Annotated in this window: 52 protein-coding genes (1 of these 52 running past the window's edge); 15 read left to right on the forward strand and 37 right to left on the reverse strand. The window is 69.7% G+C overall.

Annotated elements, in window-relative coordinates:
- The 12 genes from gspL to ACLQ7T_RS09865 form a co-directional block, all read right to left on the reverse strand.
- Positions 1–775, reverse strand: a 775-nt coding sequence (gspL, locus tag ACLQ7T_RS09810) for a type II secretion system protein GspL (RefSeq protein WP_420479272.1), incomplete at its 3' end; no start/stop codon positions are given.
- Entirely contained in the window at positions 772–1,755 is a 984-nt protein-coding gene (gspK, locus tag ACLQ7T_RS09815; protein WP_420479273.1) for a type II secretion system minor pseudopilin GspK, read from the reverse strand. The genes gspL and gspK, both read right to left, overlap by 4 nt.
- Positions 1,752–2,339 carry a type II secretion system minor pseudopilin GspJ gene (gene gspJ / locus ACLQ7T_RS09820; RefSeq protein ID WP_420479274.1) on the reverse strand — a complete coding sequence of 196 codons (588 nt, stop codon included), beginning with the start codon at positions 2,337–2,339 and terminating at the stop codon, positions 1,752–1,754. The genes gspK and gspJ overlap by 4 nt, the downstream gene beginning before the upstream one ends.
- Positions 2,336–2,692 (reverse strand): type II secretion system minor pseudopilin GspI, encoded by a 357-nt coding sequence (gspI, locus tag ACLQ7T_RS09825; RefSeq protein ID WP_420469561.1) that lies wholly within the window; start codon positions 2,690–2,692, stop codon positions 2,336–2,338. The genes gspJ and gspI overlap by 4 nt, the downstream gene beginning before the upstream one ends.
- Positions 2,685–3,206 carry a GspH/FimT family pseudopilin gene (locus tag ACLQ7T_RS09830; RefSeq protein WP_420479275.1) on the reverse strand — a complete coding sequence of 174 codons (522 nt, stop codon included), beginning with the start codon at positions 3,204–3,206 and terminating at the stop codon, positions 2,685–2,687. Before ACLQ7T_RS09830 ends, gspI begins: the two co-directional genes overlap by 8 nt.
- A 7-nt stretch (positions 3,207–3,213) precedes the next feature.
- Positions 3,214–3,705 carry a type II secretion system major pseudopilin GspG gene (gene gspG / locus ACLQ7T_RS09835; protein ID WP_420479276.1) on the reverse strand — a complete coding sequence of 164 codons (492 nt, stop codon included), beginning with the start codon at positions 3,703–3,705 and terminating at the stop codon, positions 3,214–3,216.
- 14 nt (positions 3,706–3,719) lie between these two features.
- Positions 3,720–4,934 (reverse strand): type II secretion system inner membrane protein GspF, encoded by a 1,215-nt coding sequence (gspF, locus tag ACLQ7T_RS09840; protein WP_420479277.1) that lies wholly within the window; start codon positions 4,932–4,934, stop codon positions 3,720–3,722.
- Complete coding sequence (gene gspE, locus ACLQ7T_RS09845; protein ID WP_420479278.1) at positions 4,934–6,445, reverse strand: type II secretion system ATPase GspE; 1,512 nt, start codon at positions 6,443–6,445, stop codon at positions 4,934–4,936. Before gspE ends, gspF begins: the two co-directional genes overlap by 1 nt.
- A 4-nt stretch (positions 6,446–6,449) precedes the next feature.
- Complete coding sequence (gene gspD / locus ACLQ7T_RS09850) at positions 6,450–8,516, reverse strand: type II secretion system secretin GspD (protein WP_420479279.1); 2,067 nt, start codon at positions 8,514–8,516, stop codon at positions 6,450–6,452.
- Positions 8,517–8,521: 5 nt separating this feature from the next.
- Positions 8,522–9,385: a type II secretion system protein N gene (locus ACLQ7T_RS09855; RefSeq protein WP_420479280.1), complete on the reverse strand. Its 864-nt coding sequence runs from the start codon at positions 9,383–9,385 to the stop codon at positions 8,522–8,524.
- A gap of 190 nt (positions 9,386–9,575) precedes the next feature.
- Positions 9,576–12,209, reverse strand: coding sequence for a TonB-dependent receptor domain-containing protein (locus tag ACLQ7T_RS09860; protein WP_420479281.1), 2,634 nt, complete (start codon positions 12,207–12,209; stop codon positions 9,576–9,578).
- An 81-nt stretch (positions 12,210–12,290) separates the two neighbouring features.
- Positions 12,291–13,814 (reverse strand): hypothetical protein, encoded by a 1,524-nt coding sequence (locus ACLQ7T_RS09865; RefSeq protein ID WP_420479282.1) that lies wholly within the window; start codon positions 13,812–13,814, stop codon positions 12,291–12,293.
- 296 nt (positions 13,815–14,110) lie between these two features.
- On the opposite strand from ACLQ7T_RS09865, the gene ACLQ7T_RS09870 reads away from it, so the two are divergent.
- The 5 genes from ACLQ7T_RS09870 to ACLQ7T_RS09890 are packed head-to-tail and all read left to right on the forward strand — an operon-like array spanning position 14,111 to position 21,173.
- Entirely contained in the window at positions 14,111–14,767 is a 657-nt protein-coding gene (locus ACLQ7T_RS09870; RefSeq protein WP_420479283.1) for a prepilin peptidase, read from the forward strand.
- Positions 14,768–14,776: 9 nt separating this feature from the next.
- Positions 14,777–18,409 (forward strand): hydantoinase B/oxoprolinase family protein, encoded by a 3,633-nt coding sequence (locus ACLQ7T_RS09875; RefSeq protein WP_420479284.1) that lies wholly within the window; start codon positions 14,777–14,779, stop codon positions 18,407–18,409.
- 57 nt (positions 18,410–18,466) lie between these two features.
- The gene (locus tag ACLQ7T_RS09880) at positions 18,467–19,195 is read left to right on the forward strand and encodes a DUF969 domain-containing protein (protein WP_420479285.1); all 729 of its coding nucleotides are present in this window, start codon (positions 18,467–18,469) and stop codon (positions 19,193–19,195) included.
- Positions 19,192–20,157 carry a DUF979 domain-containing protein gene (locus tag ACLQ7T_RS09885; protein ID WP_420479286.1) on the forward strand — a complete coding sequence of 322 codons (966 nt, stop codon included), beginning with the start codon at positions 19,192–19,194 and terminating at the stop codon, positions 20,155–20,157. Before ACLQ7T_RS09880 ends, ACLQ7T_RS09885 begins: the two co-directional genes overlap by 4 nt.
- 8 nt (positions 20,158–20,165) lie before the next feature.
- Complete coding sequence (locus tag ACLQ7T_RS09890; protein WP_420479287.1) at positions 20,166–21,173, forward strand: DUF2891 domain-containing protein; 1,008 nt, start codon at positions 20,166–20,168, stop codon at positions 21,171–21,173.
- 257 nt (positions 21,174–21,430) lie between these two features.
- On the opposite strand, the gene pyrG is transcribed toward ACLQ7T_RS09890, so the two are convergent.
- The 3 genes from pyrG to tpiA all read right to left on the reverse strand — a co-directional run bounded on the left by pyrG (position 21,431) and on the right by tpiA (position 24,502).
- Positions 21,431–23,083: a CTP synthase gene (gene pyrG / locus ACLQ7T_RS09895; protein ID WP_420479288.1), complete on the reverse strand. Its 1,653-nt coding sequence runs from the start codon at positions 23,081–23,083 to the stop codon at positions 21,431–21,433.
- 145 nt (positions 23,084–23,228) lie between these two features.
- Positions 23,229–23,651, reverse strand: coding sequence for a preprotein translocase subunit SecG (gene secG, locus ACLQ7T_RS09900; RefSeq protein ID WP_420479289.1), 423 nt, complete (start codon positions 23,649–23,651; stop codon positions 23,229–23,231).
- Between the two features lie 101 nt (positions 23,652–23,752).
- Positions 23,753–24,502, reverse strand: coding sequence for a triose-phosphate isomerase (tpiA, locus tag ACLQ7T_RS09905; RefSeq protein ID WP_420479290.1), 750 nt, complete (start codon positions 24,500–24,502; stop codon positions 23,753–23,755).
- A 137-nt stretch (positions 24,503–24,639) separates the two neighbouring features.
- On the opposite strand from tpiA, the gene ACLQ7T_RS09910 reads away from it, so the two are divergent.
- Positions 24,640–26,568 carry a peptidylprolyl isomerase gene (locus ACLQ7T_RS09910; protein WP_420479291.1) on the forward strand — a complete coding sequence of 643 codons (1,929 nt, stop codon included), beginning with the start codon at positions 24,640–24,642 and terminating at the stop codon, positions 26,566–26,568.
- Complete coding sequence (gene trpE / locus ACLQ7T_RS09915) at positions 26,565–28,085, forward strand: anthranilate synthase component I (RefSeq protein WP_420479292.1); 1,521 nt, start codon at positions 26,565–26,567, stop codon at positions 28,083–28,085. The genes ACLQ7T_RS09910 and trpE overlap by 4 nt, the downstream gene beginning before the upstream one ends.
- Here trpE and ACLQ7T_RS09920 read toward each other — a convergent pair.
- Positions 28,061–28,258, reverse strand: coding sequence for a peptidoglycan-binding protein (locus ACLQ7T_RS09920; RefSeq protein ID WP_420479293.1), 198 nt, complete (start codon positions 28,256–28,258; stop codon positions 28,061–28,063). The two genes, trpE and ACLQ7T_RS09920, sit on opposite strands and share 25 nt — an antisense overlap.
- Positions 28,259–28,366: 108 nt before the next feature.
- Here ACLQ7T_RS09920 and ACLQ7T_RS09925 point away from each other — a divergent pair, with 108 nt between their 5' ends.
- From ACLQ7T_RS09925 to lexA, 4 genes are all read left to right on the forward strand, one after another.
- Positions 28,367–28,957 carry an anthranilate synthase component II gene (locus ACLQ7T_RS09925; RefSeq protein ID WP_420479294.1) on the forward strand — a complete coding sequence of 197 codons (591 nt, stop codon included), beginning with the start codon at positions 28,367–28,369 and terminating at the stop codon, positions 28,955–28,957.
- Position 28,958: 1 nt separating this feature from the next.
- Positions 28,959–29,993: an anthranilate phosphoribosyltransferase gene (gene trpD / locus ACLQ7T_RS09930; RefSeq protein ID WP_420479295.1), complete on the forward strand. Its 1,035-nt coding sequence runs from the start codon at positions 28,959–28,961 to the stop codon at positions 29,991–29,993.
- Positions 29,990–30,781, forward strand: a complete 792-nt coding sequence (gene trpC, locus ACLQ7T_RS09935; protein WP_420479296.1) for an indole-3-glycerol phosphate synthase TrpC — start codon at positions 29,990–29,992, stop codon at positions 30,779–30,781. The genes trpD and trpC overlap by 4 nt, the downstream gene beginning before the upstream one ends.
- A 94-nt stretch (positions 30,782–30,875) precedes the next feature.
- A complete protein-coding gene (gene lexA / locus ACLQ7T_RS09940) occupies positions 30,876–31,568 on the forward strand; it encodes a transcriptional repressor LexA (protein ID WP_141626530.1) in 693 nt (230 codons plus the stop codon).
- On the opposite strand, the gene ACLQ7T_RS09945 is transcribed toward lexA, so the two are convergent.
- Positions 31,549–33,771: a ComEC/Rec2 family competence protein gene (locus tag ACLQ7T_RS09945; protein WP_420479297.1), complete on the reverse strand. Its 2,223-nt coding sequence runs from the start codon at positions 33,769–33,771 to the stop codon at positions 31,549–31,551. The genes lexA and ACLQ7T_RS09945 overlap by 20 nt on opposite strands.
- On the opposite strand from ACLQ7T_RS09945, the gene gltX reads away from it, so the two are divergent.
- The 3 genes from gltX to lepB all read left to right on the forward strand — a co-directional run bounded on the left by gltX (position 33,734) and on the right by lepB (position 37,424).
- Entirely contained in the window at positions 33,734–35,158 is a 1,425-nt protein-coding gene (gltX, locus tag ACLQ7T_RS09950; protein WP_420479298.1) for a glutamate--tRNA ligase, read from the forward strand. The genes ACLQ7T_RS09945 and gltX overlap by 38 nt on opposite strands.
- Before the next feature lie 64 nt (positions 35,159–35,222).
- Positions 35,223–36,524 (forward strand): citrate synthase, encoded by a 1,302-nt coding sequence (gene gltA / locus ACLQ7T_RS09955; RefSeq protein WP_420469533.1) that lies wholly within the window; start codon positions 35,223–35,225, stop codon positions 36,522–36,524.
- Positions 36,525–36,656: 132 nt separating this feature from the next.
- Positions 36,657–37,424: a signal peptidase I gene (gene lepB / locus ACLQ7T_RS09960; RefSeq protein ID WP_420479299.1), complete on the forward strand. Its 768-nt coding sequence runs from the start codon at positions 36,657–36,659 to the stop codon at positions 37,422–37,424.
- Here lepB and ACLQ7T_RS09965 read toward each other — a convergent pair whose 3' ends face one another.
- The 3 genes from ACLQ7T_RS09965 to ACLQ7T_RS09975 form a co-directional block, all read right to left on the reverse strand.
- Positions 37,425–37,754: an EF-hand domain-containing protein gene (locus ACLQ7T_RS09965; protein WP_420479300.1), complete on the reverse strand. Its 330-nt coding sequence runs from the start codon at positions 37,752–37,754 to the stop codon at positions 37,425–37,427.
- Positions 37,755–37,825: 71 nt separating this feature from the next.
- The gene (locus ACLQ7T_RS09970) at positions 37,826–38,812 is read right to left on the reverse strand and encodes an FUSC family protein (RefSeq protein ID WP_420479301.1); all 987 of its coding nucleotides are present in this window, start codon (positions 38,810–38,812) and stop codon (positions 37,826–37,828) included.
- Between the two features lies 1 nt (position 38,813).
- Positions 38,814–39,497 (reverse strand): alpha/beta fold hydrolase, encoded by a 684-nt coding sequence (locus ACLQ7T_RS09975; protein ID WP_420479302.1) that lies wholly within the window; start codon positions 39,495–39,497, stop codon positions 38,814–38,816.
- Between the two features lie 143 nt (positions 39,498–39,640).
- On the opposite strand from ACLQ7T_RS09975, the gene ACLQ7T_RS09980 reads away from it, so the two are divergent.
- A complete protein-coding gene (locus tag ACLQ7T_RS09980; RefSeq protein ID WP_420479303.1) occupies positions 39,641–40,651 on the forward strand; it encodes a hypothetical protein in 1,011 nt (336 codons plus the stop codon).
- On the opposite strand, the gene lpxB is transcribed toward ACLQ7T_RS09980, so the two are convergent.
- The 17 genes from lpxB to nuoN all read right to left on the reverse strand — a co-directional run.
- Positions 40,648–41,817: a lipid-A-disaccharide synthase gene (gene lpxB / locus ACLQ7T_RS09985; RefSeq protein WP_420479304.1), complete on the reverse strand. Its 1,170-nt coding sequence runs from the start codon at positions 41,815–41,817 to the stop codon at positions 40,648–40,650. The two genes, ACLQ7T_RS09980 and lpxB, sit on opposite strands and share 4 nt — an antisense overlap.
- A complete protein-coding gene (gene lpxI, locus ACLQ7T_RS09990) occupies positions 41,814–42,647 on the reverse strand; it encodes a UDP-2,3-diacylglucosamine diphosphatase (RefSeq protein WP_420479305.1) in 834 nt (277 codons plus the stop codon). The genes lpxB and lpxI overlap by 4 nt, the downstream gene beginning before the upstream one ends.
- A complete protein-coding gene (lpxA, locus tag ACLQ7T_RS09995) occupies positions 42,644–43,429 on the reverse strand; it encodes an acyl-ACP--UDP-N-acetylglucosamine O-acyltransferase (RefSeq protein WP_420479306.1) in 786 nt (261 codons plus the stop codon). The genes lpxI and lpxA overlap by 4 nt, the downstream gene beginning before the upstream one ends.
- The gene (fabZ, locus tag ACLQ7T_RS10000) at positions 43,429–43,893 is read right to left on the reverse strand and encodes a 3-hydroxyacyl-ACP dehydratase FabZ (RefSeq protein ID WP_420479307.1); all 465 of its coding nucleotides are present in this window, start codon (positions 43,891–43,893) and stop codon (positions 43,429–43,431) included. The genes lpxA and fabZ overlap by 1 nt, the downstream gene beginning before the upstream one ends.
- Positions 43,890–44,906, reverse strand: a complete 1,017-nt coding sequence (lpxD, locus tag ACLQ7T_RS10005; RefSeq protein WP_420479308.1) for a UDP-3-O-(3-hydroxymyristoyl)glucosamine N-acyltransferase — start codon at positions 44,904–44,906, stop codon at positions 43,890–43,892. Before lpxD ends, fabZ begins: the two co-directional genes overlap by 4 nt.
- Positions 44,907–44,920: 14 nt before the next feature.
- Positions 44,921–45,514 (reverse strand): OmpH/Skp family outer membrane protein, encoded by a 594-nt coding sequence (locus tag ACLQ7T_RS10010; RefSeq protein WP_420479309.1) that lies wholly within the window; start codon positions 45,512–45,514, stop codon positions 44,921–44,923.
- A gap of 35 nt (positions 45,515–45,549) precedes the next feature.
- Positions 45,550–47,940, reverse strand: coding sequence for an outer membrane protein assembly factor BamA (gene bamA / locus ACLQ7T_RS10015; protein ID WP_420479310.1), 2,391 nt, complete (start codon positions 47,938–47,940; stop codon positions 45,550–45,552).
- A 74-nt stretch (positions 47,941–48,014) separates the two neighbouring features.
- The gene (locus tag ACLQ7T_RS10020; RefSeq protein WP_420479311.1) at positions 48,015–49,229 is read right to left on the reverse strand and encodes a M50 family metallopeptidase; all 1,215 of its coding nucleotides are present in this window, start codon (positions 49,227–49,229) and stop codon (positions 48,015–48,017) included.
- 21 nt (positions 49,230–49,250) lie between these two features.
- Entirely contained in the window at positions 49,251–50,447 is a 1,197-nt protein-coding gene (gene dxr / locus ACLQ7T_RS10025; protein WP_420479312.1) for a 1-deoxy-D-xylulose-5-phosphate reductoisomerase, read from the reverse strand.
- A complete protein-coding gene (locus tag ACLQ7T_RS10030; RefSeq protein WP_420479313.1) occupies positions 50,444–51,271 on the reverse strand; it encodes a phosphatidate cytidylyltransferase in 828 nt (275 codons plus the stop codon). Before ACLQ7T_RS10030 ends, dxr begins: the two co-directional genes overlap by 4 nt.
- On the reverse strand, positions 51,271–52,014 hold the full coding sequence (gene uppS / locus ACLQ7T_RS10035) for a polyprenyl diphosphate synthase (protein ID WP_420479314.1): 744 nt from the start codon (positions 52,012–52,014) through the stop codon (positions 51,271–51,273). The genes ACLQ7T_RS10030 and uppS overlap by 1 nt, the downstream gene beginning before the upstream one ends.
- A 26-nt stretch (positions 52,015–52,040) precedes the next feature.
- Positions 52,041–52,598, reverse strand: coding sequence for a ribosome recycling factor (gene frr, locus ACLQ7T_RS10040; RefSeq protein WP_420479315.1), 558 nt, complete (start codon positions 52,596–52,598; stop codon positions 52,041–52,043).
- Between the two features lie 30 nt (positions 52,599–52,628).
- Entirely contained in the window at positions 52,629–53,372 is a 744-nt protein-coding gene (pyrH, locus tag ACLQ7T_RS10045) for a UMP kinase (RefSeq protein ID WP_420479316.1), read from the reverse strand.
- 67 nt (positions 53,373–53,439) lie between these two features.
- Positions 53,440–55,119: a ribonuclease J gene (locus tag ACLQ7T_RS10050; protein ID WP_420479317.1), complete on the reverse strand. Its 1,680-nt coding sequence runs from the start codon at positions 55,117–55,119 to the stop codon at positions 53,440–53,442.
- Complete coding sequence (locus tag ACLQ7T_RS10055) at positions 55,116–55,898, reverse strand: type III pantothenate kinase (protein ID WP_420479331.1); 783 nt, start codon at positions 55,896–55,898, stop codon at positions 55,116–55,118. Before ACLQ7T_RS10055 ends, ACLQ7T_RS10050 begins: the two co-directional genes overlap by 4 nt.
- Positions 55,895–56,644 (reverse strand): biotin--[acetyl-CoA-carboxylase] ligase, encoded by a 750-nt coding sequence (locus ACLQ7T_RS10060; protein WP_420479318.1) that lies wholly within the window; start codon positions 56,642–56,644, stop codon positions 55,895–55,897. Before ACLQ7T_RS10060 ends, ACLQ7T_RS10055 begins: the two co-directional genes overlap by 4 nt.
- Before the next feature lie 3 nt (positions 56,645–56,647).
- Positions 56,648–56,915 carry the end of an NADH-quinone oxidoreductase subunit NuoN gene (nuoN, locus tag ACLQ7T_RS10065; RefSeq protein WP_420469513.1) on the reverse strand. 1,178 nt of this gene lie beyond the right edge of the window, so 268 of the gene's 1,446 nt are visible here — the last part of the coding sequence; the start codon falls outside the window, past its right edge; its stop codon occupies positions 56,648–56,650.

The raw sequence follows: 56,915 nt of genomic DNA on the forward strand, positions 1-56,915 counted from the left end.
TGGCCGAAAAGGCCGGGGTCTCGCGCAAGACCATCAACACCGTCGAGAACGGCGCCGCCGCGATCATCAGCGCCAGCGGCGACAGCGCCGCGACCGCCGCCAGGGCCGCAGCCCGGCCCCAGCCGCGACGATTGCCGGCGGCTTCCCGCATCCGGACGGGGGTCAGGTCGATCGGCGGATTGAGCGCCGCCTGCACCAGCATCCGCTCGACGGCGGCCGGATCATCGACCGGCTCGACCGTGCGGCCTGCGGCGACCAGATCGACAAGATCCGGCTGCACCGAGGCGGCGAAGCGCCGGCCCCGCAGGGCGATCGCGCCGCCGAACGCCACGGCGGTGAGGCTGTCGTCCTCCGGCTCGCCAAGCGTCAGTGCATCGGGAACGAGGGCGTCCGCCCGTACGCCCAGTCCCGCCAGATAGTCTCCCCAGGCGTCCAGCAGCGACGGATTGACCAGGGCCGCCAGTCGAGGCGCTCCGGCGACCGGCACGGGCCCCAGCGCGACCGACAACCGGTCCGGAGAGGCGGCCAGGTCGTCCTTGAGCGCCCACAGGGCGGCGGCCCGCTGCTGCGCCGCGCTTCCGGGCGGCAGTTCCAGCCACCGGATCAGGACGTCGGCGCCGGGCGCCACGGCGACCGTCCGCATCGGCTCCGGCCCCTCGACCGCCTCAACGGTCAGGGTTCCGCGCTCGAGCACATAGCCCCCGGCGCCGATCACCAGATAGGGCGCGGGGTCGCCCGCCAGGGCGGGGATCAGGATCAGACGCGTCGGCTTCATTCTTCGGGGGTCCATCGCTGGATGACGGTGCGGACAGCGCCGTCGGAGCGGGCCTCCAGCAGGGCGGTGCGGACGGCATGGGCGCCGCCGTAGTCAACATCGACGCGAAGACGGAAAAAGCGCGTCAGCACAACGGCCTGCGCGCGAGTTTCGTCATCGGGTAAAACGTTTGAGAGGGCCGGCTGCGCCCAGAAGGCCTCGCCGTTCGCCCAGCCGTCGCGCGGGCGGCGGGCGATAACCGCCCGGGCTTGCTGCGGCGTGATCCGGCCGAGCGTCAGCATGGTCAGCAACGGCGCCTGGTCAGGCGTCAGGGTGTTGACGTTCAGGGCCGACATCTGACTGGTCGGCAGGGCGCAAATGTAGGGTCGAAGCCGACGCCAGGCGTCCGCATCGACCCCTTTCACGGCCCGCAGCTCGCTGACCTCGGCCATCATGACCCCGGCGGTGCGGTAGGGCGTGGACAGGCCTGCATAGGCCCCGTCCTCGGCCCCCAGCGGCAGGGCTTCATTGTCGGCGTCCAGCCAGTCGGTCAGGGCGTCAGCGATGGCGCGCATACGACTGTCCGGCACGCCCACCGCCCGTCCGAGCGCCCGGAACTGGGCCGCGCCCTCGGGACGGGCGACGAGATCCTCGCCCACGCCCAGAACCACGCTGTTCAGGTTGAAGCAGGCCTGACCGTCCGAGACCGTCGCGCTGATCGCGCCATCCTCGATCGGGAAATCGAGGCGCCGTCCGTTCCAGTCCGGCTGCAACGGCGTGCGGACGGGGTCCATCTGCATGAGACGACCGATCCGCCCCCGCGCCATCAGCTCGGCGCCGGAGGCCAGCCACTGGGCCTGCCCGCCGGTCTCGACATTGGTCGTCCGCCGGACAGAGAAGCGGACATCGTCCAGCAGGGCGACAGCGATCGCCGACATCACCGCCACCAGCAGCAGGACGGTCAGCAGGGCCATGCCCTCACGCCCGGAGCGACGCTTCATCGACCACTCCCCACCAGAAACAGCTGTTCCACCGGGCCATAGCCGTCCAGCGTCATCGTCAGCCGTACGGCATCCGGCAAGGGACGATCAGAGGTGGCGGTGAAGGCCGGAGCCGTCTCCCCGTCCCTGACAAAGGCCACGGTCGCGTTGCGCACACCCCGGTACAGGACCTGTGGAGGACCGGCGCGGGCGCCGTCCAGCTGTTCGGCCACCCGGCGCTCGAGTCGATCCTCGACCAGCCGGTATTCCACCCTTTGCAGCGACGGCCGCGCGCGCTCGCCGGGATTGCTCCAGCCGGCGCGGGTCAGTGTCAGCAGGGGATCGGCCGACGTCATGGGGCCGACCATCGCCTGGGGCGCGGCCCGGCCGGCGGCGCCCCGGGCCCGACGCCCGGTCGCCTGCCCGATGTCGGCCCGCAGCAGGGCCCGCATGCGCTGCAGGTCGCCGACGCGGTCGCTCTGCTCCTTGACGGCGAACCGGTTGTCCACGGTCACAGCCAGCACCGCCGCCCCCGCCGCCGCCAGCAGGGCGAAGATCAGCAGGGAGATCAGCACCTCCACAAGGGTGAAGCCGGCGCGCCTCATGGAGTGCGCCTGCGGAACAGGGTGCGCTCGGCCGCCTGCCCGTCCTCGTCGCGGACGCGCACATCAATGCGCAGAAGATCTGGATCGGCCGTCGCCAGGACCGCGCGGGTCCAGGCCCAGCGCCGCCCTCCGAGGTCGGACCGCCCGGTTGTCTCACCCTCGCCCAGCGAAGGCGCGACGGCAGCCTCGACCGCCACGTTCTCGGCGACCATGCCGCCGAGGGTGCGGGTCTCGACGCGCTGGGCCGAGCGGGTGCTTTCTCCGGAAAGGTTCAGGAGGGCCATGGCCGCCAGGCTGAAGACCGCCAGCGCGACCATCATCTCGACCAGGGTGAAGCCGTTTCGCTCAGCCATCGACCCGCACCTCCCCGGCGCCGTCCACCGAGACGGTCCGGCGGCGCCCCTCGCGGGCCAGGGTCAGGTCGGCGGGGTCCGCCACCCCGGTCGGATCGAACACCATCCGGAGGTCGCCGGCGGCGGTCGACACCGTGACGCCCTCGCCCCAGGATCCGGCGCGGAACGGGCCGTCGTCCAGGGGCGTCCATTGCCGCCCGTCGAAAGTCGAGAAGGCGTAGCCGTCGGCTCCGACGTCCACGGCGACCGCACGGTTGGTCAGGATGGCCTCCTCGCGGGCGCGGACCAGACGGGCGGCGAAACGCTCGGCCTCGGTGGCCACCGCCGGCGTCGGCGACGGCAGGGTCAGGACCACCGCCCCGGCCGCCAGTCCGATGATGGCCAGCACCATCAGGAGCTCCACCAGCGTGAAGCCGCCCCTTGCCGCCCGGACGCCCGACGCACGGCCGTCCCCGGCCCGGGGACGCAGGGCGCCCCGGCCGCGAACGCGCGCATCATGAGCGTCGCCCCCCAAGGATCACCTACCGCCAATTGCCGATGTCGGCGTCGTTGCCCTCGCCGCCCTCGCGGCCGTCGGCGCCGAAGGACCAGACGTCGAAGGCGCCGCCGTGACGGCTCTGGCGGCTGAACTGGTAGTCGGCGCCCCACGGATCCTTCGGCAGACGGCGGATGTATCCGCCTTGGCGATAGCGGTCCGGATTGGCCAGACCGACCGGCGCACTGACCAGCGCCTCAAGGCTCTCCGGGAAGGCCAGATTGTCGAGGCGGTAGGTCTCGATCGCCTGCTCCAGGGTGGCGATGTCGGCGCGCGCCTTGCCGACCATGGCCTTGTCCTGGCTGGGCAGGACGTTGATCACGACCACCGTCGCCAGCAGGCCGATGATCACGATGACCACCATCAGTTCGACCAGGGTAAAACCCGCTCTCTTTTGGGCGCTACCGCGTCGCGCGCGGCGCGACGCTGCTTGAGCGCGAAGGCGACGTTGCTCAATTTTCTTTTCGAACTCAGTCATTTCGAAGCTACTCCTCAACCCATAGCGAGGGTGTTGATCTGCAGAATGGGCAGCAGGATCGACAGGACGATCACCGCCACCACGCCGCCCATGACCACGATGATCGCCGGCTCCAGCAGGCTCAGCATCACGGCGGTGAAGGTGGAGAACTCGCGCTCCAGATAGTCGGCGGCGCGCTCCATCATCGGCTCCAGCCGGCCGCTGCTCTCGCCCGAGGCGGTCATGTAGACGAGGATCGGCGGGAAGACGTCGGCCCGGCGCATGGCGGCGGACAGGCCGCCCCCCTCCCTCACCGCATCCGCCATGGTCGCGGTCGCCTGACGCAGGCGCCGGTTGGAGATGGTGCGGGCGGTGATGGTCAGCCCCTCCAGAACCGGCAGGCCCGAGGTCAGCATCGTGGACAACGTCCGCGCCATCTTCGCCCCGTGCAGGTCACGGGTCAGCCGCCCGACCAGCGGGAGCTTCAGCAACAGGGTGTCGGCCCTCAGCCGGATGGCCGGATTGCGCAGGGCGACCGCGCCCAGCGCGATCCCCGACGCCAGCGCAAGGATCATCAGCCAGCCCCAGTCGCGCAGACCGCCGGACACCCCGATCACCACCCGCGTCAGCAGGGGCAGGGTCTGGTGCATGCTCTCGAACTGGTCGACCACCCGGGGCACGACGAAGGCCATCAGGGCGATGATGACGCCCAGCGCCACGACGGCCAGGACCGCCGGATAGACCAGGGCGGTGATCACCTTGCCGCGCACCTGCTGGTCGCGCTCAAGGCCGTCGGCGAGACGCTCCAGGATCGGCTGCAGGGCGCCCGAGGCCTCGCCCGCCGACACCATGGCGCGATACAGCGGCGGGAAGGCCTGCCCCTGCAGGCCCATGGCGTCCGACAGGCGACGTCCTTCCAGCACCCCCGCATGCACCCCTTCCAGCACCCGGCGCACGGCGGGACGGTCGGCCTGCAGGGCGATGGTGCGCAGGGCCTCCTCCAGCGGACTGACCGAGACCAGGGTGGCCAGCTGGCGCGTGGTCAGGGCGAGGGTGCGGGCGTCGAGCTTCGCCCTCTTTCCCGAGGGCGCGGCGGCGCGGGCGGTCCCGGACCGGGCGGACAGGACCTCCAGCGGCATCAGCCGGCGCTTGCCCAGCAGGGCGCGGGCGGCGGGCTCGTCCGCGGCCGTCACGGTTCCCGAGACGGTGCGTCCCCCGGCGTCCACCGCCACATAGTCGAAGCTCGCCATCAGGCCGCGACCTCGCCGGCGGCCGGCTCATGAGCCTCGCTGGTCTCCTGACGGGTGACGCGCACCGCCTCCTCGACGGAGGTCACCCCGGCCAGGACCAGATCCCGGGCGCGCTGGCCGAGGGCGCCGCCGCCCTCGAAGGCGGCTGCGGCGATGGCGTCCTCACCGGCCTCGGACGCGATCAGGCGACGCACCCGGTCATCCGCGCGCAGGGTCTCGTACAGGCCCACCCGGCCGACATAGCCGGTGTTCTGGCAGTGCGGACACCCGTGCGGACGCCAGACCGTGTCGCCCTTCCTGACTCCCGCCAGCCGCGCCGTCGCCTTGTCGGCGGGTTCGGCCGTGCGGCACTCGCCACACAGGCGGCGGACCAGACGCTGGGCCACGATCAGCCGCAGGGTTGAGGCCAGGAGGAAGGGCTCGATCCCCATGTCGCGCAGGCGGGTGACGGCGCCGACCGCATCGTTGGTGTGCACCGTGGACAGCACCAGGTGGCCTGTCAGCGAGGCCTGCACCGCGATGCCCGCCGTCTCCACGTCGCGGATCTCGCCGACCATGACCACGTCCGGGTCCTGACGCAGGATGGCGCGCAGCCCGGCGGCGAAGGTCATGCCGACCTTGGTGTTCACCTGCGTCTGGCCGATGCCGTCGATGGCGTATTCGACCGGATCCTCGACGGTCAGGATGTTGCGGGTGGCGTCGTTCAGCAGGCTGAGCCCCGCATAGAGCGACGTCGTCTTGCCCGAGCCCGTCGGTCCGGTGACGAGGATGATCCCGTTCGGCTCCCGGAGCGCGGCGCGGAAGGCCTCCAGCGCGTCGGGCGCCATGCCCAGCTGCTCGAGCGACAGTCCGGCCTGGTCCTTGTCGAGGATCCGCAGCACCACACGTTCCCCGGCCCTCGACGGCAGGGTCGACACCCGGACGTCGAGGGTCTTGCCGCCCAACGCCAGCGGAATGCGCCCGTCCTGCGGGATCCGCTTCTCGGCGATGTCCAGCCGCGCCATGACCTTGATCCGCGACACGAGCAGCGGGGTGATCCGCGGACTGAGGGTCAGGGCCTCGCGCAGGACGCCGTCCACGCGCAGGCGCACGACCAGCGCGCTTTCAAACGGCTCGAGGTGGATGTCCGAGGCGCCGGTCCGCACCGCCTCGGCGATGATCCCGTTGATCAGGCGGATGACCGGGGCGTCGTCGGCGGTGTCCAGCAGGTCGGCGGCGGCCGGGATATCGTCCACCAGACCCTCCAGCCCGCCGGGCATGGCCAGATCGTCGCCGTCCGCGGCGCTCAGATGGTCGCCCGCATAGACCTCCGACAGCTGCCGGTCGAAGGCGGCCTGCGGGAGGGGCTCGATCCGGAGGGGGCGACCCAAAACGCGGCGGGTCTCGATCAGCGCGGACGGATCGGCGCCCTCGCGCAGCCCCACGACCGCGACCTCGCCCGCATCCAGCAGGATCACCCCGTGCCGCTTGGCGAAACCGTAGGGCAGCGTCGGATTGACGAGGGTGATCATCGGATCACTCCTGCGGCGCGGGCGCGGCGGGCGGCAGGGGCGAGATGACCACCTCGCCCGGGACCATGGCCGGCGACGGGGCGACGGGCGGCTGGGCCCGCATGTAGTCACGCAGCATCTCGTCCAGGCTCGGCTCGCGGGTCGGATCGGCGGCCAGTTGCTGATCCCGCATATAGCCCCAGCGGTCGGCGCTCAGTTGCCGCGCATCCGCCGTCGAGCGGACGATGGTCGGCCGCAGGAACACCATCAGATTGGTCCGTCCGCGCTGCCGGCTGGTCGAGCGGAACAGGGCCCCGATGACGGGCACGTCGCCCAGTCCCGGCACCTTGTCGATGGCGAGACGGTCGTTCTGGTCCAGCAGACCGCCGGCGACGGCGATGTCGCCGTCATCGACCACAAGGGTGGTCTCCAGCTCACGCTTGTTCAGCACCAGATCGTTGCTGGAGGCGGTCAGCAGCCCGTTGATGCTGGAGACCTCCTGACGCAGATGCAGGGTGATCGAGCCGCCGGCGTTGATCTGCGGACGGACCACCAGCTTGACCCCCACATCCTGGCGCTGGGTGGTGCGGAAGGGGTTGGAGTTGCCGTCCAGCAGGGCCTCGCCCGTGGTGATCGGCACCTCCTGCCCCACCAGGATGGTCGCCTCCTCGTTGTCGAGCGTCATCAGGGAGGGGGTCTGCAGCAGGTTGGAGCCGCTGTCGGTCTTCGCCGCATTGATGATGAAGCCGAACAGGCCGTCGCCGATCGTGCCGCCACCGCCGCCGACAAAGCCATTGGCGCCGAGGAGGGAGTTCAGGGCGAGGTTCTGCAGTTGCTCGCGCAGCGGGTCGTCAGCGTCCAGACCGGTCGCGGCGGCGCCGCCGGCGATCGGCAACAGCGGCGTGGCGCTGTCGCTGTAGTTCGTCAGGCCGATCGGCGCGCCGTCCTCGCCGGCCAGCAGCCACTGGACGCCCAGTTCGCGCACGGCGGTGTCGCTGAGCTCCACGACGATCGCCTCGATCAGAACCTGCTGGCGGCGCTGGTCCAGCTGGCGGATGACCTCGGCCAGAGTCCGCTGGGTCTCGGCCGAGGCGGAGATGACCAGGGCGTTCGCCCCCGGGAAGCGGGCGATGGTCGCGCGCTGGCCGGGCGCGGCCGGGGCCACGGCGGCGGCGGCCGAAGGGGCGCTGTCGCCGGCGGTCGCCGTGGCCGGGGCGGCGTTCGACTGGGCCGGCGTGATCGGCTGGCCGACGATCTGCTGCAGGACCGGCAGCAGTTGCTCGGCGTTGGCGTGCTCCAGGAAGATGACGCGGATGTCGTCGGCCGAGCGGGCGCGACGGTCCAGGTCCTCGACCAGCGGCCGCACGCGCGCCACCGCCGCCGCATCGCCGCGCAGGACGATGGAGTTGGAGCTGTCGACCGGGGTGACGGAGACCATCCCCTGCCCCGGCTGGCCGCCCGGCGGCGCCAGAACCGACTGCAGGACCGCCGCGATCTCACGGGCGGACGAGTTCTCGAGCGTGATCACCTCGAAGCTGGCGCGATCCACGTCGATGCGGGCGATCAGGGCGCGGATCCGGCCCAGATTGTCGGCGAAGTCCGCGACCACGACGCTGTTGGCGCCGGGATTGGCCAGCACCTGCCCCTGGGCGCCGACCAGCGGCCGGATCGTCTCGGCGGCCGAGGCGGCGTCGATATTGCGCAGCTGGAACACCTCGGTGCTGAACCGCTCGCGGCCCACTGTGGCGGGCCCCTGCGCGGCGCCCTGCGCCGGACTGATGCGATAGGCGCCCGAACCGGTCTGGGTGACCACAAGCCCGTTCGCCCTCAAGGTCGACAGAAAGACCTCGAACAGCTCGGAGCGCGACAACGCCCGTTCGCTGGTCACCGTCACCGTACCGGTCACCGCCGGGTCCACGATGAAGGTCCGCCCGGTCATCCTGGCCACGTCCTGGATGAAGGCGCGAATGTCGGCCCCCTGGACGTTCAGCGTCTGGCGCGCATTCGCCTGGGCGAGGGCGGGGGCGACGGCCAGCGGCCCCTGGGCGATCATCAGCCCGGCCAGAACGGCGCAGACGGCATTGCGGCTCATGCGGGTCACCGGGCGGTCCTTATGGTGGTCGAGCGCACCTCGCCGCCACGCTCGAAGCGGATTTCGGCGGAGGAGGCGGTTGCAAGGTTGCGGCGCAGGTCCGCGATCCGGCCTGCGCTGTTCAGTTCGATGCCGTTGACGGCCAGGATCACGTCGCCGGCCTGCAGTCCCGCCGCGCCGAGCGCCGGCGCCGCGCCGGAAGCGTTCACTGTGAAGCCGTTCACCGCCAGCCCGCGCATGCGCGGACGCAACGACGCCTGGCTCATGAGCTGGGCGGGATCGACCGCAGCTGTGGCCGAGGCCGGGGACGGCGCGGGAGGCGGCGCGGGCGGGGCGACGACCTGGTCCCCCGGCGGAGGCGGCGGCGGGGGCGCGGCGCCCATCGGGGTTTCGGCGAAGATCAGACGGCTCAGGGCGCCGTTGCGGGACAGGACGACATGATCAGCGCCGACCGCGTGAAGCGTCAGGCCCGGCTCGATCTCCTCCCCGACCCCCACCGAAACCTGCCGGCCGTCCGCCAGTCCGATGATGGCCGACCCGCCGCCGCCGCCGTCGGCGCGGACGCCGAAAAGGCGCATCTGGCTGCTGCCGGTCGCGGTGTCCTCGGCCATGCTCGACTGGCCGCCGGTGCGGAAGAAGGCGTCGAAGCGCTGGAAGACGGTCAGGTCCGCCGGCGCCCGGGCGGCGGGCGTCCCGATCGAGGCGACCGGGCGCGGCTCGACGACAGTCCAGATCAGACGGCCGCCCTGCACCAGCAGCACCGCGACCAGAACCCCCTCGACCACGGGGCGCAGGCGTACGGGACGCGACGCGACATCCTGCGCGAAGGCGCGGGCCGACGAGCTCCAGTTGCGAAGAACAGCGATCACGACAGACGCCCGGCACGGGCCCCGACGGCCCGAACGCGTCCTAGACCAATCGTCCGGGTTCGGGCTTCACCGCGAGGTGAAGACCCCGCGAACCAAGTATGACAACCTCGCCGGATACAGACGGTTTGTCGTCAAAAGTGCGAAAAGACAAAGGGCCGGCCCCTCACGGAGCCGGCCCCTGTTTTCGGGATCAGAAGCGGGCGGTCAGGCTGATCGAGCCGCTCGCGCCCAGTTCATAGCCGTTGATGATCACCCGGTTGCCGAGTTCCTGATACTCGAGGAACTCTTCACCCAGCAGGTTCCGCAGCTCCACCGACACGCCGTACTCGCGCCCGGCGTAGTCGAAGTCCTTGCGGAAGACGAAGTCGAGCTGGACGCCCGGCTCCTGGATCAGGTCGGGTTCGCCCGGACGGCCGCGCGCCGAGGTGCGCTCGGACACATAGTTGGCGATCAGGGTCGCCTGCGACCGGGCCGTATCGTCTTCCCAGCCCAGCTGCACGTTGACGACGTGCTCGGACTGGCCCTGCAGACGACTGCCGTCGACCACGTAGAAGGACGCGGGCTGGGCCACGCCGAGGCTGTTCTGCGTGATGACCGTGTCACCCGCGCCGACGTTCACTTCCGAGTCGGACCAGGTGTAGTTGGCCTGGGCCAGCCACCGCTTGTTGGCGATGAAGTCCATGCCCGAACCGAACTCGAAATACTTCTTCACCTCCAGCTCCGCACCCATGATCGTGGCGTTGGGAGCGTTCAGGAAGGTCTGGGAGATCGACGAGCCCTGGTCGATGACGCTCGACTCGATGGGCTTGTCGAGGTCCTTGTAGAACAGGCCGGCGGTCACATACTGCTGACGGGCGAAGTACCACTCCCAGCGCGCGTCGACGTTCAGGATCTCGGTGTCGACGAGGTAGGGGTTGCCGATGAAGGTCCGGTCGCTTTCGACGTCCGTGTACTGCTGCGGCGCCAGTTCGCGGAACTGCGGGCGGCCGATGGTCTTCGACGCACCGATGCGCAGTTGCATGTCCTCGGCGAAGTTCCAGGTCACCGTGCCGGCCGGCAGGAGATACTCCTCCTCGATCCGGGTCGGCAGGAAGCCGGTCGAACCACCGAAGAGATCGCGCGGCGTGACCGACTGTTCGCCCTGCTCGTAGCGCAGGCCCAGGTTCAGGTTGACCAGCGGAATGAACTCCGCGGCGACCTGGGCGTAGGCGGCCTTGACCGTCAGCTGCCCGTCGAACGCGGCGGCGCCGTTGGTGCCGGTGATTTCCTCGATCTGCAGGTACGGCCCGATGTTGGCGTCCGAGAACAGATAGTCGACGCGCGACTCCAGCTGTTCCGCCGTCAGGCCGTTGGGGGCGATGAAGCGCAGGGTCCGCTGCTGCGAGTCCCGGTTGTTGTCCGAATAGGCGACCCCGAACGAGAAGACGGCCTCGCGGGCGTCCGACAGCGGCAGGGTGTAGTGGATGTCCGCGCCGCCCGAGACGATGTCGTCGTTCAGCTCGCTGAACGAGATGGCGTTCGTCTCGATGTCGTGGATCCAGTCGCCGGCCACGTTCTGGCCGTAGCCGAAGCGGCTCTCGTACGGCGCGTCACGCGAGGTGACGGCATAGGCCGCCCGCCAGTCGAACTCCCACTCGCCGGCCGCGCCGAAGGTGTGCTCGCCGGCCAGTTGGGTCGAGAACAGCTGACGCTCGAACCATTCGGTGTGATCGGTGCGGCGCTGACCGCCCGACGCGTCATCGAAGCCGGCCTCGCTGCGGGCTTCCTTGGAGACGTTGCGGACGAACAGGTTGGTCCACTTCAGCGTGCTGGTGTCGCTGGTCAGGCTGACGGCGCCGAGGAAGTTCAGCGTCAGGTCGTTCTGGTTCGACTCGAAATCGAAGTCGTTGGCGGTCACCAGGGCGCCGGCGTCGATCCGGCCCGACTGGCGATCCCCCCGACGACCCGTCCATTTGTTGTCGTACGAGGCGACGAACACGCCGCCCAGGGTGCCCATTCCGGTTTCGGTCGAGGCGCCGCCCATGAAGCGCAGGCCGAAGTTCGCCGGCGTGGTTTCACGTTGCAGCAGACGCAGCGGCGCGTTGACCAGCGACTGGCCCATCAGGCGCAGTTCGTTGGCCGTGAAGTTGGCGGACGAGATGCGCTGGCCGCTGTTGAAGCCGAGCTGCAGCGCCCCCGGAACATCCCGGGTGCCGTCGTCGAAGCTCGTGAAGTCCGTCCGCGAGCCGTAATAGATCAGCGACTCCTTGCCGGACGTCTCGGTGTTGCCGCTGACCGAGGCCTGCATGCTGAAGAACGGCGCGGCCGGCGTATCGATCGTCTGCAGGTCAACGACGCCGCCGCCGAACTCGCCCGGGAAGGCGGCCGAATAGGTCTTCTGAACGGTCAGGCCCGCGAGCACTTCCGACGGGAAGAGGTCCAGCGGCACGACGCGTTGCAGCGGCTCGGGGCTCGGCAGGGGCGAACCGTTCAGCAGGGCCGAGGAATAGCGCTCACCGAGACCGCGGACGTAGATGAAGCGACCTTCGACGATCGACAGGCCGGTGACCCGCGCGAGGGCCTGGGCCGCGTCGGCGTCGCCCGTGCGCTCGAGGTCCTCGGAGGTCAGGAAGGCCGCGACCTCGGGGCTCTCCCGGTTCGGCTGGGGAATGTAGCGGCCCAGAACGACAACCTCTCCCAGATCGCTGTCCGGCTCGACGTGCGGCTCGGCCTGCTGGGCGGGGGTCTGGGCGGTCGGGGCGGTCTGGGCCAGGGCGGCGCCCGGCGCGACCAGGGCGGTGGTGGCGAGCAGCAGCCCGCCGAGGGTCATGTGTACGGTCTTCATGGTCTGCGCCTCGAAGGAGTCAACGGAAGGGATCGGCGAGGCGGGCGGCGGCCCGGAAGCCGCCGCCCGTCCCATCCGTCATCAGCAGGACGAACCGGCCTGGAGACCGCAGGTCCAGCCCTGGTACCAGGTGTCGGCGGCGTTGCGCACGGCGCCGATGTAGGTCACCGCGGTGAACCAGCTGTAGACGCCCGGCGCGTTGGTCGGGGTCACGGCGGTTTCGTTGGCGCCGTTGATGAAGGCCAGGCTCTGGGCCGTCAGGGTGGCGCCGGCCGGAGCGGTCATCGTCGAGACGCCGGCGGCGGTGTTGTTCACGTTGGTGGCGGTGATGAACACAGCCTCGGTCGCCGCCGCGTTGACGTTCGAGTCGTTCTCGTACGGGCGATTGCAGGCGAAATAGACCGAGCGGAACACCGGGTTGTTGGCGACCGTCTGGGCGTCGTCGATGTCCAGGCAGGCCGCGGCCGAGGTCGTCGGGTTGGTGAAGACCGAGTTGATGATGGTCGGCTGGGTGCCGGTGTTCAGCGTGATCAGCGCGTCCGCGGCCACGGCGGCGTTGCGGCCGACGATGGTGAAGTTCGAGACCTTGGGCTGGGCGTAGAAGGTCGTCCCCGACGGGGCGGCCGACCATTCGAAGCCGCGGCTGCCGTTGGTCACGGCCGTCGGGCGCTGGGTGATGATGCCGAACTGGGCGCCGCCGCGCCAGCCGGTGTCGGTGTCCAGACCGTCATCGTCGGCGCCGTTGATCACGATACGGCTCAGGTTGACGGTGCCGCCGAAGATTTCGATGCCGTCGTCCGAGCTGTTGTAGGCCTGGACGTATTCAACCACGGTGCCGTTGCCGACGCCGGCGAGGGTCAGGGCCTGAAGCTCGTTGTTCGGCGAGATCTCGAAGCCCGAGTAGCGGATCTGCACGTAGCGCAGACGACCCGAGTTGTCCGAGGCGTTGTTGCCGCCGTAGTTGGCGCTGGTGCCTTCGACCTGACCGACGCAGGCGATGTTCGGCGCGGTCACGCCGACCGGGCAAACCGCCGTCGGCGCGCGGCCGGCGAGCACGATGCCGCCCCACTGGCCTTGCGAGTTCTCGGTGGTGGTGCCGTCGATGTTGGCGCGGCTGGTGAAGATGATCGGATTGGTCGCCGAACCCTCGGCGAAGATCTGCGAGCCGCGGTTGACCAGCAGGTAGTCCGAACCGCCCGAGCCGTACAGGCGCACGCCCGCCTCGATGGTCAGGATGCCCTGTTGCGAACCGGCGACCGGCGCGGCCGGATCAGCGCCGCGGTCGGTGCCGACTTCGGTGCGGCCCGAGATGGAGTAGACGGTGCCGGCGCGGAGCGGAACGGTCAGGTTGCCGGTGATGGTGGTCGGCAGCTGGCAGGCGCGCAGGGTGCCGCCGCCGACCAGGCCGACGTTGGCGAAGCCGGTCGGGCAGTCCGCGGCCGGGGTGCCCGGGGTGACCGGCGGGGTGACGGGCGGAGTGGTCGGACCCGTGCCGCCGCCGAAGTCGCCCTCGCCCGGCGAAGCGACTTCAGCGGAGCCGCAGGCCGCCAGGGTCAGGGCGCTGGCCGACAGGGCCAGCAGCGTGGTCAGTTTGAAGCCGTTCATCGTTTTCACCGTGTCTGGTCCGAAGAATCTCACGGCAGGTGAGACCGGGCGCCCATGCGTCCGGCCCGACGAAGCTCTTCCCCCGCCCTGCCCCGTCCGTGGTTAGGCGGCGGATATGACAGCGGGGCCGCCGAAGCATGACGGTTCCGGATCGCTTCCATGAAGTTGTCGTCTCGGGTTGATGAAAGACCGTCCCGACCCGGCGCAACCTTCACAATCAGCGTTCGACGGCATCATCTTGCGGGCGTTGATCAGGCCGCCTATCGCAGCAGTCGGACCGTCGTGCGGGGGAGCGAGTGAATCCTGTCATCGTCACACTCGCGTTTCCGGCCGCCGGCATCGGGGTCGGTCTCCTTCTGGCCTGGATCAGCGTGCGCCTTCCGGCCGGACCGGACGACCGCCCGCGGCTGCGCTGGCCGCGCGTCCTCGCCTTCAGCCTCGCCGCCGCGGCTCTCGGCGGCTGGGCGGCGGCGTCGCAGGACCTGCTCTCGGCCGCCCTGCTCACCGCCGTGCTCGGCTGGATGTTGCTGATCATCGCCGTGGTCGACGCCGAGCATTTCTGGCTGCCCGACGAATTGACCCTGCCGCTCGGCGCGGCCGGTCTGGGCGCCGCCCTGCTTCCGGGGGGGACCGGACTGGTCCCCGCCGCCATCGGCGCGGTCGCGGGCTTCGTCGGCCTGTGGCTGCTGGCCCGGCTCTACAGGCGCGCGCGTGGACGCGAGGGCCTGGGCGGGGGAGACCCCTTCCTGCTGGCGGCCGGCGGCACCTGGGTCGGCTGGATCGGCCTGCCGTCCGTCCTGCTCTGGGCCGCCGCCTCCGGCCTCAGCCTCGTGCTGGCGCGTCTGGCGCTGAGGAAGTCCGTGTCGGGGCAGGACCGCCTGCCGTTCGGCGTCTTTCTGGCCATCGGCGTCTGGATGACCTGGATGTTCGGGCCTCTGGGCCTGCAGCGCTAGGATGACCGGATGAGTCGGGACGGCGCGATGCGACAGGCGGACGGGTGGCGGTTCTGGATCGACCGGGGCGGCACCTTCACCGATGTCGTCGCCCGCGCGCCCGACGGCGCCCTGAGCACCCGCAAGCTTCTGTCGGTGAACCCAGAACAGTACGCCGACGCCGCCGTCGAGGGCGTGCGCCGGGTGCTGGGCGCCGAGCCCGCCCCCCTGCCCGCCGGACGGGTCGAGACCGTCCGCATGGGCACCACCGTCGCCACCAACGCCCTGCTGGAGCGCAAGGGCGAGCCGACCGTGCTGGCGATAACCCGCGGCTTCGGCGACGCCCTGCGCATCGGCTGGCAGAGCCGCCCGGAACTGTTCGCCCGCCACATCCGCCTGACCGACCAGTTGTACGACCGGGTGGTCGAGATCGACGAACGGGTCCGCGCCGACGGAGCTGTGGACAGGCCTGTGGATATCGAGGGGACAAGGCGGGGACTGATGGCCGCCCGGGAGGCCGGGTTCCGGTCGGTGGCCATCGCCCTGGTGCACGGCTGGCGCTTCACTGATCATGAGCGACAGGTGGCTGACATCGCCCGCGAACTGGGCTTCGAGCAGATCTCGGTCAGCCATGAGGTCGGCGCGCTGATCAAGCTGATCGGGCGCGGCGACACCACGGTCGCCGACGCCTACCTGTCGCCGATCCTGCGCGCCTATGTGGACAAGGTTGGGGATAACCTCGGCGACGCCACACCCCTGTTGTTCATGCAGTCGAACGGCGGACTGACCGCGGCGGGCGCCTTCCGGGGCAAGGACGCCATCCTCTCCGGCCCGGCCGGAGGGGTGGTCGGCATGGCGGAGACCGCCCGGGCCGCGGGCTTCGGGCGCGTCATCGGCTTCGACATGGGCGGCACATCCACCGACGTGTCCCACTTCGCGGGTGAGTATGAGCGGACCTCGGACGCCGTGGTCGCGGGGGTGCGGCTGCGCGCCCCCATGCTGTCGATCCATACGGTGGCGGCGGGCGGCGGCTCGATCTGCCGCTTCGACGGCGCCCGCCTGAGGGTCGGACCGGAGTCCGCCGGCGCCGTGCCCGGCCCGCGCGCCTATCGCCGGGGTGGGCCGCTGACGGTCACGGACTGCAATGTCCTGCTGGGCAAGCTGAAGCCCGACTTCTTCCCCGCCGTCTTCGGCCCGGGCGCCGACCAGCCGCTGGACGCCGACGCCGTCCGCGCGGGCTTCACCGAACTGGCCGCCGGGGTCGAGCGCGCGACCGGTCGCCCGACCGCCCCGGAAGCCCTGGCCGAGGGCTTCGTCACCATCGCCGTCCAGAACATGGCCGAGGCGATCAAGTCGATCTCGATCCAGCGCGGCTACGACGTCACCCGCTACGCCCTGAACTGCTTCGGCGGCGCGGGCGGGCAGCACGCCTGTCTGGTGGCCGACGCCCTGGGCATGACCACGGTGATGCTTCACCCCTTCGCGGGCGTTCTGTCGGCCTATGGCATGGGCCTGGCCGAGGTGCGGGCCATCCGGCAGGCGACGGCGGCGATGCCGCTGGAGGCCGGCGCCGACGCGGACATGACCGCGCGGATCGCGACGCTGGGCGAACAGGCGCGCGCGGAGCTGACGGCCCAGGGCTTCGCTCTCGACCGGATCACCGTGGCCGCGCGGGCCGAGATCAAGTTCGCGGGCTCGGACACGCCCCTCACCGTGCCCTTCGGTTCGACGGATCAGATGACCGCCGCCTTCGAGGCCCTGCACCGCCGCCGCTTCGGCTTCTTCGCCGAGGGCAAGGCGCTGGTGGTCGAGACACTGGAGGCCGAGGCGGTCGGGCTGTCCGGTCAGACGGCGGAGGTCGGCGGCGACCTGTCCGCCCGCGCACCGGAGGTTGTCACGCGCACCCCGGTCTGGATGGCCGGCGCCAGCCGAGACACGCCGGTCTATCGCCGGGAAGCCTTCGGGCCGGGCGCCGCAATCGAGGGACCGGCCGTCATTCTGGAGGACACCGGCACCACCGTGGTCGAGCCGGGCTGGCGCGCCGAAGCGGATGCGGGGCTGAACCTGATCCTGACGCGGGCGGTTCCCCTGCCCGCCCGCAAGGCCATCGGGACCCACGCCGACCCGATCCTGCTGGAGGTGTTCAACAACCGCTTCACGGCCGCCGCCGAACAGATGGGCGAGGCGCTGAGGGCGACGGCCTATTCGGTGAACATCAAGGAGCGGCTCGACTTCTCCTGCGCCGTCTTCGACGCGGGCGGCGCCCTGATCGCCAACGCCCCGCACATTCCGGTGCATCTGGGCTCGATGGGCGAGAGCATCCGCACGGTCATCGCCTCACGGGGCGAGGCGCGCGACGGGCGCGGGATGAGGCGCGGCGACGTCTACATGCTGAACGCGCCCTACAATGGGGGCACCCACCTGCCGGACATCACCGTCATCATGCCGGTCTTCCTGGACGCCGACGACGCCCCGGCCTTCTTCGTCGCCGCGCGCGGGCACCATGCGGATGTCGGCGGCATCACGCCCGGCTCCATGCCGCCGACCTCGAAGACGGTTGAGGATGAAGGCGTGCTGATCGACGACTTCCTGCTGGTCGACGCCGGGACGCTGCGGGACGCCGAGACCCGCGCCCTGTTCGCCTCGGGTCGCCACCCGTCGCGCAACGTCGATCAGAACATGGCCGATCTGAAGGCCCAGGTCGCCTCCTGCGCCCGGGGCGCCGACGAACTGGTCCGCATGGTCGGCGAGTTCAGCCGCGATGTCGTCGCCGCCTACATGGGCCATATCCAGGACAATGCCGAAGAGGCCGTCCGCCGCGCCATCGCCGTCCTGAAGCCCGGCGCATTCGAACTCGAGATGGACGACGGCGCGATCATCCGTGTACGGATCGACGTAGATGCCGAAGCCCGCAGCGCGGTCGTGGACTTCACCGGAACCAGCGACCAGCGACCCAACAATTTCAACGCCCCGCTGTCGATCACCCGCGCGGCGACCCTCTATGTCTTCCGGACCCTGGTGGACGACGCCATCCCCCTGAACGAGGGCTGCCTGAAGCCCGTGACCCTGATCGTGCCCGAGGGGTCGATGCTGAACCCCCGCTACCCCGCCGCCGTGGTGGCCGGAAATGTGGAGACCAGCCAGGCCGTCGTGGATGCGCTGTACGGCGCCCTGGGCGTGCTGGCGGCCAGCCAGGGCACGATGAACAACTTCACCTTCGGCGACGCCACCCGGCAATATTACGAGACCATCGCCGGCGGCTCGGGCGCCGGGCCGGACTTCGACGGCACGGCGGCGGTGCAGACCCACATGACCAACAGCCGCCTGACCGATCCCGAGGTGCTGGAGACGCGCTTCCCCGTGCTGCTGGAAGCGTTCTCCATCCGCCACGGCTCGGGCGGCGCGGGTGCGAACCGGGGCGGCGACGGCGCCGTGCGGCGGGTGCGGTTCCTCGAGCCCCTGACCGCCGCCATCCTGTCCAACCACCGCCGCACCCCGCCCTTCGGCGCGGCGGGGGGCGAATCGGGCGCGGTGGGTGTGAACCGGATCGAGCGCGCGGACGGGACGGTGGAGGCTCTGAGCTCGACGGCGGAGGTGCGGATGGCGCCCGGCGACGTCTTCGTCATCGAGACGCCGGGGGGCGGCGGTTTCGGAAAGCGCTAGGGCTTTCGCGGGGCCGCGAACCGCGCGACTGTCCGCGTTCGGAAGGAGGGGGACGCCATGCTGGTGCTTCTGGGGATCGCTGTCGTGGTCGCGGGCTTTGTCGCCCGGATCAATCCGCTGCTGGTGATACTGGCCGCCGCCGTCGTGACAGGCGTGCTGGCGGCGGTCGGCGGCGGCGTGGACGCCCGCGGCCTGTTCGAGGCGGGGGTGACGACGCTCAGCCGGTTCGGGGACGCCTTCAACGACAACCGCTACTTCCACATCACCTGGCTGATCCTGCCGGTCATCGGCGTGCTGGAGCGGGCGGGGCTGCAGGAAAAGGCGCGCCAGTTGATCGCCGAGGTCCGCGCCGCCACCGCCGGACGGCTGCTGCTGGTCTATCTGTTCGTGCGGCAGGCCACCTCGGCGCTGGGCCTGACCTCGCTGGGCGGGCATCCGCAGATGGTGCGGCCGCTGGTGGCTCCCATGGCCGAGGGCGCTGCGGAGGCCGAGCATGGCCCCCTGCCCGACAAGGTCCGCTTCCGCATCCGTGGCATGAGCGCCGCCACCGACAACATCGGCCTGTTCTTCGGCGAGGACATCTTCATCGCCATCGGCTCCATCGTCCTGATGGTCGGTTTCCTCGAACAGGCGGGCATCAAGGTCGAGGCCCTGCACATCTCCCTTTGGGCCATCCCCACGGCCATCGCCGCCTTCATCGTGCACGGCGTCCGTCTGTGGCTGTTCGACCGGTCGCTGAAGCGCGATCTGGCCGCGCCCCCATCGGAGGCGGAGGCGGCGCGATGATCACCCTGCAGCACGCCTATATCGTCACCGGCCTGATGTTCCTGGCCTTCGCGGTCTTCACGGCCATGGACCGAACGCACCCGACCCGCATCCGCAACACCCTGTTCTGGGGCCTGATCGCCACCTCCCTGCTGTTCGGCGACCTGCTGGGCGGCCTGGGCAACGGCCTGCTGGTGGTGGCGCTGGTCATCGTCGGCGCGATCGGCAGGATGGGCGTGGGCCGGCCGGCCACCACCACCCCGGAAGAACGGCGCGAGGGCGCGACCCGACACGGCGCGGCCCTGTTCATTCCCGCCCTGATCATCCCCCTGGTCGCCGTGGGCGGCACCCTTCTGGCCAAATACACGGATGCGGGCGCCTGGCTGATCTCGGACAAGCAGACGACCCTGATCGCGCTGGGCCTCGGCTGCCTGATCGCCCTGTTCGCGGCCATGGCCTGGTTCCGGCCGCCTGTCCTCGCCCCCGTGCAGGAGGGCCGCAGGCTGATGGACTCGATCGGCTGGGCCAGTCTTCTGCCCCAGATGCTGGCCTCGCTGGGCGCGGTCTTCCTGGCGGCGGATGTCGGCGGTGTGGTGGGTCAGCTGGTCAGCCAGACCGTGCCCCTCAACACGCCCCTCCTGGCCGTCATCGCCTACTGCCTCGGCATGGCCCTGTTCACCGTGGTGATGGGCAACGCCTTCGCCGCCTTCCCCGTGATGACCGCCGCCATCGGCCTGCCCATCGTGGTGCGCCAATTCGGCGGCGACCCGGCCATCGTCTGCGCCATCGGCATGCTGGCGGGATTCTGCGGGACGCTGATGACGCCCATGGCGGCCAACTTCAACGTGGTGCCCGCCAACCTGCTGGAGTTGCCCGACCGCAACGCCGCCCTGAACGGCGTGATCCGGGCCCAGATCCCGACCGCCCTCATCCTGCTCTTCGTCAACATCGTCCTGATGTACGCCCTCGCCTTCCGCTTCTGAGTTTCCCGATGACGCACAGCCTCGACGCCGCCACGGCCTCCCGCTTCGCCAACGCCGCCCTGGGCCACGTCACCCGCGAGTATCCGAACAAGCTGGATCACGTGATGACCGGCCGGCGCGACGTGAAGGGTCCGCGCGACCTGCATCCGATCTTCTTCGGCAGCTTTGACTGGCACTCCTGCGTCCACGGATGGTGGACCCTGTTCACCCTGCTGCGGCTCTATCCGGACAGCCCCGAGGCGCCGCGCATCTGGGCCCTGGCCAATGAGCTGTTCACCCCGGAGAACGTCGCCGCCGAGGTCGCCTACCTCGAGCAGCCGTCCAGCCGGGGGTTCGAACGCCCCTACGGCTGGGGCTGGCTGCTGATGCTGGCGGCGGAGATGGACCGGCACGACAGCGAGGACGGCCGCCGCCGCGCCGCCATCCTGCGCCCGCTGGCCCGCGCCTTCGCCGACCGCTTCCACGCCTACCTGCCGCTGGCCGCCTATCCGGTCCGGGTCGGCGCCCACTACAACACCGCCTTCGCCCTGCGGCTGACGCTGGACTGGGCCGAGGCCAATGATCCGGTGCTGGCCGCCCTGTGCCGGGAGAAGGCCCTGGCCTGGCACGCGGAGGACCGCGACTGCCAGGCCTGGGAGCCGTCGCAGGACGAGTTCCTGTCACCCGCCCTTATGGAGGCCGCCCTGATGCGGCGGGTCCTGCATCCGCACGACTTCCAGGACTGGTTCAACGCCTTCCTGCCCAGGGTCGGATCACAACGGCCCGCCACCCTGTTCAGCCCGGCCAGCGTCAGCGACCGGTCCGACGGCAAGATCGCCCATCTCGATGGCCTGAACCTGAGCCGGGCCTGGTGCTGGCGCGAAATCGCCTCGGCCCTGCCGGACGGCGACATCCGGGCCGCCGTCGCCCGCAAGGCCGCCGCCACCCACCTTGAGGCGGCCCTGCCCCATGTCACCGGCGACTATATGGGCGAGCACTGGCTGGCCAGCTTCGCCCTTCTCGCCTTGCGCGCCTGAGCCGAACGCTCAATCTCTGCGCGTTAACTAAAAGAAATTACTGTTTTTCTTGCGTCAGGATAGCCTGAAGAACATGGTTCTCCTGAAGGGAGAACAGCGATGTTCAACGCACTGCGCTGCGCCCTCAGGGGCCACATCTTCGTCGACAGTCGATCCCGTCCGGGCATGCAGACCTGCGTCCGATGCAGGATGAGGCAACCGTTTGAAAGCCTTGAGCTCCGGCTGGCCACCCCGCCCGGCAAAAGCCGGACCCGCGTCTAGACCAGCCGGCTCTGCACCAGCGCCGCGGCGATGAAGCCGGCGAACAGCGGGTGCGGGGCGAACGGCCGGCTCTTCAACTCCGGGTGATACTGGACGCCGATGAACCAGGGATGGCCCGGACGTTCGACCGTCTCGGGCAGGACGCCGTCCGGCGACAGGCCGGCGAAGACCAGGCCGCCCTTCTCCTCCACCGCCTCGCGGTAGTTGATGTTCACCTCATAGCGGTGCCGGTGGCGCTCGCTGATGGTGGTCGCGCCGTACATCTCCGCGATCCTCGATCCCGGCTTCAGCGTGGACTCATAGGCGCCCAGACGCATGGTGCCGCCCAGGTCTCCGCCTTGCTGGCGCAGGACCCGCTGATTGCCCTGGGTCCACTCGGTCATCAGACCGACCACAGGCTCATTCGTCGGGCCGAACTCGGTCGAGGACGCCTTGGGGAAGCCGGCGAGGTTCCGCGCCGCCTCGATCACCGCCATCTGCATGCCGAAGCAGATGCCGAAATAGGGAATGCGGTTCTCACGGGCGAAGCGCGCCGCCTCGATCTTGCCTTCCGAGCCGCGCTCGCCGAAGCCGCCGGGCACCAGAATGGCGTGGGCGCCCTGCAGGCGCGCGTTGCAGGCGTCCCGGTCGCCCTCGAAGGTCTCGGCCTCGACCCAGTCGATGTTCACCTTCACCCGATTGGCGACACCGCCGTGATGAAGCGCCTCGATCAGGGATTTGTAGGCGTCCTTCAGCACCGTGTACTTGCCGACCACGGCGACGGTGACCTCGCCGTCCGGGTTCAGTCGACGGTCGACGATGTCGGTCCAGCGGGACAGGTCCGGCGCGGGAGCGTCGGTGATGCCGAAGTGTGCCAGCACCTCGCTGTCCAGGCCCTCGCGGTGATAGTCCAGCGGCACGGCGTAGATGTCCGCCGAGTCCATGGCCTGGATGACGCCGCTTTCGCGCACGTTGCAGAACAGGCCGATCTTGCGCTTCTCGTCCGCCGGGATCGGCTGCTCGCAGCGGCACAGCAGGATGTCCGGCTGGATGCCGATGGAGCGCAGCTCCTTGACCGAGTGCTGGGTCGGCTTGGTCTTCATCTCGCCGGCCGTCTTGATGAACGGCAGCAGGGTCAGGTGCACGAAACAGCTCTGGCCGCGCGGCAGGTCCTGGCCGAGCTGACGGATCGCCTCGAAGAAGGGCAGCCCCTCGATGTCGCCGACGGTGCCGCCGATCTCGACCAGCACGAAATCCACGTCCTCCCCGTCGTCGGTCAGGGCCTGGCTCAGGCAGAAGGATTTGATCTGGTCGGTGACGTGCGGGATCACCTGGACCGTCGCGCCCAGATAGTCGCCGCGGCGCTCCTTCTCGAGGATGGTCGAGTAGATGCGGCCGGTGGTGATGTTGTCCGATTTCGCGGCCGAGACGCCGGTGAAGCGCTCGTAGTGGCCGAGGTCGAGATCGGTCTCGGCCCCGTCGTCGGTCACGAAGACCTCGCCGTGCTGGTACGGGCTCATCGTGCCCGGATCGACGTTCAGATAGGGGTCGAGCTTACGAAGGCGAACCTTGTAGCCGCGCGCTTGCAGAAGCGCGCCGAGAGCGGCGGAAGCGAGGCCTTTTCCCAAGGAGGAAACCACGCCGCCAGTGATGAACACGTAACGGGCCATGGGGGATCACCTTACCGCTGATTCGGCCCGCCGGATGACCGGGGACCGAGCAAACATGTGGAAGAAGGGGCGCGTAAAACGCGCCCCTGAACTGCGAAGACTTTGAGGGCGGGAGAGGAAGGCGGGAAGACGTCCCCGCCCATCCTTATTCAGCCGGCGCGGGTTGGGCCGGAGCCGGAGCCGGGGTCGCCGACAGGCTGGATTCCAGATCCTGCAGGGACGGAGCGGCCGGCTGCGCGGGTGCGGCGTCCGGGGCGCCCGCGGGCGCCTGTTGGCCGGCGGCCGGCGGCGGCGTGGCCAGATCACCCACGGCGTCCGCGTCCACGATCGAGCGGCTCGAGCGCTCGACGTTGCCGAGAATGGTCAGGGAAACGGCGCAGGCGAAGAAGATCGCCGCCAGGATCCAGGTCGCCCGCGTCAGCAGATTGCCGGCGCCGCGCGCGGTCATGAAGCCCGAGGGACCGCCGCCCATGCCCAGCGCGCCGCCTTCGGAGCGCTGAAGCAGGACCACGCCCGCAAGCGCGATCGAGACGAGGATCATGACGACGAGGAGAATGATCTGGAGCATGACGGCCGATATGTGTGGCGCACCCGCGCCGATCAAGCGGCGGCGTCTATCATCAAGAACCGGGTGAGGGAATAGGGCGCGGGGCGGGGTAGGTCCCGGGGTCAGGCGGCGCGGATGATTTCCAGGAAGTCCGCGGCCTTCAGCGAGGCGCCCCCGACGAGCGCGCCGCCGACTTCCGCGACAGCCAAGATGTCGCGTGCATTGTCCGGCTTGACCGAACCGCCGTACAGGATGGGCTGATCCGCCGCACCGAGGCCCAGTCGCTCGATCATCGCGGCGCGCACGGCCCGATGGACCTCCTCGATCTGCTCCAGCGTGGGCGTCAGTCCCGTGCCGATCGCCCAGACCGGTTCATAGGCCACCGCGAACGCATGTCCCGCCAGGGCGAGCGGCAAGGACTGGATCACCTGTCCGCGCACCACCTCGACCGCCCGGCCCGCCTCCCGCTCCTCAAGGGTCTCCCCGACGCAGACGATCGGCGACAGCCCCGCCGCCAGCGCCGCCTCGGCCTTGGCCAGCACCAGGGCGCTGGTCTCGCCGTAGCCCTGACGGCGCTCGGAATGGCCCAGAATCACCAGCCCGGCGCCGGCGTCCTTCAACATGGCGGCGGCGATATCGCCCGTGTAGGCGCCCGAAGCCTCGGCGCGGCAATCCTGCCCGCCGACTTCGATCGGCCCGCCGTCGCACAGCTGCGCCATACGCGCCACCAGGGTGGCGGGCGGACACAGGGCCACCCGGCATGTCGCGGCCTGACCGGCCAGTTCGGCCTTCAGACGCTCCACCTCGCCCAGGCTCGCGCCCAGGCCGTTCATTTTCCAGTTGCCGGCAACCAACTTCACGGATTGTTTCATGCCGCCTCTCTAGGCGGCCCGGACGCGCAAGCCAAGAGACCCGGCGCGGGAAGCGGCGCCATCGTCTTGCCGTGCTGGCCCCTCACGCCCTATAGGCCGAAGCGGCCATTCTCGCCGCTCATCCGTCAGGACTGATCATGCTCACCGCGTTCCGCTCCTTCGCCAAGTCCAAATGGGCTGCCGGCCTGTTCATTCTGCTGGCCCTCGGCCTGCTGATCACCGGCGGCTCCCAGCTTCGCGATGTGTTCGGCGGTTTCGGCGCCAAGCATGTCGTCTGGGCCGGTGAGCGGACCATCGACGCCCCCACCTTCCGCGCCGACCTGGATCGCGAGCGCGAACAGGCCCAGCAGCGCGCGGGGCGCCCCATCGACTATGAGGAACTGATCGGCAACGGCGCCCTGACCGCCTATCTGACGCAGGAAGCCCAGAAGCTCGGCTTCATGTCCTGGGCCTGGAACGCCGGCGTCCGCCCGGGCAATGAGCTGGTGCTGCGCCAGATTCGTGAGGTGCCGGACTTCTTCGACCCGGTCACGGGCCGCTTCGACGAGACGCGGTATGCGCAGGTTCTGGCCGAGAACAACACCACCGGTCCGATCATCGAGCAGCGCTTCCGGGACAACATCGTGACCCGTCACTACGGCTCGGCGCTCGGCGCGGGCCTGCGCCTGCCGCGCATCTATGGCGCGGTCCTGGCCAACCAGGCCACCCAGACCCGCGACGCGCGCTGGTTCGAGGTGACCCAGGCGATGGCCGGCACGACCGCCGCGCCGACCGACGCCCAGCTGACCACCTTCATCAGCCAGAACGAGGACGACCTGCGCGTTCCGGAGACCCGTCAGGCCACCCTGGTGCTGTTCGACGCCCCGAACGACGGGCGCGGGGAAATCAGCGAAGCCCGCATCGAGGAGCGCTTCAACTTCCGCCGCGACGCCCTGACCCAGCCGGAAACCCGCTCGTTCGTGTCGCTGACCGTGCCCAGCAAGGCCGTCGCCGATCGTGTCGCCGCCGCCCTGCGCGCCGGCCAGACCCCCGAGGCGGTCGCCCAGGCCAACAACGTCCAGCCGACGGTCTCGACCGACCGTCCGCGCAGCGCCGTCACCGACCCGGCCGTCGCCGCGGCCGTCTTCGGCATGACCCCCAACCAGATCTCCGATCCGATCCAGGCCCGCGTCGGCTTCGTCGTCGCCAAGCTGACGGACATCACCCCCGGAAGCCCGGCCACGCTGGAGTCCGTCCGCGCCCAGATCGTGGACGAACTGCGCGCCGAAGATGTCCGCGCCGCGGTCTATGAACGGGTCGAGGCCTATGACAAGGCGCGTCAGGACGGCAAGACGCTGGACGCCGCTGTCGCCCAGGTCGGCGCCCGCACCCTGGCGCTGCCGCCGATCCAGCGCGATGGCCGCAGCCCCGTGCAACCGAACTTCCAGATGCCGCCCCAACTGCTGGAAGCGATGTGGAAGCTCTCCGCCAACGCCGAGAGCGAGGTCCTGCCGATCGCCCAGGGCGAATATGCCGTCATCCGACTGGACCGCATCAACGCCGCCGCCGTGCCGCCGCTGAGCGACGCCACCTTCCGCAGCCGTCTGGCCAGCGCCTGGACCGCGCGCGAGAACGCCCGCCTGCTGACCAACCACGCCAACGCCCTGGCCGCGCGTGTCCGCGGTGGCGAGGACATCGCCGCCGTCGCCCGCTCGGCCGGCGCGACCCTGCAGTCCGGCTCCGCCATCAGCGCGCAGGACCAGACCCGCGGTCGCGGCGTGATCTCCGGCGTGTTCAGCACCCCGCCGGGACAGATCTTCTCGCAGCAACAGGCCGCCGACAGCTTCGTGATCGGCCGCACCGACCGCATCATCGCGCCGAACCCGACGCTCGCCGCCGGAGCCGCCGCGCAGTACCAGGGTCGTCTGTCCAGCGAAGCGCTGAACGGGTTCGGCGAGACGGCGATCAAGGCCGCGGCCGAAAGCCAGAAGGCGCAGTTCAGCGAGCCTCGCGCCCGCGTCGCCCTCGGCCTGCCGGAAGTGGCGCCCGCCGCGCCGGGCGGCGCGACTCCCGCGCCCGCGCAATGACGTCGGCGGACTCTTCCGCCGTCTTCTCCGCCTTCCGGGAAGGCTGGTCCTCGGGCCGGCCGCAGGTCGTCGTCCGCCGCCTGGTGGACGACCTGGAGACCCCGGTCTCCGCCTTCCTGAAGGTGGGTCGCGGCCGCGCCCACGCCTTCCTGCTGGAGTCCGTCGAGGGCGGCGCCGTCAACGGCCGCTACTCGATCATCACCCGGGAGCCGGACATCGTCTGGCGCTGTCGTGACCGCAAGCCGGAACTGGCGCGCGGGGGAGCCGCCATCGCCGCGGGTCAGTATGCGCCTGACGGCGACGATCCGCTCGCCTCGCTGCGGGCCCTGATGGCCGCCTCGCGCTTCGACCTGCCGGATGACCTGCCGCCCATGGCCGCGGGTCTGTTCGGGGTGTTCGGCTATGACATGGTCCGGCTGCTCGAGCCGCTCGGCGAGCCCAACCCGGATCCGCTGGACCTGCCGGACGCGGTCCTGACCCGCCCGGCCATCGTCGGCATCTTCGATTCCGTGAAGCACGAGATCGTGCTGGTTTCCGCCGCCTATCCGGACAGCGGCCTGGACGCCCGGTCCGCCTTCGACGCCGCCGTCGCCCGACTGGACCGGTTCGAGGCGGACCTGCGGACACCCCTGCCCGCCATTCCCGCGCCGGTCGAGGCGCCGGGCCCGGCCTTCGTCTCTCCGGTGGATGAGGCGGCGTTCGGCCAGATGGTCGCCCGGGCCAAGGACTACATCGGCGCCGGCGACATCTTCCAGGTCGTGCTCAGCCACCGGTTCTCGGCGGACTGGGACGCGGATCCGCTGGCCTTCTACCGCGCCCTGCGCCGACAGAACCCGTCACCCTATCTGTTCTTCCTGGACTTCGGCGACTTCCAGCTGGCCGGTTCGAGCCCGGAAATTCTCGTGCGCCTGAAGGACGGCCGGGTGACCATCCGTCCGTTGGCGGGCACCCGCCCCCGCGGCGAGACGCCGGAAACCGACAAGGCGCTGGAAGCTGAACTGCTGGCCGATCCCAAGGAGCGCGCCGAACATCTGATGCTGCTCGATCTGGGCCGCAACGACGTGGGCCGGGTCTCCGCGCCGGGCACCGTCGAGGTCACCGAGAGCTTCGTGGTCGAGCGCTACAGCTCGGTCATGCACATCGTCTCGGACGTGCAGGGCGTGGCCGATCCGAAGCTGGACGCCGTCGACACCCTGCTGGCCGCGCTGCCGGCGGGCACCCTCTCGGGCGCGCCCAAGGTGCGGGCCATGGAGATCATCGACGAGCTGGAAGAGGTGAAGCGCGGCGTCGGCTACGGCGGCGGCGTGGGCTATATCTCGGCGGGCGGCGAGGCGGACATCTGCATCGTCCTGCGCACCGCCCTGTTCACCGAAGGACAGATCCACGTCCAGGCCGGCGCCGGCGTCGTGTCGGACAGCGATCCGGCGGCGGAATATGCGGAGACCCGGGCCAAGGCCCGCGCCCCGATGCGGGCCGCGGACGAGGCATGGCGCTATCCGTTCGGCAACAGGTCCTGAGACACGGGCGGGGCGTCCTGGAAGCGGACGCCCGGTCCGAGGATCACCACCCCGGCCATCAGCACCGCCGCCGTCGCCGCCAACGCCGCAGCGCCGAGGGCGGCCCAGGGGCTGGTCGCCACCGCCTCCGGCGTCATCAGCAGAGCACGCGCCTTCTGGATCCCGTCGGCCATGGAAGCCTCCCCCGTCGAAGCGTCCCAATTCGGGTCAACAAGGTTAACGTCATCTTACCGCACCCTCGGTGCTTGGCCTGACCGCCGCCAGTCCCTAGAAGCAGAGCCATGATCCTCGTCGTCGATAACTACGACAGCTTTACCTACAACCTCGTCCACTACCTCGCGGAGCTGGGCGCGGAGACAAAGGTCGTGCGCAACGACGACCTGAGGGCCGCCGAAGCCTGGGCGCTGAAGCCCGAGGCGGTGCTGCTGTCGCCGGGCCCGTGCACCCCGAACGAGGCCGGCATCTGCCTGGCCCTGATCGACACCGCGCCGCTGGACATGCCGATCTTCGGCGTCTGCCTGGGCCACCAGTCGATGGGACAGGCCTTCGGCGGCGACGTGATCCGGGCCAAGGCCCTGATGCACGGCAAGACCTCGCCCATCCTGCATGAGGGCAAGAGCGTCTTCCGCGGCCTGCCCTCGCCCTTCACCGCGACCCGCTACCATTCGCTGGCCGTGAAGCGGGAGACCCTCCCGGACGTGCTGGAGGTCACCGCCTGGACCGCCGACGGCGAGATCATGGGACTGGCCCACAGGACCCGCCCGATCCACGGCGTCCAGTTCCACCCGGAATCGATCGCCACCGAGCACGGCCACGACCTGCTGGCCAACTTCCTCGACCTGGCGAACGTGCGCCGGACCGCGATGGTCTGACGTGGCGGACGTCAAGCCGATCCTCGCCAAACTGGTCGACGGTCAGGTGCTGTCGGATGCGGAGGCGCACGCCTTCTTCGCCGCCTGTCTGCGCGGCGAGCCGACTCCGGCCCAGGTCGCCGCCGCCGTCACCGCCCTGCGCATCCGCGGCGAGACCGTCGGCGAGATCGCGGCCTTCGCCACCGCTATGCGCGAGGCGGCCCTGACGCTGGATCATCCGTGGGAGGTGATCGACACCTGCGGCACCGGCGGCGACGGCCAGCACACCTACAACATCTCCACCGCCGCGGCCCTTGTGCTGGCGGGCGCCGGACTGAAGGTGGCCAAGCACGGCAACCGGGCGCTCAGCTCGAAATCCGGCTCGTCCGACGTCCTGTCGGTGCTGGGCGTGAACCTGCAGGCCAGCGAGGCGCAGCAACTGCGCGCGCTGGACAAGGCCGGCATCGCCTTCCTGTTCGCCCCGACCTACCACGGGGCCATGCGCCACGTCGGGCCGGTGCGGGCCGAGATCGGCTTCCGCACCGTCTTCAACCTCCTGGGCCCCCTGTCCAATCCGGCGCAGGCGAAGCGGCAGGTCATGGGCGTCTATGATCCCCGCCTGCTCGAGCCCCTGGCCGAGGTGCTGGGGCGTCTGGGCGCGATCCGGGCCTGGACCGTACACGGTCAGGGCCTCGACGAACTGACCGTCACCGGCGAGACCGAGGTGGCGGAATGGAAGGACGGCGCCGTCCATCGCTTCACCGTCGCGCCCGAGGACGCGGGCCTTTCCCGCCACGACATCAGCGCCATCCGCGGCGGCGACGCCGAGGAGAACGCCACCGCCCTGCGCGCCCTGCTGGACGGGGCGACCGGCGCCTATCGCGACGTGGTCCTGCTGAACGCCGCCGCCGCCCTGGTGGTCGCGGACAAGGCCGCCGATCTGGCCGAGGGCGCGGTTCAGGCCGCCGCTGTCATCGACGACGGCCGCGCGGCCAGGGCCCTGGCCGAACTGGTCGAGGCCACCAATACGCCCATCGAGGAAGAGGAGACGGCATGACCGACGTGCTGGAACGCATCGCCGCCTACAAGCGCGAGGACGTCGCCGGTCGGAAAGCCGCCCTGTCGCAGGACGCCGTCGAGGCCCGCGCCGCCCTCGCCTCGGCTCCGCGCGGCTTCCGCGCCGCCCTGGACCGCCACGTCGAGGAGACCGGCCGCCCCGCCCTGATCGCCGAGATCAAGAAGGCCAGCCCGTCCAAGGGCCTGATCCGCGCCGACTTCAATCCGCCGGAGCTGGCCAGGGCCTATGAGCGCGGCGGCGCCGCCTGCCTGTCCGTCCTGACCGACGGCCCCAGCTTCCAGGGCGACGACAGCTACCTCGCCGCCGCCCGCGACGCGGTCGCCCTGCCCTGCCTGCGCAAGGACTTCCTGGTCGACCCCTGGCAGGTGGCCGAGAGCCGCGCCCTGGGCGCCGACTGCATCCTGATCATCCTGGCCATGATCGACGACAAGCTCGCCGCCGAACTGCTGTCAGAGGCCGAACGCTTCGGCATGGACGCCCTGATCGAGACCCACGACGAAGCCGAGATGGCCCGCGCCTGCAAGCTGGGCGGCGATCTGGTGGGGGTGAACAACCGCTCGCTGCGCACCTTCGAGGTCGATCTGGAGACCACCGAACGCCTCGCCATGCTCAGCCCGGTCAAGGCCCTGCTGGTCGCCGAAAGCGGCATCTTCACCCCGGACGACGTGCAACGGGTCTCGGACGCCCATGCCCAGGCCATCCTCGTCGGCGAAAGCCTGATGCGTCAGGACGACGTGGAGGCGGCGACGCGGGCGCTGCTTCGGTAACCCTGCCTTAACCGGAACACCTCAGGAACAGTTTCTGGACGTTTGCGGTTTGTTCCGCTAGCGTTCTGGAAACCGGATTCGCCTCGAGGTCTGCATGCTCACCCGCAAACAGCACGAACTGCTCATGTTCATCCACGAGCGGATTCAGGAGACCGGCGTGTCTCCGTCGTTCGACGAGATGAAAGAGGCGCTGGATCTGGCGTCCAAGTCGGGCATCCACCGCCTGATCACGGCGCTCGAGGAACGCGGCTTCATCCGCCGCCTTGCCCACCGCGCCCGGGCGCTGGAAGTCACGAAGCTGCCGGAACAGGCCACCGCCGGCGCGCCGCGCGGCCATGCGGGCTTCAAGCCCGGCGTGATCGAGGGCGGCGGCCGTCCCAAGGCCGCCGAACCGGCCAATGACACCCGCGAACTGTCCCTGATGGGCAAGATCGCGGCGGGCACCCCCATTGACGCCATCGAGCACGAGACCGCCCGCTATCCGGTGCCGGAAGCCATGCTCGGCTCGGGCGAACACTATCTGCTCGAGATCGAGGGCGACTCGATGATCGAGGCGGGCATCCTCAACGGCGACATGGTCATCATCAAATCGACCGAGAACTGCTCGTCGGGCGAGATCGTGGTGGCCCTGGTCGAGGGCGAACAGGCCACGCTGAAACGCCTGCGCAAGAAGGGCGCGTCCATCGCGCTGGAGCCCGCCAACCGCAACTATGAGACCAAGATCTACGGCGCCGATCAGGTGGCCGTGCAGGGCAAGCTGGTCGGCCTCATCCGCCGCTATCACTGACGGTGGCGGCGTCGCCGTAGCGGCTCCACGGCCGCTCGCCGCGCACGTCAGACACCCACAGGGCCCGCCAGCGGTTCGCCGCGGCGGGTCCTTCGCGTTTCAGCTCCACCGCCCCGCCCCGGGCGTAGTCGAGCCCGTCCAGAACCAGCGTTCCGGCGCAGGATGGCGGCAAGGCGCTCACGACCGTCCGTACACTGACGACTGGCGCAGATCGACACAGCCCGTCCAGCTGTTCATCCGTCGGCGCCCGCCGGCCCCACCACAGCGCCACCGGTCCTGACGCTTCCGGCGCGCAGGAGAAGCGGCCGCAGGTCCACCCTTCCGCCGGACGCTCCATGGCCTCCAGCCCCTGGCGCCGGGTCCACACATCGACCGCAAACTGCCGCACGCCGGGCCGCACCACCGTCGCCCGTCCGTCCTCGACCCACGCCGCCTGCAATCCCCCGTCGCCGATCCACAGGTCGGGCGGCGCCGGACGGGGCCAGATCAGCACGGCGCAGGCCAGCGGCAACCCCAGCCATCGCAACGAACCGCGCCACAGGCAGCAGAACAGGACGCCCAGAAAGGCCGTCGGCAGGGCCGCCCCGGGCGCACTGGCGATCGTCTGCACCGCGCCGGGCAGGGCCGCCACCCGCTCGCCGACCAGAAGCATCGCCTCGATTCCCCGCGACGCCAGCCACAGGAAGGGCGCGCCCAGTCCCAAGGGCTCCAGCAAGGCGCCCAGCGCCAGCATCGGCATGATGACGAAGTCCGACAGGGGCACCGTCGCGAGGTTCGCCGCCAGCCCGTACATGGCCGAGCGGTTGAAATGCTGCATGGCGAACGGCCCGGTCGCCGCCCCCGCGACGAGGCTGGCGAGCACCGCCGCCCCGATCCAGGCGCCGGTCCGCTGCACCGCCAGGATCGGCCAGGGCGCGGAAATCTCCTTCGGCCGCCGGGGCCAGGCCTCGACCAGGGCGACCAGGGCCGCCGTGGCCGCGAAGGACATCTGGAATCCGGGCGTGACGACGGCCTCGGGCTGGAGGACCAGCACCACGAAGGCCGCCACCGCCAGCGCATGCATGGTGATCGCCTGCCGGTCCAACAGGACGGCGAGGAAGGCGATGGAGGCCGTCACCGCCGCCCGCTCGGCCGGGGGCGGCGCGCCAGAGATGACCAGATAGGTCCCCACCGCCAACAGACCCGCGACCGCCGCCACCTTCTTGCCCGGGACCCTGAGCGCCAGCCACGGCCACAGGGCGATCAGCAGCCGCGCCAGAAAGAAGGCGAAGCCGCCGACCACCGCCATGTGCAGACCGGAGATCGACAGGATGTGCGCCAGCCCGGAATCGCGCATGGCATCGACCTGGGCCGGGTCCAGCCAGGCCTCCTGCCCCGTGGTCATGGCCGCCGCCACCCCGCCCGCCCGCTCGCCCTGCCGCGCCACGATCCGTTTCGCCAGATCGAACCGGAGGGCGTTGACCTTCATCACCAGCCTGAGCCGCATCGGCGCCTCGGGCAGGACGGCGGACCGGGTCTCGCCCAGGCTGAAGGCCACCCCGCCGATCCGCTGGAAGAAGGCTGTGCGGCCGAAGTCATAGGCGCCGGGGCTGGCCGGCGCGGGCGGCGGGTTCAGGATGCCGAACAGCCGGATCGCCTCGCCCGGCGCGGGCGGCGTCGCATCCCTGACGGTGGCGCGGACGCGGACGGGCGTCGCCTCGGGCGCCAGGCCCCGGATCCGCACCGGGGCGACGATCACCCGCGGACCCGCCGCCCCCCGGCTGTCGACATCGACCACCCAGCCCTCGATCACCGTCGGCCCGTCCAGCGCCGGGGCGATCGGCGCGGCGACCGCGTCCGTCCTCAGCTTCGCCGCCGCCAGCCCCAGGGCGAAACTGGCCAGCATCAGCAGGCACAGGCTCCCCGCCCGCGCCACACGCCGTCGCCGGGCGATCAGCCAAACGCCCGAAAGCAGCCCGGCCGCCAGCAGCAGGAGCCACGCCGACGGTTCGCTCCGGAAGGCGAAATAGGTCGCGCAGCCGCCGCCGAAGGCCACCGGCGTCCACAACCGCCAGCGCAGGGTCTGGCTCGCGACCTCGCGCTCCAGAAATCCGACGATCCGGTCCCGGACCCTAGGCTTTGCGGCGAGCGGGGGTATAAGGACGGCCCGATCGGACCGACCTGCAATGACCTCCTCCCCCTCCTCCTCCGCCGAAGTCGTCACCCGCTTCGCCCCCTCGCCCACCGGCTTCCTGCACATAGGGGGCGCCCGCACGGCGCTTTTCAACTATTTGTATGCACGACGACACAACGGGAAGTTTCTCGTGCGTGTCGAGGACACCGACCGGGAGCGCTCCACCGACGAGGCGGTGAAGGCCATCTTCGACGGCATGGCCTGGCTGGAGCTGTTCGCCGACGAGGAGCCGGTGTTCCAGTTCTCGCGCGCCGATCGCCACCGCGAGGTGGCTGAGCAGCTGCTCGAGACCGGCCACGCCTATCGCGACTTCCTGACCGCCGATGAAACCGCCGCCCTGCGCGATCGGGCCAAGGCCGAAGGCCGAACCTTCGAGTCCCCGTGGCGCGATCGCGAGCCGACCGTCGATGACCTGCTCAAGCCCCACACCGTCCGCTTCCGCCGCCCGGCGGACGCCCCCGTCGTCGTGGAGGACGCGGTGCAGGGCACGGTGCGCTGGGAGACCGCGTCCCTGGACGACCTGGTCATCCTGCGCTCGGACGGGGCCCCGACCTACAATCTTGCCGTGGTCGTCGACGACCACGACATGGGCGTCACCCATGTGATCCGCGGCGACGATCACCTGAACAACGCCGCCCGCCAGAGCCTGATCTATGACGCCCTCGGCTGGACGCGCCCGACCTTCGCCCACATCCCGCTGATCCACGGTCCGGACGGCGCCAAGCTGTCCAAGCGGCACGGGGCGCAGGCGGTGCATGAGTACGCCGAGATGGGCTACCTGCCCGAGGCCATGCGCAACTATCTGGCCCGCCTCGGCTGGGCCCACGGCGACGACGAACTGTTCTCGGACGAGCAGGCGCGCGCCTGGTTCGATCTGGGAGGTATCGGCAAGGCGCCGTCGCGGCTGGACTTCGACAAGCTGGCCCACGTGAACAGCCACTGGATCCGGCTGGCCCAGGACGACCGGCTGGCCAAGATGACCCTGGACGTTCACCTGTCCCGCGGCCACGCCCTCGCGCCGGACGACGAGGCCCGCCTGCTGCGCGCCATGCCGTTCGTGAAGGACCGCGCGAAGACCACGCTGGAGCTGGCCGACCAGACGGCCTTCGCCCTGAAGACCCGGCCGCTTTCCATCGATGAAAAAGGCCTCGGCCTTCTGTCGGGCGAATCCGGCGAGCGGATCGGCCGCCTCCGCGACCGTCTGAATCTGTTCGGCAGCTGGGACGTCTTCGCTCTCGAAAGCGAGCTCAAGGCGTTCGCCGAAGAGGAAGGCGTGGGCTTCGGCAAAATCGGTCCGGCGACCCGCGCGGCCCTGACCGGCGGGGCCGCTTCGCCCGATATCGCGAAAACTTTGGCCGCTCTGGGACGAGAAGAAAGCCTCGGGCGCTTGGATGATGCGCTGCGAAAGACTAAGTGAAGTTCACAAATGAAACGCGGTCCGTCGCCTCCCCGCGCGAGACCGTTCTGACAAAGGGGCTGAAATGACCGAACAAGCCAAACCCGCCGGTACGGCGACCCTCAACTACGCCGGAAAGTCCGTTGAACTTCCGGTGCTGGCGGGCTCCACCGGCCCCGACGTCATCGACATCCGCAAGCTGTATGCGGGTACCGACGCCTTCACCTTCGACCCGGGCTTCACCTCGACCGCCTCGTGCGAGTCCGGCCTGACCTTCATCGACGGCGACGCCGGCGTGCTGCTGCACCGCGGCTATCCGATCGACCAGTTGGCCTCGGATTCGAACTTCATCGAAGTCTGCCACCTGCTGCTGCACGGTGAACTGCCGAACGCGGCGCAGTACGACGCCTTCAAGAACAGCATCACCATGCACACCATGCTGCATGCGCAGTTCGACCGCTTCTTCGAGGGCTTCCGTCGCGACGCCCACCCGATGGCCATCATGGTCGGCACCGTCGGCGCCCTGTCGGCCTTCTACCACGACAGCCTGGACATCCATGATCCGGTGCAGCGCAACATCTCGGCCATCCGTCTGATCGCCAAGATGCCGACCATCGCGGCCCGCGCCTACAAATACCACATCGGCCAGCCCTTCGTTTCGCCGCGCAACGACCTGTCGTACGCCGAAAACTTCCTGCGCATGTGCTTCGCCGTCCCGGCCGAGGACTACCAGGTCGATCCGCGCCTGGTCCGCGCCATGGACCGCATCTTCACCCTGCACGCCGATCACGAGCAGAACGCCTCGACCTCGACCGTCCGTCTGGCCGGTTCCTCGGGCGCCAATCCGTTCGCCTGTATCGCCGCCGGCATCGCCTGCCTGTGGGGCCCGTCGCACGGCGGCGCCAACGAGGAGGCGCTCAACATGCTTCAGGAGATCGGCACTCCGGACAAGATCCCGGAGTTCATCCAGGGCGTGAAGGACCGCAAGTACAAGCTGATGGGCTTCGGCCACCGCGTGTACAAGAACTACGATCCGCGCGCGAAGGTCATGCAGCAGTCGGCCTACGAGGTCCTGGAAGCGACCGGCCGCCAGAACGACCCGCTGTTCGTCGTCGCCAAGGAGCTGGAGAAGGTCGCGCTGAGCGACGAGTATTTCACCTCGCGCAAGCTGTTCCCGAACGTCGACTTCTATTCCGGCATCACCCTGTCGGCGATGGGCTTCCCGACCAGCATGTTCACCGTGCTGTTCGCCCTGGCCCGCACCGTCGGCTGGATCGCCCAGTGGCAGGAAATGATGGCCGACCCGGGCCAGAAGATCGGCCGCCCGCGTCAGCTGTACACCGGCCCGACGCAGCGCGACTATGTGCCGATCGAGAAGCGCGGCTGATCTGCGCCCGTTCGCTGAAATCGGGAAACGCCGGGGCGAAAGCTCCGGCGTTTTTCATGTCCGGACACGAATTCCGGACGTCCGGACGCTGCAAGCGTTGATGCCTCCCGCCAGACCCTCTTTCCTGCGCCCATGACCGAAGACGCCAAGACCCCGCCCGGATCGCTCACCGGATCCCTCCACGAACTCACCGAGACCCTGAAGGTCATCGGCATCGGCCTGCTGGCGGCCACCGTCATCCAGACCAGCCTGTTCCAGCCCTTCACCATCCCCTCGTCCTCGATGGAGCCGGGTCTGGTGACCGGCGACTATGTGGTGGTGTCCAAATTCGCCTACGGCTGGAGCCGGGCGTCCCTGCCCCTCAACCCGCCCCTGCCCGGCGGCCGCCTGTTCGGCCGGCAGGCCGAACGTGGCGACGTCGTGGTCTTCCGCCGCCCCAGCGATCCGCAACAGACCTGGGTGAAGCGGGTGATCGGCCTCCCGGGCGACCGCGTCCAGGTCATGGGCGGAACCGTCTTCATCAACGGTCGTCCGATCCGACGGACCCCGCTCGACATCGTCCAGGATCACGACGCCCCGGACCGTCAGGTGCTGCAGGTGCGCGAAACCCGCCCCGACGGCACGCCCTACCTGACCTACGACGGCGGCTCGGGCCTGCCCGGGGACGACACGGGCGTCTACGTCGTGCCCGAGGGCCAGTACTTCATGATGGGCGACAACCGCGACAACTCGCTGGACAGCCGCTGGCCCGCCGACGTCGGCGTGGGCCTGCTGCCCGCCGAGAACATCGTCGGCAAGGCCGAGGTCATCGTCGCCTCCTGGAAGCCGGGGGCCGGGCTGTTCAAGCCCTGGACCTGGTTCAACCTGCAGGCCGGGCGATTCTTCAAACCGGTGCGCTGATCAGCGCCGGAACTCGTCAAAGCTGATCGCGCCGTCGCCGTTGCGGTCCAGCTGATCGAACGCCGCGCGGGAGCCGTGATGGGCCTGCGTCTGGGCCAGGGACGGGGCGGCGACCGCGCCCAGCGCCAGACCCGCCGCCAGCGCCGCGACGGCGTGCCACAGACGGGCGCGCCCCCGCCCGACCGGCCCGTCGCCGATCTCGCGCTCCATGAAGGTCCGCACCGCCTCGCTGACGGTCTGGCCGTTGCGGCGGCAATGATCGGCGAAGGCCGTCTTGGCGCCGTAGGGCACCCGAACCTCGATCGTTTCGCTCTTCTTGGGCGGCTTCATCGGTCCATCCTCTTCCAGAGCCCGGAGAGCCCCGCGTCGCGCACCAGAATGTGGGGTCCGCACGCTCGCGTCTAGATCAGATGCAGGTCGCGGAAACGGGCAATCAGGTCATCGAGGTCGCGGTGCATGTGGGTCAGGCCGATGGCCGCCGCGCCCCGGGCCAGATCGCCCTCCTCACCGCCCCGCTTCAGGGTCGGATCGATGTCGCCCAGAAATTCGGTCGCCTGCCCCCGGGACAGGCTCTCCAGTCGCCGGACGGCCGCATGCGTGGCCTCGCCCCACGGTCCCAGCCGGTCCAGCGCGCCCTCGGCCTGAAAACCGCGCCCCAGGATGACGATGTCGCTCCGGACACGCCAGAAGGTCCGCACCAGCGCCGCCCGGTCCGCCGTCTCCTTCTGCGCGCCCGGCAGGTCGATGACCGCGCCGGCCGCCTGCCCCAGCGCATCCAGCCGCTTCTTCAGGTCCGCATGTCGCCGGGACAGCTCCGCTCCATCCGCCGCCGCGCCCGTCATCACCAGCGCCAGCAGCTCCGCCGCCTTCCCGGCCGCCTCCAACGCCTGCAGCTTGAAGGCCTGGCGCGCGTGGCGGGGGAAGAGCAGCAGGATGGCGATCACGCCGACGCCGCTGCCGACCAGAATCTCCATCACCCGGTCCAGCGCCAGCTGCGCCGGCCCCTCCGGCCCCGCGCTGCCCGCGATGATGATGGCCGCGGTCACCGGCGCCACCTTCAACCAGGGCCGCCCGGGGCTGAAGAAGGCCAGTCCCGCGACCGAAGCGGCCAGCCCCGCCATCATCCAGTTGACGCCTTCGGGGCGGACAAAGGCCACCAGTCCGCCCACGACGGCGCCGGCCAGCGTCCCGAGAGCCCGGTCCCGCGCCACGATGAGCACGCTGCCCCCGACGCTGGTCTGGATCACCACGATGGCCGAGATCACGCTCCAGTAGGCGTGCGGCAGCTTCAGCGCCGTGGCCAGATAGAAGGCGGCGACCGCGCCGATGGCGATCTGCAGCGCCGCGCGCACCTCGGCCGCCCGGCGGGGGCTCAGGGCGCGCGCCATCTCAGCGCTCCATCCAGCGGGCCAGCGCGCCGCTGACCAGCCCCGGCGCCTCGATGGGCGTCAGGTGGCCGCAGCCGGGGGCGATGACCAGCTCCGCGTTCGGCAGCAGGGCCGCCATCTCGCGATGCCCCTCGGGCGGGGTGATCCGGTCCACCTCGCCGCACAGCACCAGGGCCGGGCCCGCGAAGGCGCGCAGGGCCGCCGCCCCGTCCTCACGGATCAGGCTGCTCTGACGGATGAAGACCTCTGCGCCCAGCCGTCGGGTCATCGCCTTCACCCGCCCGGCCATGTCCGGGTCGGCGACGTGGTCCGGCGCCAGATAGCTGCCCAGCAGCCGGTCGCCGATGCCCAGAAACTTGCCCGAGGCCGTGGCCAGCCGGGTCAGATGCGCCCGCTCGGCGGCGCGCTCCGGCGTATCGGGCCGAAACGCCGTGTCCAGCAGGGCCAGCCGTTCGATCCGCTCCGGATGCCGCATCAGCATGGCCTGGGCCACATAGCCGCCGAGCGAGAAGCCCGCGACCGAGACCGGCCCGTCGGACAGCGCGAACACGCCGTCGACCAACGCCTCCATGGTCTCGCCCCGGGTGATGTCGGCCACCCGCAGATCGAACCGGTCCGACAAGGCCGTGACCTGGTCCCGCCAGAGGTCGGAGTCGTTCAGCAATCCGGGGATCAGGATCAGCACCGGCGCCGTCTCCGCTCGACGTGGCGCTCGCCGTCCCTTGTCGATCGGGGGAAGATCATCTCTGCGGGATCCATCCCCGCCAACATCGGGTGCGGCACGCGCGCCGTCCAGTCCTGATCGGCATTGCACCAGCCAGGTTCGTCATGACAGTCTGGCGGAACACCGAGATCCGGACACCGCTGCTGATGCTCCTTCTGCGCCTGACCTGTGTCGCCCTGCTGGCCGCTACGGCCTGGTCGGGGCCCGCCGTGGCGCAGGCGCCGCCGGCCGCGCCCCGGATCGAGGACCATATGGCGTGGTACGACGCCACCCTGCGGGAAACTGCGGATGTGCCGGCGTCGGAACGCACGCGGTTGATCGTCCAGCGGATCAGGAACCTGAACCCGGCCGCGCCCCTTCTGCCCAACCCGGATGATCGCTGGAACTTGCTGGCTGCGCAGGATGCGATCGCCCTCTATGAGGCCGACCCCGCCCTTGCGGCCAGGCACGCGGCGGTGCTGCGGGACCACATCGGCGCCTCGACCGAGCGGTTCACCGCCCTGTTCCCGAGGTACAGGGCGCCCACGGCGGTCGTGATCGCGCCGTCTCTCGGGTTCAATGGACAGGTCTTCTCGCGCGACAACCGCCCGATTCCGTATTTCGCGCCCGACGCGACCGCCCGGCTGCAATCTGAAGCCTCGCTCCGCTACCTCGTCGATCACGAGCTCTTCCATGCCTACCACCTGCGGCATTTCTCCATTTGCGGCGAGGTGTGGTGCCGCCTGTGGAGAGAGGGGCTGGCGGTCTACGTCGGGGCGCGCCTCAACCCGTCACTGGGCGACCGGGACCTCAGTCTCGAGACTCCCCGCCCCATCCGGCGGGTCATTGACGCCAATATGACGCTGGCGATGTGTCGGGTGAAGCAGCACTTCAGGTCCTTCAACAGCGCGGACGCCGTTGGGATTTTCGACACCCCGCAAGACCTCGACCCGCGGCTGCCGCCGCGGTTCGGCTACTACCTCGGCATGCGCATGGCGGCGACGCTCAACGAAACCATCCCGCTCGACCGGCTGGCGACGATGACGCCCGCCGAGGTGCGGCCGCTCCTGGAAGCCGAACTGGCCAAATACGACTGCCCGCCGGCCTCGCCGGTCGCCCTGCCGGCCTCCGGCTAACGCCCCGCCTTCGTCGCGATGACCCGCAGCACGGCGTCGGCCGCGAGGCTGGACGGGTCCGGCGCATTGCGGCCCATCAGGTCCAGCGCCGCCGTCTGACGCTCGGCCTGTACGCGGCGGGCGACGGGATCGGCCAACAGACGGGCGACCTCGTCCGAGATCTGCTCGGGCGTCGCGTCCTTCTGGATCAGCTCGCGGGCGATCTCCTCGTCCGCCGCGTGATTGAACAGGGTCGCGTACTTGCCCGTGAAGAAGGGCTTCATGATCGCATAGCTGAGCGGCTGGAAACGATAGCCGATGACCATGGGCGCGCCCGCCAGCGCCAGTTCGGTCGAGACCGTCCCGCTGGTCGCCAGCGCCACCGTCGCGGCCTTCATCGCATCGTATTTCTCGGCCTCGGAGACCAGATGCACGCGGAAGGGCCAGGCCGCGATCCGGCCGGTCACATCCTCGGCCACGGTGCCGGCGGCCACGACCGCCACCTCCAGCGCCGGGTTCGCCTGCTTCAGCCGCGCCACCGCGCCCTCGTAGACCGGCGTCATCAGCCTGATCTCGGACGGCCGGCTGCCCGGCAGCACCAGCAGTTGATCGGCATCCGGCGCGATCCCCCGGCGCGCGCGGAAGGCGGCGGGGTCGGCGGCGCTCATGTCCACATGCAGGGCCTGCGAGCCGACGACCGTCGTCTCCAGCCCCTCGCGCTCGAACCACGGGGCGTCGAAGGCGTAGAGGGCCAGCAGGTGGTCCACCGACTGCGCCAGCGTCTTCGCCCGGCCCGGACGCGAGGCCCAGACCTGGGGCCCGACGTATTTGATCAGGGGCACGCCCGGCAGCGCCTCCCTCAGCGCCTTGGCCACCCGGATGGTGAAGCCCCAGCTGTCGATCAGGACGACGGCGTCCGGCTTCTCGGCCACCGCGTGCGCCACGGTGTCCGCCACCCTCTGCTTGACCAGACCGTAGGCCTTCAGCCCCTCCAGCCAGCCCAGGATGGACAGGTCGGCGATGTCGAACGGACTGACCACGCCCTCGGCGGCCATCCTGGGCCCGCCGACGCCCACGAAACTGACGTCCGCGCCCAGCCGCCCCTTCAGGGCCTGCGCCAGGCCGGCGCCCAGGGCGTCGCCAGACGCCTCGGCGGCGACCAGCATGATCTTCAGCGGGCGGCTCATCGGTCCTCGCCCCAGACATAGAGGCCCAGCCGGTCGGCCGCCTCGATCAGGGCCGCGCGGTCGATGACGATCAGCTTTCCAGTCACCCCGCCGACACCCGCAAGACCGGCGGCGGCGGCCATCTCGATGGTCCGCGCGCCCATGACCGGCATGTCGACCCGCAGATCCTGGATCGGCTTGGGCGCCTTGCCCAGCGCCCCCTTGCGGGCGGTCGCCGCGCCGCGCAGGTCGGCGGGCAGGCCGGCGACCCGCATCAGCATGGCGTCGGTGCCCTCCTGGGCCTCCACCGCCAGCACCAGTCCGTCGCAAACGACCGCGCCCTGGCCGATGTCCAGTTCACCCGACTTCTCGGCCACGTACAGCGCCTTGCGCAGGTCGGCCAGCTGGGCCTCCGTGGGCCGGATCTTCCCCAGAGCCCCGGACGGCAGGGTCTCGCCGCCCAGAATGTCGTCGGCGCCCTCGACCGCATAGCCCTCGGCTTCGAACACCGACAGGATCTTGCGCAGCAGGGCGTCGTCGCCCTGGGTCGCCGCCTTGATGATGCCCGGCAGAAGGGTCGCGCCCTTGAAGTCCGGCTTCAGGGTCCGGAAATCGGGTCGGCTGACGATCCCGGCCAGACAGACCGCGCGGCAGTCCGCCTTCTTCATCGCCGACAGGATCTTGCCGATCTCGGCCATCCCCACGTCGATGCCCGGATAGTGGGCCAGATGGGGATCGGCGAACCCGGCCAGCCGGATTACGAAGACCGGGCGCCCCTCCGCCTCACAGCGCGCGGCGACCGACAGGGGCAGCGCCCCGCCGCCCGCGATCAGGGCCAGCTTGCCGCTCATCTTTCCGGCAAGGCGACCGGGCGCCGGGTGTCTTCGCGGATGAAGGCGATGATCTCGAGAATTTCAGGCAGATCCGCATAGGCCTCGGCCGCGGCGGTCAGACGGTCGGAGAACAGCCCCTCGCCCTCGAAGATGTCGCGATAGGCGGCCAGCAGGCGGCGAACAGCGTCCTTGCCGTAGCCCTTCCGCTTCAGCCCGATCAGGTTCAGGCCGTGCAGACGCACGTGGTTGCCCCAGGCCGAGCCGTAGGGGATGACGTCGCGGGTCACCGCCGACAGGCCGCCGACGATGGCGCCCTGCCCCACCCGGCCGAACTGGTGCACGGCCGCCAGACCGCCGAGGAAGACCCGGTTCCCGATCCGCGCATGCCCGCCCAGGGTCGCATTGTTGGCGAAGGTGACGTTGTCGCCGACGATGCAGTCGTGGCCGACGTGGGCGCCGGTCATGAACAGGCAGTTGTCGCCGATCGTGGTCAGCTTGCGATCACCCGGCGTGCCCCGGTTGAAGGTCGAGTGCTCGCGAATGGTGTTGTTGGCGCCGATCTCCAGCGCCACCGGTTCGCCCTTGTAGCCGCCATGCTGCGGGTCGCCGCCCATCACCGCGAAGGGATGGATGGTGGTGCCCGCCCCGACCGTGGTGTCCTGCTGGATCACCACATGACTGGCGACCCGAACCCCTTCAGACAGCACCACGTTGGGCCCGACGATGGACCAGGCCCCGATCTCGACCCCGTCGGCCAGCCGGGCCGAGGAATCGACCTGCGCGGTCGGATGGATGGCCATCAGGAGGCCGGCTGCTCGACCTTGACGACCATGGCCATGAACTCGGCCTCGGCCGCCAGCTTGCCGTCAATGAAGGTCTCGCCGCGGAATTTGTAGGCGTCGCCGCGGGCCTTGATCACCTTGACCTCCATACGCAGCTGATCGCCAGGGCGCGCCGGCTTGCGGAAGCGCACGCCGTCGATGGACATGAACATGATGACCTTGTCGGCCACGGCGACGTCCAGCGTCTTCGACATCAGCAGGGCGCCGGTCTGGGCCATCGCCTCGACGATCAGGACGCCGGGCATGACCGGGTCGATCGGGAAGTGACCGGGGAAGAACGGCTCGTTGTGGGTGACGTTCTTGATGCCGGTGATCGAGGTGGCGGGCACGAAGGCCTCGGCCTTGTCGACCAGCAGGAAGGGATAGCGGTGTGGCAGGCGCCGCATCACCTCGGCGTAATCAATATTGACGTCTTCGCTCATTGCTCTGTCTTCCCGCGCGATTTGCCCAGCGCCTGTTTGGACACCCAGACCGTCTCGCGCAAGAATTGCCGGATGGGTTTGGCGGGATAACCCGACCAGGTTTCACCGGCCGGCACGTCCGCCAGGATGCCGGCGCCGCCGGCGATACGGGCTCCGTCGTGGATCTTCAGGTGATCGCCCACGCCGGCCTGACCGCCGAAGATCACCCCGTCTCCCACCACGACCGAGCCGGAGATGCCGGTATGGGCCGCGATCAGGCAGTTGCGGCCGATCACGCAGTTATGGGCGATCATGACCAGGTTATCGATCTTGGTGTTCTCGCCGATCACCGTGTCATCATAGGCGCCGCGATCAATACAGGTGTTCGCGCCGACGGTGACGTTGTCCTGCAGGATGACCCGTCCCAGCTGGGGCACATCCACCGCGCCGGCCGCCGATCCGGCGGCGCCGAACCCGGGTTCACCGATCCGTACGCCGGCATAAAGCTTCACCCGATCACCGATCAGGGCGAAGCCGACGCTGACGTTGGGGCCGATGTGGCAGTCGCGCCCGATCTGGACGCCGGGACCGATCACCGTATTGGCGCCGATCCGCGTCCCCCGTCCGATGCGGGCGCCCTCTCCCAGAACCACGCCCGGCTCCAGCACGACGCTGTCGTCCTCGACGACAGACGCGCGGTCCGCCGCCGTGTCGAGCGCCCGCGGCGCATGCAGAAGCAGCGAGGCCGCGGCCCACGCCGCCTGGGGGGTGCGCGAGACCAGAACCGATGCGCCTTCGGGCGCCAGCTCCACCGCGGCGGCCGGGATGATCACGCACCCTGCAGCGGTGGCTTTCAGCGCCCCGGCGAATTTGCTGCCGCCCATGAAGGCGACGTCGGTCGATACGGCGGTCCCCAAAGGCGCAACGGCGGAGACCTTTCGATCTCCGCCGCGCAACACTTCGGCCCCGATCCTGTCCGCCAGTCCGGCGACATCCATCGCCGGCAGGCTTTCAAAAAATCGCGGGTCAGGCATTCCGGATCGCGAACTTACTGCTGAAGTTCAGCCGGGACCGGGCTGCGCTGGAAGGCCGGGAGGGCCGGCAGGGCCTGGTTCAGGCGCTGGATGGCCGTCTGGGTGATGTCCATGGCCGGGTTGCCCGCCAGAACGTTGCTGGAGTCCAGCAGCAGGCTGCAGCCGCGCTCCTGGTAGAGGGCCGCGATGATCGGACGGGCCGCGTTCACGATCGACTGGGTCTGCAGGCGCTCGGTGTAGCGCAGCTCGGTCGACCGTTGCTGTTCCAGCTGCTGGGCCTCCTGCAGGCGGGCCTGCCAGGCGCGGGCGCGCGAACCGTCGGGATCGGCGGCCTGACCACCCTGTTGCAGGGCGGTGGCTTCGGTTTCCAGCGACGAGCCGTACGGCGCCAGTTCACCCTGAACTTCCTGGGCGAGCCGTTGCATGCCTTCCGACAGCGAGCGGCCGGCGGTGCTGTTGGCCAGCAGGGTTTGCGGGCTGTAGATGCAAACGCCGGTGATGACCGGACCGTGGTTCAGCGGCGGCGGGGCGGGCGGCGGGGTCTGGGCCGAAGCCGCGCCGGCGGTCAGGGTGGCGAGGGCGAACGCGCCGAGAGCAAACATTTTCATGGTCAGGGCCTTTGGTGCGGGACGATGTCCCACGGTTAGAATTGGGTCGAGGTCGAGAAGCGGAAGGACTCGGTCTTGTCGTAGTCTTCCTTGCCGAGAATTTTGCTGATGTCGAAGCGGATCGGCCCCATCGGCGAACGCCAGTGGATGCTGACGCCGGCCGAGGCGCGCAGCGCCAGTTCGTCAACGATGTTGCTGTCCGGAAGGCCGGAGGAGTTGACCGTGTAGCGGGAGTCCAGAACCCCCAGCGTGCCGACGTCCGTGAACAGCGAGGTGCGGATGCCGTACTCTTCCGGCAGATAGTTCGGCACCGTCAGCTCCAGCGTGCCGACGACGTAGAAATTGCCGCCGAGCGCGTCGGTGGTGGTCAGGTCCCGGGGACCGATACCCGCCGTTTCGAAGCCGCGGAAGCTGTTGCCGCCCTTGAAGAAGCGATCGTTGATCCGCACCGGATCGCCACCCCAGCCGGTGACGTAGCCGACCTGGGCCTGGGCCGTGACCACCCAGCTGGGCGAAATACCCCAGTAGGCCGACACGTCGGCTTCGGTCTTGATGTAGTTCACATCCCCGCCGATGCCGGCGAAGTCCTGACGCAGGGTGCCGGTCCAGCCGCGGGTCGGACGGACCGGATCGTTTCGGCGATCGACCAGCAGGGTGTAGCCCGCCGACGAGTTCAGGAACGAACCGACCTGGTCGCACAGCGCCGTCGATCCGGCGCCGGTCGCCGAACAGTAGTTCGACGGCACGATGATCTCGTCACTCTTCAGGAAGTAGCGGGTGCTCAACAGCGTGTAGCCGTTCAGCGGATAGGACAGGCGCACGCCGCCGCCGGTCGAACGATAGTCGTACGACGAGTACTCGCTGAGGTCATAGCGCGAGTGGAAGGCGTCGAAGCCGGCGCGCAGGTCGCGTCCGAGGAATTTCGGCTCGGTGAAGCGGAAATCAATCTGCTGACGCAGCGAGCCCCACTCCAGGCGGGCCACGACGTTCTGGCCGCGACCGCGGAAGTTCCGCTCCGTGATGCCCAGGTTCAGCACGAAGGAGTCCACCGAGCTGAAGCCGGCGCCGACGGACAGTTCGCCGGTCGGCTGTTCCTGCACGGTGACGTTGACGACCGAACGGTCGGCGGCCGAGCCGCGCGCTTCCTCGACCGTCACATCCTTGAAGAAGCCCAGGGCCCGCAGGTTGTTGCGCGACCGCTCCAGCAGGGTGCGGTTGAAGGCGTCGCCTTCGCTCAGCATCATCTCGCGACGGATGACGTTGTCCAGGGTGCGGGTATTGCCGATGACGTTGATCCGGTCGACGTAGACCCGCTGGCCTTCCCGGATGTTGAACGTCACGTCGACGGTATTGGTCTCGGGGTTCGCGTGATACTCGGGATCGATCTCGACGAAGGCGTAGCCGGCCGAACCGGCCGCGAAGGTCAGGGCGTCGACCGCCGTCTCGATCTTGTCGCTTTCATAGAGGTCGCCCTCCCGGATCGGCAGAAGCCGCTTCAGGAAGTCGGCGTTCAGACGGTCGTTCTCCGTGACGATATTCACCGTCCCGAAATTGTACCGGTCCCCCTCGTCGATCGTCAGGGTGATGCCGAAGCTGGAATCATCCGGAGCGAGCTCGGACACCGCGGACAGGACGCGGAAGTCGTAGTAGCCGCGGTTGGTGTAGAATTTCCGCAGTTGCTCGCGGTCGTAGTCCAGCCGGTTCGGATCGTAGTTGTCGTTGGTCGTGAACAGGCGCCACCACTGCGACTGCTTGGTGACCATCACGTCGCGCAGGTCCGAATCCGAGAAGGCCTGGTTGCCCAGGAAGGTGATCGCCCGGACCCCGGTCTCGGCGCCTTCATTGATCTCGAACACCACGTCGACGCGGTTCTGCTCGAGCTGCACGATCTTGGGGGTCACCGTCGCGCCGATGCGGCCCGACAGGCGATACAGTTCAACGATCTTGCCGACGTCTTCCTGGATGCGGGCGCGGGTGTAGATGCCGCGCGGCTTCAGGGTGACTTCCTCGGTGAGTTTCTCCTCGCCGATCGCGTGGTTCCCCTCGAACACGACCTGGTTGATGATCGGGTTCTCGACGATCTCGACGATCAGGTCGCCGTTGGGCTGCACGCCCAGTTGCACGTCCGCGAACAGCTGGGTGCGGGTCAGGGTGCGCACCGCGACGTCCAGAACCGCGGCGTCCACGACGTCGCCCGGCTGCACAGGCAGATAGGACAGGACCGTGGTCTGGTCGATGCGCTGGTTGCCGCGCACGAGGATGCGGTTGACCTGGATGCGCTCGGGACGCTCGGCCGGCACGGCCTGATCCTGCGGCGCGGTCTGGACGGCCTCTCCTGCCGCCGGCGCCGGCGCCGGCGCGGTCTGTGCGAAGGCCGGGGCGGCAAGGCCGGCGGCCACAGCCAGGGCCACGAGGCTCGGGCTCATGGCGCGGGCGATACGGAGGGCGGACGCGTCTTTTTGGATCATACGGGAAACCATCGGGGGCTGGCGTTGGCTCATCAGGCGAGCCCGCCGAGGAATTTGAACAAACTCAGCTTCTGGAGATCGTTCCAGGTTGCGAACAACATCAATCCCGCCAGCAAAGCAAGACCGACGCGGTAGCCGACCTCCTGAACACGGGCGGGAACTGGCCTGCGCGCCACAGCCTCATAGCCATAGAACACCAGGTGCCCCCCATCGAGCACGGGAATCGGAAGCAGATTAACAATACCCATTCCGATCGAAATTATGGCTGCGAAGTTCAGCATCGTCAGCAGGAGGTTCAGAGCCAGCATGGCGGGCGGCGCCTCATGGGCCACGGCCTGCTTGGTGACCCCGCCGGCCGCCTTGGCGATGCCCAGCGGGCCGTTCAGCATGTCGCCGGACTCCTTGCCGACGAAGATCCGGCCCAGGTAGCGGAAGGTGGTGGTGACGGTGGACACCATCGTGTCCGCCCCCTTCCCCACCGCTTCGAACGGATTCAGGCGGCGATAGCTGTAATCTTCACGCAGCGGCGAGAGACCCAGGCCGACGCGCGCGACACGCATCCGGCCGGCGACCGCATCCTCCTCAAGCTGACGGACCGGGGTCGCGACCAGCGACAGCACGCGGTCTCCGCGCTCCACGGTGAAGGTCAGGGGGTCGTTGGCGGACAGCAGGATGGTCTGGGTGACCTCGCCGCTTTCGGTGACCGGGCGGCCGTTGATGGCGGTGATCAGGTCGCGGGGCTGGAAGCCGGCCGCCGCCGCGGGGCTGCCCGGTACGACCTGGGCGACGCGGGGAGCCACGATCTGCTCGCCGATCACGCTGAACAGGATGGTCAGCAGCACCAGGGCCAGGGCGAAATTCGCCATCGGCCCCGCCGCCACGATCAGGGCGCGCTGCCAGACCGGCTTGAAATGGAAATAGTCGCGCTCGGCGCCCGGGCCGTGCTCGGCGATCACCCGCGACTTCAGCTCGGCCAGCCCTTCGGCGTCCGGCACGTTGGAGGCGTCCAGGTCGCCCGAGAATTTCACGTATCCGCCCAGCGGCAGCCAGGCGATGCGCCATTCGACGCCCTGCCTGTCGGTCCGGCTGACGATCGTCTTGCCGAAGCCGATCGAGAACCGGTCGATCTTCACCTTGAAGGCGCGGGCGACAAGGAAATGGCCCAGTTCGTGGAGGGTGACGATGAACGTCAGCACCAGCAGGAACGGCACAATGTAGATCAGCGCCTGGCCGATAAAGCCCGTCATGCCGAAAAGGGTCCTCCGCCGTCAGGCCGCTGCTGCGAGACCGCGGATGATCGATTCCGCCACCCGTCGCGCCTGCGCGTCCACGGCCAGGGCCGCGTCGCAGGCGTTCTGGGAACCGGAATCCACCCCCGAGGCCGTCACGCGCGACAAGGTGTCGGCGACGACTGCGGCAATATTGAGAAAGCCCAGTCGGCGGTCAAGGAAGGCGAGCGCCGAGACCTCGTTGGCGGCGTTGAACACGATGGGCGCCGCGCCGCCCGCCTGCAGCGCCTCGCGCGCCAGCCTCAGCATCGGAAAACGCTCCTCATCCGGCGCCTCGAAGGTCAGACGCCCCAGCGCCGCGAGGTCCAGCCGGGGCGCCGGCCAGGGCAGCCGGTCCGGCCAGGCCAGGGCGCAGGCGATGGGCGTCTTCATGTCCGGCGGCCCCATCTGGGCCAGGGTCGAGCCGTCCACGTACTCGACGGTGCTGTGAATGATCGATTCCGGGTGCACCACAACGTCGATCCGACCTGCGGGCATGTCGAATAGATAGGCCGCCTCGATCATCTCGAGGCCCTTGTTGGCCATGCTGGCGCTGTCGACCGAAATCTTGGCCCCCATGCTCCAGTTGGGGTGGGCCACGGCCTGCTCGGGCGTGATCGACGCCATGTCGGAGGCCGCGCGGGTCCGGAACGGGCCGCCCGACGCCGTCAGCGTCAGCTTCGACACCTGCTCCGGCGCCTCATGCGGAAAGACCTGAAAAATGGCCGAATGCTCGGAATCGACCGGGATCAGCCGACCGCCGGACGCCTTGACCCGTTCGATCAGGGCCGGACCGCAGCAGACCAGGCTTTCCTTGTTCGCCAGCGCCAGGGTCGCGCCGGTCCCGGCCGCCGCCCACGCCGACTTCAGCCCGGCCGCGCCCACGATCGACGCCATGACCCAGTCCGCGGGCCGGGTCGCCGCCTCGGTGATCGCCGCCTCGCCCGCCGCAGCCTCGACGCCGGTGCCGGCCAGGGCGTCGCGCAGGTCGTCCAGGCGCGCCGGATCGGCGGTGACCGCGACCTTCGGCTTCCAGCGCCGGGCCTGTTCCGCCAGCCGGGCGATATTGGCGCCGCCGGTCAGGGCCTCGACCTCGAAGCCCCCTGCCCCGCCCGCCTCGGCCTGATCCATCAGGTCCAGCGTGGAGCAGCCGACCGACCCGGTCGACCCCAGCACCGTGACGCGACGACGGATCACGCCCCGCCTCCGTTCAGCCACAGGCTGACCAGACGCCCGCAGGCCACAACCACGGCGGCGAACATCAGGCCGTCGACACGGTCCAGAAGTCCGCCGTGGCCCGGGATCAGCTTGCCGGCGTCCTTGACCCCGTAGCGACGCTTCAGGGCCGACTCCCACAGATCGCCCGCCATCGTCGCGGCGGCCGCGGCCAGCCCCAGCAGGGCGCCCCACAGGCCGATGCCCATGTCGAGGAAGACGCCCATCAGCGCCCCCGCGACAGCGCCGCCGGCCAGCCCGCCGACAAAGCCGGACCAGGTCTTGTTCGGCGAGAAGCGCGGCCAGAGCTTCGGCCCGCCCACCGAAGAGCCGACCAGATAGGCCAGGCTGTCGGCCGTCCAGGTCGTCATGAAGGCGAAGATCGTCCAGTACAGCCCCATGTGGGGGTCCGCCGGCGTGTCGCCGTTGCGCAGCCAGATCAGCAGGATCGACGGCCAGCCGAGGTAGAGGACCCCATAGGAGGCGTCGAGCGCCTCCTGCCCCCGGCTGCGCGCGAACAGCCCCGCGGCCGCCGCGCAGAAGACCAGCATGACCAGCGCCAGCGACAACTGCCCGACGAAGGCCGAGATCACGGCGGCGAACAGACCCAGCCCGATCGCGCCCGCCATCAGCCGCCAGGCCCGGGCGGCGCTCATCATCGCCCATTCGATCGACAGCAGGGCGCAGGCGACCAGCATGATCCCCAGGAACCAGACCCCGCCGGCCCAGATCACCAGGCCGGCCGCGCCGGCCAGCACAATGCCCGACACGGTCCTCAACCCGATTTCCCGCGCCGACATCGCCATCAGACGGCCCCGCGCACGGCGGGCCGGCCGCCGAAGCGGCGATCCCGGCTGCGGAACTGCTCGACCACATCGGCCAGGGCGGCCTCGCCGTAGTCGGGCCAGAGAATGTCCTGATAGACCAGCTCGGCGTAGGCGGCTTCCCACAGCAGGAAGTTCGACAGCCGGTATTCGCCCGAGGTGCGGACGATCACGTCCACCGGCGGCCCGCCGGCCGTCGACAGGCCCGCGCCCAGCGCCGCCTCGTCCAGCGGCTCGACCGCCTCGCCCGCCTGCACGCGCGCCACATAGCGCCGGGCCGCATCGACGATGTCGGCGCGACCGCCGTAGTTGAAGGCCACCTGCAGCAGGAATTTTTCATTGTGCGCGGTCGTGGACTCGGCCTTGTCGACGATCTTCGCGATATCGTCCGGAAGGCCCTCGCGGCGGCCGAGGATGCGCAGCCGCACCCCTTCCTTCTCCAGCCGCTTCAGGTCGCTGCCGACATAGGTCCGCACCAGCCCCATCAGGTCCGACACCTCGTCGGCCGGACGCTGCCAGTTCTCGGTCGAGAAGCCGAACACCGTCAGGCACCGGACGCCCAGCTTCGGCGCCGCCTGGATCGTGCGCTTGAGCGCCTGAACCCCCTCGCGATGTCCGACCGCACGCGGCAGGCCGCGCGCCTCGGCCCAGCGGCCGTTGCCGTCCATGATCAACGCGACATGGCGCGGCCCGGCGGGGGCAGGACTGTCGTCTTCGGCGCTCATGCCTCGTCTATCCTCCGGCGGCCCCCTCAGACCTGCATGATCTCAACTTCCTTGGCCTTCAAGGCCTCGTCGATGCGCTTGATGGCCGCGTCCGTGTCCTTCTGGACGTCGGCTTCCATCTTCTTCTGCTCGTCCTGGCTGATGTCCGAAGCCTTCTCCGCCTTCTTCAGGTCGTCGTTGGCGTCGCGGCGCACGTTGCGGACGGCGATCTTCTGCTGTTCGGCGTATTTGCCGGCCAGCTTCACATATTCCTTGCGGCGCTCTTCGGTCAGCGGCGGGATCGGGATGCGCAGGGTCTGGCCGTCGACGATCGGGTTCAGGCCCAGGCCGGCGGCGCGAATGGCCTTCTCGACCGAGACCACCATCCCCTTGTCCCAGACGCTGACCGAGATCAGGCGCGGCTCCGGCACGCTGATGGCGGCCACCGCGTTCAGCGGCGAGGTCGAGCCGTAGGCCTCGACCCGCACCGGGTCCAGCAGGCCGGCGTTGGCCCGGCCGGTGCGCAGGCCGGCGAATTCTTCCTTCAGGGCGTCGACCGCCTTGTCCATGCGGTCGCGGTAGGTCTTGAGATCGGGCTTGGCCATGATCGTTTCTTTCGGGTTCTTATAGGGTTGTCAGGCGGCCTTGCCGTCTGCGCTGATGACGGTGAAGGCGCCCTTGCCGGTCAGGGCGTTGCGGAACGAGCCGTCCTCCCGGATCGAGAAGACCACGATCGGGATGCCCGAGTCACGCATCAGGGCCACGGCCGAGGCGTCCATGACCTTCAGGTCCCGCGCCAGCACGTCGTGATAGCTCAGGGTGTCGTAACGGGTCGCGTTCGCGTCCTTCTTGGGATCGGCGGTGTAGACGCCGTCCACGCTGGTGCCCTTCAGCAGGGCGTCACAGCCCATTTCGGCGGCGCGCAGGGCGGCCCCCGAGTCCGTGGTGAAGAACGGCGCGCCGACGCCGGCGGCGAAAATCACCACCCGGCCCTTCTCGAGATGGCGCAGGGCGCGGCGGCGCACATAGGGCTCGGCCACGGCGTTCATGGTCAGGGCGCTCTGCACCCGGGTCTGGACGCCGATCTTCTCCAGCGCCGCCTGCATGGCGAGGGCGTTCATCACCGTCGCCAGCATGCCCATGTAGTCGGCCGAGGCGCGGTCCATGTCGCCGGCCGCCTTGGACAGGCCGCGGAAGATGTTGCCGCCGCCGATGACCAGGCAGATCTCGACGCCCTCACGGGCCACCTCGGCGATGGCTTCCGCCACCGAGGCCACGGTCTTCATGTCGATGCCGTAGCCCTGGTCTCCCATCAGCACTTCGCCCGAGACCTTCAGCAGGACGCGTTTGTAGCGGAACTCGGACGGAACGTCGGGCATGGGGCAGACCTTGGGCGGGGGAATCGGCTCCTTATAGGAACCTCCTCGCCCGCTTCAAAGCCCTGTCCTAAAGACGCAGGATAATCGTCTCGACGATCGGACGGCGATCCCAGACCGACTGGCTGGCCTTCTTCAGGGCGCGCGCAACGGCCTGTTCGACCACCAGTTCGTCCTCGAGGGCGTCGCCCTTCAGGCCGCGCACTACCTGTTCGACCCGCTCCGCCATGCTGTCGAGGATGTCGCCCAGCGGGCTGTCCTCGTCGCCGGGCAGGCCCAGGCCGCGCACGTCGATGTCCGAGACGATCTTCCCGCGACGGTCCATGGCGAAGCTGACGATCAAGACCCCGTTCGAGGCCGCGTGACGGCGCTCGCGCAGAGCCTCGCCCGCCTCCTCGACCAGCATGCCGCCGTCCACGAACAGGCGGCCCGAGGGCACTTCATCGATGATCCGCGCCGGTCCGGGGGCCAGCAGCACCATGTCGCCGTTGCGGGGGGTGACCGTCTCCGGCACCTGCATGTCCCTGGCCAGCAGGGCATGCTCGGCGAGGTGACGACGCATCCCGTGGGTCGGCACGGCGATCTGCGGCCGCGCCCACTGGTACATCTGGCGCAGCTCGTCCCGGCACGGGTGGCCCGAGACGTGGATGCCCCGGTGTTCCTTCTCGGTGTAGATGCGCACGCCCCGCTCGGACAGGCGGTCCTGCAGCCGGCCGATGGCCAGTTCGTTGCCCGGGATCACCCGGGACGAGAAGATGCAGTGATCGCCCGGCCCCAGCTTGATGAAAGGGTGGGAGCCCTCGGCGACGCGCGACAGGGCCGCGCGGCTTTCGCCCTGGCTGCCGGTGCACAGGTACAGGATCTCGTCCGCCGGCCACTGGCGCGCCTGCTCTTCCGAGAGGAAGGGCTGGAGATCCGACAGCATGCCGACCGACTTGGCGGCGGCGGTGATGCGGTGCATCGAGCGACCTGCCAGAACCACGCGGCGCCCGGCGGCCTCGGCGGCGCGGATGACGCTGTCCATCCGCGCCACGTTCGACGCGAAGCAGCCGACAGCGACCCGGCCCTTCAGGCTCGAGATCAGTTCGGCCAGCGCGACCTTCACATCGCCTTCCGAACCCGCCACGCCCTCCTGGAAGACGTTGGTCGAGTCGCAGACCATGGCCAGAACGCCCTCGTCGCCGAGGCGCTTGATGGTGTCGACGTCCGTGCGCTCGCCCACGACCGGATCGTTGTCGATCTTCCAGTCGCCGGTGTGCAGCACCGTGCCCAGCGGGGTCTTGATAGCCAGGCCGTTCGGCTCGGCGATCGAATGGGTGATGGTCACCATCTCGACGTTGAACGGGCCTAGGTCGATCTGCCCGCCCAGCGGCACCTCATGCAGGGTCACCCGGTCCAGCAGGCCCGCGTCGCGCAGCTTTTCGCGGATCAGGAAGGCGGTGAACGGCGTGGCGTACAACGGCGCCTTGATGCGCGGCCACAGCCAGCCCAGGGCGCCGATGTGGTCCTCGTGGGCGTGGGTCAGCACGATGCCGACGATGTCCTCGCCTTCGAGATAGGTCGGATCGGGCACGATCACGTCGACGCCGGGCGTGGAATTGTCGCCGAAGGTCACGCCGACGTCGACGACGATCCACTTCCGGTTCTCGGCCGGGCCGTAGCCGTAGGCGTTCAGGTTCATGCCGATCTCGTTCGAGCCGCCCAGCGGCAGGAAGACGAGTTCGTTTTCTTTGGATCTGGTTTTGGTCATTGGCCCTTGATGTGGGTGTTCCGCCGCCAGATTTCGAGCAGGCCGCGGATGGTCAGGTCCGGATCGAACCGGTCAATGCTGTCGGTCGCGCCTTCGAACAGGGAGACCACGCCCCCGGTTCCGATGACGGTCATGGGCTTGCCCCACTCGGCCTTGATCCGGGCCACGAGGCCCTCGATCAGGGCGATATAGCCCCAGAACACGCCCGATTGCATGTTCGAGACGGTGTCCTTGCCGATCACCTTGTCCGGCTTCTGGATGGCGATGCGGGGCAACATTGCGGCGGCCTCGTGCAGCGCCTGCAGGCTCAGGTTCACGCCCGGGGCGATGATCCCGCCCTCGAAGGCGCCGTCGGCGGCGATGACGTCGAAGGTCGTGGCCGTGCCGCTGTCGATGACGATCAGGTCGCCGGGATACAGCAGGTGCGCCCCGATGGCGTTGACCAGCCGGTCCGCCCCCGCCTCGCTGGGCTTCAGGATGCGCACCGGAATGCCCAGATCGACATTGTCCCCGATCACCAGCGGTTCGACCGTCAGATAACGACGCGACAGGTTGCGCAGGTTGAAGATCGACTGCGGCACCACGGACGAGATGATGCACCCCGTCAGGTCCGCCAGGGTCCGCCCGCGCGTGGTCAGAAGCTGCGCCAGCCAGACCGCATATTCGTCCGCCGTCCGCTGCGAGTCGGTGGACGCGCGCCACTGGGCGATCCACTCGGTCCCGTCGTGGACGGCGAACAGCGTGTTGGTGTTGCCCTGCTCGATCGCCAGCAGCATCAGTGGGTCTCCCCGAAAAACACGTCGCCCGCCGAAATCAGCCGCAGCGAACCATCCGCCAGCCTCAGTTTCAACGCCCCGTCCGGCGCGACACCCTCGGCCCGCCCCTCGACGGTCTCATGGCCCAGTCGCGCCACGGCCGGTCCGTCCAGCCCCTTTGTCCGCGCCGCCCAGGCGTCGAGGATCGGCGGGAAGCCCAGCGTCTCCCAGCGGTCGAACCAGACGCCGAAGGTCGCGGCCAGGTCTTCCGCCGCCCGCTCCACCGTCGGCGGCGCGACATGGTCGGCGGACAGATGGTGCGACAGGGCCGTCGCCGGACGCTCGGTCCCTTCCGGCGCCTCGGCCAGATTGACGCCGATCCCCACGGCCAGCCACAGACCGCCATCGGCAGGGGCGCCGGACTCGACCAGGATGCCGCAGGTCTTCACCCCCGCCAGCATCACGTCATTGGGCCATTTGATCGTCACCAGCGACGGCGGCGCATAGCGGTCCAGCAGATCCGCCACGGCCAGGGCCGCGATGAAAGTGACCTGCGCCGCCTCGGCGGGGGTCTTGCGGGTGGTGGTCAGCAGGGTGCTGAACAGGTTGCCGGTGCGGCCTTCCCACGCCCTGCCCCGTCGACCGCGCCCGGCCGTCTGGCGGTGGGCGGCGATCCACAGCGGGCCGGTCTCGCCCGCCTCGGCCCGGCGGCGGGCCTCGGCGTTGGTGGAGTCGATCTGGTCGAGCAGCAGGACCGGGGCGGCCGCCAAGGCCTAGCCGACCCCGAAGCCCACGGCGGCGCGCTCGGCCGCCGGAACCAGCCAGATCAGGGCCACGATGACCAGCGGGAAGCTGAAGGCGGCGGCGCCCAGGGCGATGCTCCTGGCTTCCACCGGCGCGGCGTCGGTCGGCGCGGTCCCTTCCGGGGCCGGGTCGAACCACATCACCTTGATGATGCGCAGGTAGTAGAAGCCGGCCACGACCGAGGCCACCAGACCGACCGCGGCCGGAACCCAGAAGCCGGCCTCGGCGGCGGCGCCG

The sequence above is a fragment of the Brevundimonas sediminis genome (genome assembly GCF_048799765.1).
Lineage (GTDB): Bacteria > Pseudomonadota > Alphaproteobacteria > Caulobacterales > Caulobacteraceae > Brevundimonas.

Bases quoted from the DNA above. Each gene is read 5' to 3' on its own strand.
- ACLQ7T_RS09890 (WP_420479287.1), top strand. From the start codon at position 20,166: ATGACGCACAGCCTCGACGCCGCCACGGCCTCCCGCTTCGCCAACGCC.
- ACLQ7T_RS09865 (WP_420479282.1), bottom strand. From the start codon at position 13,814: ATGAACGGCTTCAAACTGACCACGCTGCTGGCCCTGTCGGCCAGCGCC.
- lepB (WP_420479299.1), top strand. From the start codon at position 36,657: ATGACCGAAGACGCCAAGACCCCGCCCGGATCGCTCACCGGATCCCTC.
- ACLQ7T_RS09980 (WP_420479303.1), top strand. From the start codon at position 39,641: ATGACAGTCTGGCGGAACACCGAGATCCGGACACCGCTGCTGATGCTC.
- pyrG (WP_420479288.1), bottom strand. From the start codon at position 23,083: ATGGCCCGTTACGTGTTCATCACTGGCGGCGTGGTTTCCTCCTTGGGA.
- trpE (WP_420479292.1), top strand. From the start codon at position 26,565: ATGACGTCGGCGGACTCTTCCGCCGTCTTCTCCGCCTTCCGGGAAGGC.
- ACLQ7T_RS10020 (WP_420479311.1), bottom strand. From the start codon at position 49,229: ATGACGGGCTTTATCGGCCAGGCGCTGATCTACATTGTGCCGTTCCTG.
- ACLQ7T_RS09875 (WP_420479284.1), top strand. From the start codon at position 14,777: ATGAGTCGGGACGGCGCGATGCGACAGGCGGACGGGTGGCGGTTCTGG.
- gspF (WP_420479277.1), bottom strand. From the start codon at position 4,934: ATGGCGAGCTTCGACTATGTGGCGGTGGACGCCGGGGGACGCACCGTC.
- gspJ (WP_420479274.1), bottom strand. From the start codon at position 2,339: ATGAGGCGCGCCGGCTTCACCCTTGTGGAGGTGCTGATCTCCCTGCTG.
- ACLQ7T_RS10050 (WP_420479317.1), bottom strand. From the start codon at position 55,119: ATGACCAAAACCAGATCCAAAGAAAACGAACTCGTCTTCCTGCCGCTG.
- fabZ (WP_420479307.1), bottom strand. From the start codon at position 43,893: ATGAGCGAAGACGTCAATATTGATTACGCCGAGGTGATGCGGCGCCTG.
- ACLQ7T_RS09925 (WP_420479294.1), top strand. From the start codon at position 28,367: ATGATCCTCGTCGTCGATAACTACGACAGCTTTACCTACAACCTCGTC.
- ACLQ7T_RS09920 (WP_420479293.1), bottom strand. From the start codon at position 28,258: ATGGCCGACGGGATCCAGAAGGCGCGTGCTCTGCTGATGACGCCGGAG.
- tpiA (WP_420479290.1), bottom strand. From the start codon at position 24,502: ATGAAACAATCCGTGAAGTTGGTTGCCGGCAACTGGAAAATGAACGGC.
- gspE (WP_420479278.1), bottom strand. From the start codon at position 6,445: ATGATCACCCTCGTCAATCCGACGCTGCCCTACGGTTTCGCCAAGCGG.
- secG (WP_420479289.1), bottom strand. From the start codon at position 23,651: ATGCTCCAGATCATTCTCCTCGTCGTCATGATCCTCGTCTCGATCGCG.
- lpxI (WP_420479305.1), bottom strand. From the start codon at position 42,647: ATGAGCGGCAAGCTGGCCCTGATCGCGGGCGGCGGGGCGCTGCCCCTG.
- uppS (WP_420479314.1), bottom strand. From the start codon at position 52,014: ATGAGCGCCGAAGACGACAGTCCTGCCCCCGCCGGGCCGCGCCATGTC.
- gltX (WP_420479298.1), top strand. From the start codon at position 33,734: ATGACCTCCTCCCCCTCCTCCTCCGCCGAAGTCGTCACCCGCTTCGCC.
- lpxA (WP_420479306.1), bottom strand. From the start codon at position 43,429: ATGGCCATCCATCCGACCGCGCAGGTCGATTCCTCGGCCCGGCTGGCC.
- gspD (WP_420479279.1), bottom strand. From the start codon at position 8,516: ATGAGCCGCAATGCCGTCTGCGCCGTTCTGGCCGGGCTGATGATCGCC.
- pyrH (WP_420479316.1), bottom strand. From the start codon at position 53,372: ATGCCCGACGTTCCGTCCGAGTTCCGCTACAAACGCGTCCTGCTGAAG.
- ACLQ7T_RS10030 (WP_420479313.1), bottom strand. From the start codon at position 51,271: ATGGCGATGTCGGCGCGGGAAATCGGGTTGAGGACCGTGTCGGGCATT.
- lexA (WP_141626530.1), top strand. From the start codon at position 30,876: ATGCTCACCCGCAAACAGCACGAACTGCTCATGTTCATCCACGAGCGG.
- ACLQ7T_RS09910 (WP_420479291.1), top strand. From the start codon at position 24,640: ATGCTCACCGCGTTCCGCTCCTTCGCCAAGTCCAAATGGGCTGCCGGC.
- frr (WP_420479315.1), bottom strand. From the start codon at position 52,598: ATGGCCAAGCCCGATCTCAAGACCTACCGCGACCGCATGGACAAGGCG.
- gspI (WP_420469561.1), bottom strand. From the start codon at position 2,692: ATGGCTGAGCGAAACGGCTTCACCCTGGTCGAGATGATGGTCGCGCTG.
- ACLQ7T_RS10010 (WP_420479309.1), bottom strand. From the start codon at position 45,514: ATGAAAATGTTTGCTCTCGGCGCGTTCGCCCTCGCCACCCTGACCGCC.
- gltA (WP_420469533.1), top strand. From the start codon at position 35,223: ATGACCGAACAAGCCAAACCCGCCGGTACGGCGACCCTCAACTACGCC.
- ACLQ7T_RS09860 (WP_420479281.1), bottom strand. From the start codon at position 12,209: ATGAAGACCGTACACATGACCCTCGGCGGGCTGCTGCTCGCCACCACC.
- trpC (WP_420479296.1), top strand. From the start codon at position 29,990: ATGACCGACGTGCTGGAACGCATCGCCGCCTACAAGCGCGAGGACGTC.
- bamA (WP_420479310.1), bottom strand. From the start codon at position 47,940: ATGAGCCCGAGCCTCGTGGCCCTGGCTGTGGCCGCCGGCCTTGCCGCC.
- ACLQ7T_RS09880 (WP_420479285.1), top strand. From the start codon at position 18,467: ATGCTGGTGCTTCTGGGGATCGCTGTCGTGGTCGCGGGCTTTGTCGCC.
- gspK (WP_420479273.1), bottom strand. From the start codon at position 1,755: ATGAAGCGTCGCTCCGGGCGTGAGGGCATGGCCCTGCTGACCGTCCTG.
- ACLQ7T_RS09965 (WP_420479300.1), bottom strand. From the start codon at position 37,754: ATGAAGCCGCCCAAGAAGAGCGAAACGATCGAGGTTCGGGTGCCCTAC.
- gspG (WP_420479276.1), bottom strand. From the start codon at position 3,705: ATGACTGAGTTCGAAAAGAAAATTGAGCAACGTCGCCTTCGCGCTCAA.
- ACLQ7T_RS09885 (WP_420479286.1), top strand. From the start codon at position 19,192: ATGATCACCCTGCAGCACGCCTATATCGTCACCGGCCTGATGTTCCTG.
- lpxD (WP_420479308.1), bottom strand. From the start codon at position 44,906: ATGCCTGACCCGCGATTTTTTGAAAGCCTGCCGGCGATGGATGTCGCC.
- lpxB (WP_420479304.1), bottom strand. From the start codon at position 41,817: ATGAGCCGCCCGCTGAAGATCATGCTGGTCGCCGCCGAGGCGTCTGGC.
- ACLQ7T_RS09970 (WP_420479301.1), bottom strand. From the start codon at position 38,812: ATGGCGCGCGCCCTGAGCCCCCGCCGGGCGGCCGAGGTGCGCGCGGCG.